46 protein-coding genes (1 of these 46 running past the window's edge) are annotated in these 57671 nt (G+C 40.2%); 19 read left to right on the top strand and 27 right to left on the bottom strand.

Annotated elements, in window-relative coordinates; translation table 11 throughout:
* The 9 genes from csm6 to BM378_RS02755 all read right to left on the bottom strand — a co-directional run.
* A protein-coding gene (gene csm6, locus BM378_RS02795) for a CRISPR-associated ring nuclease Csm6 (RefSeq protein ID WP_074988545.1) crosses the window boundary here: on the bottom strand, positions 1-1092 show its 5' portion. The gene continues 27 nt to the left of window position 1, outside the view; only the first 1092 of its 1119 coding nucleotides appear in the window; it begins with the start codon at positions 1090-1092; its stop codon lies off the left edge, out of view.
* Between the two features lie 512 nt (positions 1093-1604).
* The gene (locus BM378_RS02790; protein WP_074988544.1) at positions 1605-4550 is read right to left on the bottom strand and encodes a TonB-dependent receptor; all 2946 of its coding nucleotides are present in this window, start codon (positions 4548-4550) and stop codon (positions 1605-1607) included.
* A gap of 4 nt (positions 4551-4554) precedes the next feature.
* Positions 4555-5502: a FecR family protein gene (locus BM378_RS02785; protein ID WP_074988543.1), complete on the bottom strand. Its 948-nt coding sequence runs from the start codon at positions 5500-5502 to the stop codon at positions 4555-4557.
* Positions 5503-6072 carry an RNA polymerase sigma factor gene (locus BM378_RS02780; protein WP_083202742.1) on the bottom strand — a complete coding sequence of 190 codons (570 nt, stop codon included), beginning with the start codon at positions 6070-6072 and terminating at the stop codon, positions 5503-5505. It lies immediately after the preceding gene.
* Positions 6073-6075: 3 nt separating this feature from the next.
* Positions 6076-7518 carry a CehA/McbA family metallohydrolase domain-containing protein gene (locus BM378_RS02775; RefSeq protein ID WP_074988542.1) on the bottom strand — a complete coding sequence of 481 codons (1443 nt, stop codon included), beginning with the start codon at positions 7516-7518 and terminating at the stop codon, positions 6076-6078.
* Positions 7519-7572: 54 nt separating this feature from the next.
* Positions 7573-10251 carry a TonB-dependent receptor gene (locus tag BM378_RS02770; protein WP_074988541.1) on the bottom strand — a complete coding sequence of 893 codons (2679 nt, stop codon included), beginning with the start codon at positions 10249-10251 and terminating at the stop codon, positions 7573-7575.
* Between the two features lie 531 nt (positions 10252-10782).
* Positions 10783-12081 (bottom strand): methyl-accepting chemotaxis protein, encoded by a 1299-nt coding sequence (locus BM378_RS02765; protein ID WP_036972379.1) that lies wholly within the window; start codon positions 12079-12081, stop codon positions 10783-10785.
* 341 nt (positions 12082-12422) lie between these two features.
* Positions 12423-13823: a heavy metal sensor histidine kinase gene (locus tag BM378_RS02760; protein WP_036972380.1), complete on the bottom strand. Its 1401-nt coding sequence runs from the start codon at positions 13821-13823 to the stop codon at positions 12423-12425.
* Entirely contained in the window at positions 13813-14499 is a 687-nt protein-coding gene (locus BM378_RS02755) for a heavy metal response regulator transcription factor (protein WP_036972381.1), read from the bottom strand. Before BM378_RS02755 ends, BM378_RS02760 begins: the two co-directional genes overlap by 11 nt.
* A 226-nt stretch (positions 14500-14725) precedes the next feature.
* Between BM378_RS02755 and BM378_RS02750 the strand changes: the two genes are divergently transcribed.
* The 7 genes from BM378_RS02750 to BM378_RS02720 all read left to right on the top strand — a co-directional run bounded on the left by BM378_RS02750 (position 14726) and on the right by BM378_RS02720 (position 20262).
* A complete protein-coding gene (locus BM378_RS02750; RefSeq protein ID WP_074988540.1) occupies positions 14726-15133 on the top strand; it encodes a copper resistance CopC family protein in 408 nt (135 codons plus the stop codon).
* A gap of 15 nt (positions 15134-15148) precedes the next feature.
* Positions 15149-16054, top strand: coding sequence for a CopD family protein (locus BM378_RS02745; protein WP_074988539.1), 906 nt, complete (start codon positions 15149-15151; stop codon positions 16052-16054).
* 22 nt (positions 16055-16076) lie between these two features.
* Entirely contained in the window at positions 16077-16565 is a 489-nt protein-coding gene (locus BM378_RS02740; protein WP_074988538.1) for a YybH family protein, read from the top strand.
* A 10-nt stretch (positions 16566-16575) separates the two neighbouring features.
* A complete protein-coding gene (locus BM378_RS02735; RefSeq protein WP_227006877.1) occupies positions 16576-17091 on the top strand; it encodes a DUF411 domain-containing protein in 516 nt (171 codons plus the stop codon).
* A gap of 145 nt (positions 17092-17236) precedes the next feature.
* Positions 17237-19480 carry a heavy metal translocating P-type ATPase gene (locus BM378_RS02730; protein ID WP_074988537.1) on the top strand — a complete coding sequence of 748 codons (2244 nt, stop codon included), beginning with the start codon at positions 17237-17239 and terminating at the stop codon, positions 19478-19480.
* Between the two features lie 11 nt (positions 19481-19491).
* Positions 19492-19848: a cupredoxin domain-containing protein gene (locus BM378_RS02725; protein WP_074988536.1), complete on the top strand. Its 357-nt coding sequence runs from the start codon at positions 19492-19494 to the stop codon at positions 19846-19848.
* Between the two features lie 39 nt (positions 19849-19887).
* Positions 19888-20262 carry a hypothetical protein gene (locus BM378_RS02720; protein ID WP_074988535.1) on the top strand — a complete coding sequence of 125 codons (375 nt, stop codon included), beginning with the start codon at positions 19888-19890 and terminating at the stop codon, positions 20260-20262.
* 285 nt (positions 20263-20547) lie between these two features.
* Here BM378_RS02720 and BM378_RS02715 read toward each other — a convergent pair whose 3' ends face one another.
* From BM378_RS02715 to BM378_RS02700, 4 genes are all read right to left on the bottom strand, one after another.
* On the bottom strand, positions 20548-21543 hold the full coding sequence (locus tag BM378_RS02715) for an HNH endonuclease (RefSeq protein WP_074988534.1): 996 nt from the start codon (positions 21541-21543) through the stop codon (positions 20548-20550).
* A gap of 654 nt (positions 21544-22197) precedes the next feature.
* Positions 22198-22533: a DUF6488 family protein gene (locus BM378_RS02710; RefSeq protein ID WP_036972391.1), complete on the bottom strand. Its 336-nt coding sequence runs from the start codon at positions 22531-22533 to the stop codon at positions 22198-22200.
* 49 nt (positions 22534-22582) lie between these two features.
* Positions 22583-23116 carry a hypothetical protein gene (locus tag BM378_RS02705; protein WP_074988533.1) on the bottom strand — a complete coding sequence of 178 codons (534 nt, stop codon included), beginning with the start codon at positions 23114-23116 and terminating at the stop codon, positions 22583-22585.
* Positions 23117-23137: 21 nt separating this feature from the next.
* Positions 23138-23833: a HupE/UreJ family protein gene (locus BM378_RS02700; protein WP_074988580.1), complete on the bottom strand. Its 696-nt coding sequence runs from the start codon at positions 23831-23833 to the stop codon at positions 23138-23140.
* Positions 23834-24391: 558 nt separating this feature from the next.
* Between BM378_RS02700 and BM378_RS02695 the strand changes: the two genes are divergently transcribed.
* The 3 genes from BM378_RS02695 to BM378_RS02685 are packed head-to-tail and all read left to right on the top strand — an operon-like array spanning position 24392 to position 28083.
* Positions 24392-26221, top strand: a complete 1830-nt coding sequence (locus BM378_RS02695; protein WP_036972394.1) for a DUF3604 domain-containing protein — start codon at positions 24392-24394, stop codon at positions 26219-26221.
* A 9-nt stretch (positions 26222-26230) separates the two neighbouring features.
* Complete coding sequence (locus BM378_RS02690; protein WP_074988532.1) at positions 26231-27100, top strand: peptidylprolyl isomerase; 870 nt, start codon at positions 26231-26233, stop codon at positions 27098-27100.
* The gene (locus BM378_RS02685) at positions 27097-28083 is read left to right on the top strand and encodes a HupE/UreJ family protein (RefSeq protein ID WP_244887025.1); all 987 of its coding nucleotides are present in this window, start codon (positions 27097-27099) and stop codon (positions 28081-28083) included. Before BM378_RS02690 ends, BM378_RS02685 begins: the two co-directional genes overlap by 4 nt.
* 79 nt (positions 28084-28162) lie before the next feature.
* Here BM378_RS02685 and BM378_RS02680 read toward each other — a convergent pair whose 3' ends face one another.
* From BM378_RS02680 to BM378_RS02625, 12 genes are all read right to left on the bottom strand, one after another.
* Entirely contained in the window at positions 28163-31042 is a 2880-nt protein-coding gene (locus BM378_RS02680) for an EAL domain-containing protein (protein ID WP_083422858.1), read from the bottom strand.
* 3 nt (positions 31043-31045) lie between these two features.
* Entirely contained in the window at positions 31046-31330 is a 285-nt protein-coding gene (locus tag BM378_RS02675; RefSeq protein ID WP_065979592.1) for a hypothetical protein, read from the bottom strand.
* A gap of 132 nt (positions 31331-31462) precedes the next feature.
* The gene (locus BM378_RS02670) at positions 31463-32455 is read right to left on the bottom strand and encodes a cyclic di-GMP phosphodiesterase (protein ID WP_074988531.1); all 993 of its coding nucleotides are present in this window, start codon (positions 32453-32455) and stop codon (positions 31463-31465) included.
* A 298-nt stretch (positions 32456-32753) separates the two neighbouring features.
* A complete protein-coding gene (locus BM378_RS02665) occupies positions 32754-36062 on the bottom strand; it encodes a bifunctional diguanylate cyclase/phosphodiesterase (protein ID WP_074988530.1) in 3309 nt (1102 codons plus the stop codon).
* Between the two features lie 126 nt (positions 36063-36188).
* Complete coding sequence (trhP, locus tag BM378_RS02660) at positions 36189-37574, bottom strand: prephenate-dependent tRNA uridine(34) hydroxylase TrhP (protein WP_065979595.1); 1386 nt, start codon at positions 37572-37574, stop codon at positions 36189-36191.
* A gap of 224 nt (positions 37575-37798) precedes the next feature.
* Positions 37799-39343 carry a S8 family serine peptidase gene (locus tag BM378_RS02655; protein ID WP_051501882.1) on the bottom strand — a complete coding sequence of 515 codons (1545 nt, stop codon included), beginning with the start codon at positions 39341-39343 and terminating at the stop codon, positions 37799-37801.
* A 14-nt stretch (positions 39344-39357) separates the two neighbouring features.
* Complete coding sequence (locus BM378_RS02650; RefSeq protein ID WP_036972400.1) at positions 39358-39939, bottom strand: hypothetical protein; 582 nt, start codon at positions 39937-39939, stop codon at positions 39358-39360.
* Positions 39940-40427: 488 nt separating this feature from the next.
* Positions 40428-40643 carry a hypothetical protein gene (locus BM378_RS02645; protein ID WP_074988529.1) on the bottom strand — a complete coding sequence of 72 codons (216 nt, stop codon included), beginning with the start codon at positions 40641-40643 and terminating at the stop codon, positions 40428-40430.
* The gene (locus BM378_RS02640; RefSeq protein ID WP_074988528.1) at positions 40621-40911 is read right to left on the bottom strand and encodes a hypothetical protein; all 291 of its coding nucleotides are present in this window, start codon (positions 40909-40911) and stop codon (positions 40621-40623) included. Before BM378_RS02640 ends, BM378_RS02645 begins: the two co-directional genes overlap by 23 nt.
* A gap of 70 nt (positions 40912-40981) precedes the next feature.
* Complete coding sequence (locus BM378_RS02635) at positions 40982-43615, bottom strand: WD40 repeat domain-containing protein (protein ID WP_074988527.1); 2634 nt, start codon at positions 43613-43615, stop codon at positions 40982-40984.
* Positions 43615-44226, bottom strand: a complete 612-nt coding sequence (locus BM378_RS02630; RefSeq protein ID WP_036972403.1) for a hypothetical protein — start codon at positions 44224-44226, stop codon at positions 43615-43617. Before BM378_RS02630 ends, BM378_RS02635 begins: the two co-directional genes overlap by 1 nt.
* A gap of 404 nt (positions 44227-44630) precedes the next feature.
* Complete coding sequence (locus BM378_RS02625; protein ID WP_036972404.1) at positions 44631-45227, bottom strand: hypothetical protein; 597 nt, start codon at positions 45225-45227, stop codon at positions 44631-44633.
* A gap of 242 nt (positions 45228-45469) precedes the next feature.
* Between BM378_RS02625 and ndk the strand changes: the two genes are divergently transcribed.
* From ndk to der, 9 genes are all read left to right on the top strand, one after another.
* Positions 45470-45901: a nucleoside-diphosphate kinase gene (gene ndk / locus BM378_RS02620; RefSeq protein WP_036972405.1), complete on the top strand. Its 432-nt coding sequence runs from the start codon at positions 45470-45472 to the stop codon at positions 45899-45901.
* Positions 45902-46073: 172 nt separating this feature from the next.
* Positions 46074-47204, top strand: coding sequence for a dual-specificity RNA methyltransferase RlmN (gene rlmN / locus BM378_RS02615; protein ID WP_036972406.1), 1131 nt, complete (start codon positions 46074-46076; stop codon positions 47202-47204).
* A 113-nt stretch (positions 47205-47317) separates the two neighbouring features.
* Positions 47318-49228 carry a type IV pilus biogenesis/stability protein PilW gene (gene pilW / locus BM378_RS02610; protein WP_074988526.1) on the top strand — a complete coding sequence of 637 codons (1911 nt, stop codon included), beginning with the start codon at positions 47318-47320 and terminating at the stop codon, positions 49226-49228.
* The gene (locus BM378_RS02605; RefSeq protein WP_074988525.1) at positions 49225-50082 is read left to right on the top strand and encodes a RodZ domain-containing protein; all 858 of its coding nucleotides are present in this window, start codon (positions 49225-49227) and stop codon (positions 50080-50082) included. Before pilW ends, BM378_RS02605 begins: the two co-directional genes overlap by 4 nt.
* Before the next feature lie 5 nt (positions 50083-50087).
* Positions 50088-51206: a flavodoxin-dependent (E)-4-hydroxy-3-methylbut-2-enyl-diphosphate synthase gene (ispG, locus tag BM378_RS02600; RefSeq protein ID WP_036972409.1), complete on the top strand. Its 1119-nt coding sequence runs from the start codon at positions 50088-50090 to the stop codon at positions 51204-51206.
* 132 nt (positions 51207-51338) lie between these two features.
* Positions 51339-52613, top strand: coding sequence for a histidine--tRNA ligase (gene hisS, locus BM378_RS02595; RefSeq protein WP_036972410.1), 1275 nt, complete (start codon positions 51339-51341; stop codon positions 52611-52613).
* A 24-nt stretch (positions 52614-52637) separates the two neighbouring features.
* Entirely contained in the window at positions 52638-53258 is a 621-nt protein-coding gene (locus tag BM378_RS02590; RefSeq protein ID WP_036972411.1) for a YfgM family protein, read from the top strand.
* Positions 53259-53267: 9 nt separating this feature from the next.
* Positions 53268-54446, top strand: coding sequence for an outer membrane protein assembly factor BamB (bamB, locus tag BM378_RS02585; RefSeq protein ID WP_036972412.1), 1179 nt, complete (start codon positions 53268-53270; stop codon positions 54444-54446).
* 75 nt (positions 54447-54521) lie between these two features.
* Positions 54522-55991, top strand: a complete 1470-nt coding sequence (der, locus tag BM378_RS02580; RefSeq protein WP_036972413.1) for a ribosome biogenesis GTPase Der — start codon at positions 54522-54524, stop codon at positions 55989-55991.
* Positions 55992-56467: 476 nt separating this feature from the next.
* Here der and BM378_RS02575 read toward each other — a convergent pair whose 3' ends face one another.
* Positions 56468-56728 carry a hypothetical protein gene (locus BM378_RS02575; RefSeq protein WP_143104559.1) on the bottom strand — a complete coding sequence of 87 codons (261 nt, stop codon included), beginning with the start codon at positions 56726-56728 and terminating at the stop codon, positions 56468-56470.
* A gap of 42 nt (positions 56729-56770) precedes the next feature.
* Positions 56771-57529, bottom strand: coding sequence for a hypothetical protein (locus BM378_RS02570; protein WP_074988523.1), 759 nt, complete (start codon positions 57527-57529; stop codon positions 56771-56773).
* Positions 57530-57671 lie beyond the last annotated feature (142 nt).

Raw genomic sequence — 57671 nt, 5'->3', positions numbered from 1 at the left:
ATTTAGTGCATTAACTTGATAGATAGTCCCACCGTCAACGGTGGTTGAACCAATTAACAGCTTTTCTGCTAACTCAATAGGCAAGGCATTATTAAGTTTTTTATTAATTAGGCTACGAGTTTGCTGAACAAACGTTTTTTCCATTGGCTTTAAGCCACTTAAGTTATTAATTTTAAAATCTTCCGGCTCGATTCCAAATGTATCACGAAATACTCGTAAGTCAGTACCTAGCCTAGAAAACTGAGTTAAATAAGCCTCTGAATAACTTGTTGTATCTTCAAAATAACGATCTACATTGAGTTCATACTGATCAAGTAACCATAAGTAAAATGCCATTTCTTTTGCCGTTAAGCTTATGTCAATCCCCGCGAATGTTAACTGCTTAGCAGAAGGGTTTATAACTAATGAAATTACTTTTGAGTTGACAGTATTAAGACTTGCTACTGTTTTACTGAAAGATACATTTTTGATACTGGTAAGCACAGAGTTATCAATTAGGTTACGCATGCGAACATAAGGTATGCTCGTTAAAGTAATATTGGCATTTTTGCAATCGACCGATTTCCCTGCTTTATTTTTTACAAACTTTGAATGGGGAGTCGGATACCAAAAGTCTTTTAGAAATTCAAAGCTCTCATCTACAAATACATGACTTAGAGTGTCTTGCTCACGCCCAAAGAGAGACATGGCATATCCTAAGTAAAACGCCATTGTTTTACGTCCACCTGCAATTGATGCATGTATTGCTGTATTCTCAAGTTTGGTTAACTCATCTACCTTACGGGTTATAAAATCTGCCATATAGACCTGTTCAACCTCAGTACTGGCATCAAAAACAGGTTGACCGTTTTGATCTTCAATAAGCCAAATATTTTTCTCAGAAAACTCAATCTCTGGCAATTTGTAGTCTGTTAATAACTGTTGAAAATGACCTTGGTTGAATAGCCCATCTACCAGCAAAGGTTTGGCACTTTGCGTTGTGATGACATAGATTTCGTTTGGCAGACTTTTGCCTTGCTTATGGATAGCAAACAAGGTTTCTGTAAGTACTTGAGGGCTAGCCCCTGTGATGATGAGTAATATGTGTTTCATTCAATTTCCTTTTGACGAAACTGAATGATATCTGAATATTAAATAAAATCAAAAAGTATGAGACGAATGCTATTTTTATGACTTATTGACGATAAATGTTTTGCGAACTTTCTCTAATACCTAAATTTAAAAAAAGAGTAGCACGCTACTCCTTCATTGCCCTCAAGCCACGCCTTACATTATCGTTGGCAATACGCTTTGCATTACCAAAATAGAAAAGTATATTTGCATACAATTCCCTCACTCGTATTATCAGAGTGAACTCAGATCTAGATCAAACAACACACCCGCATCACTCTCTAATCATTCAAGATTGAATGATTAACTGTAGTCAGGAAATACCAACCTAATTAGACAGTGAGACTAGTAAAGCACTTGAAGGTTAAAAATTAGGTTTTTAAATACACAGAAGTATTAAAAGTAGGCTTTGTAGATGTTTAAGAGAACTAAATACACAAAAGGGAGTTAATAAATTAATTGGGTCTTTTATTAAGCACTTATATCTTGCAAAGTTAGTCTAACTTCAACGTAAATCCTAAAAAGAAGCTACGACCGCTTTTAGTTGTATTATAAGCACGATCATTAGAATCACTATACAGCTCTTGCCTTTCATCCGTCAGATTCAAACCTTCAAATGTGAGCTCAAGTTGATCAGAAAGCTTATACTTCGCCGAAAAGTCAATATAGTTTGTAGCATGATAACCAGACTCATCTTGGTCTGTATTACCAGACTCTACTGAAAGTATGTAGTTGCTCCTATAGGCCGATGAAACTCTCGCTTCCCAATCATCGGATTCATAATAAAAAGTTAGGTTATAACTTTGTTTTGACAAGCCCGCGAATGTTTTGAACTGGTTCTTACCGGAGCCTTGTACGTTGCGATAAAGGGTTTTTCCATCTGCCCAAGTAAAGTTTGCATTGATACCAAAATTACTAAATGGGGAAGGTAAGAAATCGAAGTCTTTTATTAATGAAACTTCGAAGCCTTTTATGGTGGATGAGTCTGAGTTAACTGGTTTTGAAACCATAAATAAGTCATCAATTGAGTCCCCACTTTGTAATAATGAGGGTGGTAACCCCAATTCACTGTATTTGATCAAATCGACTTGTTCAATGACAAAGTTATTTATGTTTTTATAAAATAATGAAAATGATAAAAGGCCTTGATCATTAAAATACCATTCGTAGGACGAGTCAATATTCACAGACTCGAACGGGCTTAGTTCAGGGTTTCCAATTGAAATATTCCCAATTTCACCTTCCGCTCTCGATGCTTGAGAAACATTCGCAGAATAAGACAAATCAGATAACGAAGGGCGTGTAATATTTTTACTCGTTCCAAATCTCAGCAACATCTCATCTGCAAAGTCCCAAACCACGTTGAAGCTAGGCAGCCATTTTGCGTAACTTCTATCACGTTGAGTTAGATTACCTTTTGAAAGCCCAATAGAGCTTAAATCTGTTTGAAACCAACGCAGGCCTATTTGGTAGTTTATAGGGTAAGTATCAGTGTTATTTTCTGATTTTAATACTGCATAGAAAGCGTTTGTTTTCTCTTCCACATTAAAATTTGTTGAGGGTATAACATACTCAGAACTCAATGAAAGATCGTTTAGGCCATAATAAGATTGAATTTCATCGATATCGGCTTCCACCCATTCCAAATCTGGATGTTGGCTAAACACCTGTGTGTTTTTCAATGACAATAACCCACTCTCACCATGTTCTGCTGATTCAGCAGCCGGATAATAAGAAAATACTCGGTCATGCCCTGAATTTTTTAAAGTACTATGAGTTAGGCCTAATTGCAGCTCTACCTCATGATTCACATCGTAAATAAGCTCTATTTTTGAGTTAAATACATTTGTGTCGACATAATTTTCCTGAAAATAGAGATCTTTTACTTTAAATTTTGAAGGATTAGTTGTATCAAAATTAGGTGAGTAACTAGTACCATAAAAAGGATCTTGCCTAAAATCAGTTATGATATGTAGATCATCCGCAATAATATTAACTTTATTTAATTTAGGCTGTTGATAGTCTGAGTCATTTGCCCCGATAACAAGGTTCAAACTCAAATCATTCTTTACAGTGTAATGTGTATCAATTGAAATTTGCTTGAAAACTGACTCATTAAAATCTTTACGGTTTTCAATTCTCCATGATGCATCTGGATACTCTGCATAAATTACTTCATTTTCAGTATTGTTTTCTTCCCAGATTACATTTGCTACGCGGTTGTTATTTTTAACCGCAAGATGATGTTCATCTAAGTCATTTTTTAGCGAGTTATACAGTAGGTGTATTGCAGTCTCGAATTTACTGTTAGGCTTAAATTGAAATGCAGCTGTAACTCCCAACCTTTTTTGATTGTTATTCCATAAGGAGTATCGATGTCCCCTCGGATACCATAAACCTAATCTATCGAGGTACTCTTGCTGGTGGGCTAGTTTACCAACATACTGTTTATTTTCTTGCCTCCAACGAGTTGTATTTGTTCCATATTCTGTAGCGTTCCTTTCAGAGTATGTCGTTAAAATTAATCCACCCCAGTTATTCCATAAACCAGAATACATCATAGATACTCGGGGATCTGATTGCGGATTATTTGAATTGATACCATGTCGATATGAAAAAATACTAACGGGCTTTTTTAAATCGAAAGGTAAGGGGGTGCTTAACGTTACATTACCGCCTATTCCGCCTTCAAGCATGGAAGCGACGTACGATTTTTGTACATCAACTTGGCTAAACAATTCAGCTGAAAATAAGTTAAAGTCAAATGCCCTAGTACGTGATACAGCTCCTCTAGCATCCATTGGCGATGAGGTCATGCCCAGAGCTTCAATGCCATTGATTGTTACTTTTGTAAAATCAGGTCCAAGTCCTCTTAATGATATTTGCCTTCCTTCTCCTGCCTCCCGCGTGATAGAAACACCTGACACTCGCTGTAAAGAATCAGCCAAGTTTAAATCCGGAAAATCAGCAATATCTTCTGCTAAAATTGAATCCTGAGAGATTAATGCCAGTCGCTTGAGCTCACTCGCCTTTTTTAATGAATCGCGAAATCCCATAACAACGATTTCTTCGGGAATAGGCGAGCTTTGAGAGACGAAAGTGTTTTTTAACACAGGCACGGAAGAAGGTTGTGATTTTTTTTGTTTAGGACAAATTGACAATACCCAACCAGAATTAATTTCACTCGCGCACAGTGGCGTCTCTTTAAGTAATTTAGAAATTAGCTGTCGCGCTGTAAAAGTTCCACTAACTGGGCCTGATTTATAACCTTGAATAAGGTTAGGATCATATAAAATTGTCTGTTCAACAGTTCGAGAAAACAAGTTTACAGCTTCCTCTAAAGACTGCTGTTCAAACCTAACCTGGTATTGACTCAGCTGTGACGCACATGCCCCACTCGACAGCAATAATAATCCCAATACCCAATATTTTATTAGCATAATCTCATGGCGTTAATATGAGGTAGTCATTGTTTTCTGAGATATTTAGTGAGTACATTTGACTCAACATATCTACAACTTGGTCTGTATCATCTAGACGAAAGCGACCTGCTACTTTCTGGTTCATTAGCTGCGTTGTTTTTAGAATTATTTTCTTTTTACTATATCTATTTAAATGCTCAATCAAATATGCCAAGTTTTGATCTGATATTTCAATCCACCCTGAACGCCAATCAACGATGTTTGCTAGATCAACTTTACTTATCTCACTCGTTAATTCAGCTTCAATACGAACCCTCTCACCTGCTTTTACGAGCGTGTGACGACCATTTACTCTGTTCTTCACTTCAACGATGCCTTCGTACACCGTTAATTCAGCAAAAGACGGGTGTGTATCGACATTAAATTGGGTTCCTACAGCTTTTATCTCACCAAAATCAGTCGACACAATAAAGGGCCGGTTTTTATCTTTTGCAACAGAAAAATAGGCTTGCCCGTCTTGGAGTAGAAGCTCTCTAGTTGATGACGAGTACGCAACTTTAATTGCGCCCGATGTTTGCAATTCTAATTGGCTTCCATCTGAAAGTTTATATGTTACAGACTGATTTTTAGCCGTTAATAAATAAGCTTCTGGCGTTTGCTGACTGGGGTAAAAAAATACGGCAAAGCACAATACAATAGCACTACAAAATGAGGCGACTAGCATACCAAATTGATATTTAGGTTTTGCTTTTATTGCCTTCAACTGTTTAAAAGCAATTTCAATATCAGGGTCTTGCCATGTTGCTAACATAGATTCAAAAATCTGCCTATTCTGTGGTGTTAAATCAAGCCACTTCATAAACCGGCGTTTTTGTAAATCATCGAGTTTTCCATCTGCGAGCGTATCAATCCACAATGCGGCTTCTTGGTACACATGCTCATTCATTTTTTGAGTGTCTTTTATTGGCATTTACTTTATCTTTTCATCTAGGTAGCGCTGAATATCGACCATTGCTCTTGATATATGACGTGTCACGGTTTCTGATGAGATATTCAGTTGATTCGCGATAGACTCTCGACTTTCTCCGTGTAACCTTCTTAATTCAAAAACACGCCGGCGCTGCTCTGGCATTCTCTCTAATGCTTGATAAATTAACTCTAGCTTTTGTGTTCTTTGTAAATTTAGCTCTGGATTTGTTTGAGTTGTTGAAAGTTCTTCAATTCCATCATCATTATGTGGTGTTCGTTGAGACAAAAGATTTTTAGCAATGCTGATAGCATAAGCAATAGGATTAGAGATAGGGCTTTTTTTAGCCTGCTCTAGCACACGAACAACTGATTCTTGATAAATATCCGCCGCTTCATCTGAGCATTGTGCTCTTCGAGATAAGTACCTTCGTAATTGACTACTTTCTGAAAGAGACTGCTGCTCACGTGGCTCTTCAACTTCAGGCATTTTGATTACACTTTTGGGATTTGTTTGCGACAATACAACAGCAATATTACAATTGTATTGTCGATTATAGTTCTGCATTTTCATAAGTTACTTTATGTACACAGGGTTGCTATAAAACCATAAGTCATCCCAAGGATTTTCACCTTTTAGATCAACTTCTGGTTCTAATTCGTTGAGAAGATTAGTTCCTCTAACCCTGATATAACCTTTTTTCGTTCCCAAGGGTAAAGTAAAAGACATCACCTGATAATCGCCTTGCTCTTTCCAGTCTTTAGGATAAAAGCGCTTCACTACTTTTGTTGTTGGATTAATGTTTTGCTTAATAAACTTTTTATCCTTTAATACCTCACCATAAATTAGATCTACTCTTGCTACAGAGGGGGAGTCACCATTAAAGTTTTTTTGTTTTGGGGTTTTAAATGCAATGTTTACGACAAGAGGAGCTGAGTTATTATTCGTTAGTGACTCTCCAATTTGTGCCTTTTGTTCACCTTGTGAAACAGAGACAAATAAGCTATCGATGAGATCACCTGTAGTTATAAACACATTTCCTGCTCTAAATGCCTCTAATACGCTAGCGTAATCTTTTTTAGCATACACATATGTTTTCGCATATTCTCCTGGCCAAAAGTCTGTGCGCCCTTCAGTGTAATGTGCATGGCTATCAGAAACAGCTGTGACACTCCATTTGCGCCCCTCACCCAATAAACTATCCCAAACACCCCCTACAATCGCCGACATTTGATCTGTTCCACCATGGGTTGGGTAGCCATAATATTCAGCACGTTCGGCTGTGGGGTCATTTGAACCATCAGGGTTAATACTTGCAGCCTGATGACCTGGAATTGCAGTCATACCAGTAATAACATCCGGTGCAGCATCTTGCCATTGACGCATCTTTTCAGGCGTTACTTTAGTAAACACATTTAGTTTTGGTGCTTGTCGTGAGGGGTGGTTAACTGCCAATATGGGCTTGGGTGACATTGTTTGCATATACTCAAGCGCTTTGAGCATAAACGCTTGCGTACCTCTTAAATACTCATGAGGTGATACTTCTCGACGATTAAATTTACTTTCAATTTCGAAAAGTTGTGCAGCCTCTTTTTCACTCTTTGGAATAATTAAACTGCCATGACGAGCAGATGGCATGTCAAACTCCATACCATAAAACTGTAATACCTGCGGAACAGCCTTTCTTGAATCTAGCAATTCTGGGTAAGCCTGCTCTAAATTCAGTTTACTGTGCCCGGGGCCACCATGGTCTGTCGTCACCATCCAATCTAAACCATGCATTTTCGCCATCGTCGCATTGAGCGCAGTAAAATAATGTGCGTCGCCAAAGAGAATTGGAGTCGGAGGGCTTGTTTCTAAGTTCCACTTTGCACTGTACTTACCGTGGATGTGATGATCACCGGCTAGCCAAGTCCTTTCTCCTTCAGGGATGATAAATTCTTCATTCTGGCTTTGAGGAGAATGAGTTGAACAGCCAGAAATAAAAGTTACAAAAAAAAGCGTATATCGATTAATCATTATAAAAATCTCAGCAAAGCCACAAAACAGGTGTTTTGTGGCTTTTAAATAAAGTTAAAATTCAGCTGTCAAGCCGAGCATATAAGTACGTCCACTTGTCGTCGTGTTATACGCTCTGTCATGTGAGTCGCTATAAAACTCTTCGCGCTCATCAGTTAAATTAATACCTTCAAGGCTTAACTTTACACTGTCTGTTAACTGATAAAATGCTGAAAAATCAATATATGTTGTACTATGGAAGCCACTTTCATCTTGATCACCACTTGATGACGCTCCTGCAATATAAGGACTACGATAAGCAGCTGAAACGCGCGCTCCCCATGAGTCAACTTCGTAATAAAGAGTAAAGTTATAACTATTTTTTGAGAGGCCTGTGAATGGCTTAGTTTGGTTATTACCTTCAACCCCGTAAATGTCACGATACATAGCTTCACCATCGGCATAGGTATAATTTGCGACGATACCCAAGTTGTTAAATGGTGCACTTAAAAAATCAAAGTCTCTAGAGAATGCAATTTCAGCGCCTTTGATTTTTGATGAATCCATATTTTCAGGCCGTTGTAAGTAAAATATACTGTCCATCGACTTATCCGCAGGTAGCAGTTCTGCGGGTAAACCTAAAGATGAATACACAACTTCCGTTGTTGTACTTACAATAAAGTTATCAATGTCTTTGTAGTAAAAAGCAGCTGATGCGTAGCCAACATCTTCGAAGTACCATTCAAACGAGGTATCAAAGCTCACTGACTCGAACGGCTCTAGTTCAGGATTACCCATATTCACGCTAGTAATCGCCTCACCGGAAGTTTGAGACACTGTCGCGTTATAACTTAACGAGCCCAGTGAAGGACGAGTGATGTTCTTACTGGCAGAAAAGCGCCATAAAATATCTTCATCTAGCTCATAAACCATGTTTAAGGTAGGTAATATATCTGAGTAGTTTCGCGTTGACTCAATATCGATACCATTTGAGATACCCGACGCTTTAATTTCTGTATCAAAGTAACGCAGGCCAGCACTAACATGTAAAGGCTTACCTGCTATAGAACTTTCAAATTGATACTCAGCATAAGCAGCCTGGGTTGTTTCACTTACTGGAGATTTGTCATTTTCAGTTAGCATTGAGGCGTCGATTCGATAGTTAGATAAACCATAAAAATCTAGTAATGCACTTAAATCGCCTTGTACCCATTGATGATCAGGATGCTGAGTAAATACGTTTACAAGGTTATCGTCTAAAGTAAGAATACCTGTATTTTGATTCGCAATATTTTGCGCGTTACTTTGCGTAAGTTGGTAGGCACTGTTTTCAAACTTTTTATAATTTAACCCGAACTTCACTGTGCCGGAGTCACCTACTAAATAAGTGAAATCAACTTTAGCTGTATCAAAATCATTTGTTATGTAGTCTTCTTGAAGGTAAATATCTTTTATCTCGAACTGATCACGGCTTGTCGTATTAAAATCCGGCGAGTAGCTAAGGCCATAAAATCTGTCCTGGGTAAAATCAGTAATAATGTCAACTTTACCTTTTGCATGAATATTAGACTTTTGAACTCGTGGTTGATCAAAATCTGAAGAACTCGTTCCAACGAGTGCCATCATGCTTAGGTCATCATTTAAGGACCAATCCAAAGTTAGCGTATATTGATCAAATACAGACTCGTTATATCGTGCTGAATTTTCATTACGCCACGTTGCATCTGCGTAACTCGCATAGATGACTTCCTTTTGCCCATCATTATCAATCCACTCTAAATCTTTAACTGTTTTATTATCTTTTACCGCAGAGTGATGCTCATTTTGCTCGTTTTCTAATTTCGCATGTAATACATCAAGCGTTAAACTTACGTCATCACTTGGCTTAAATTGAAGTGCGGCCGTAACACCCAATCTTTTTTGATTATTGTTCCATAAAGAGTATCTATGACCTCTTGGAAACCAAAGCTCTGTAGAATCCAATTCAGCTTGAAGTTCAGTGTTACTTTCATCTGCCGTTATTTTTCCACCTTCTTTACGCCAACGAGTTGTATTTGTACCGAACTCAGTTGTTGAGCGCTCGCTGTAAGCAACAGAAGCTAATGCACCGAAATTCCCCCAAGTATTAGAAAGCAAGCCTGCAAAACGCGGGTCAGTTTCTTCGCTATTATCGTTATAACCGCCTTTAACTGAAATTGCCCCCTTGGCACCGTCATAATCAAATGGTTTGGCTGAATACAAACCAACAGTTCCGCCGATCCCCCCTTCTTCTTGATCAGCAGAAAATGTTTTATTCACGTCGATACGGTTGAACAGTTCTGCTGCGAATACATTAAAGTCAAAACCACGTGTTCGACTTACTCCGCCTTTAGCATCCATAGGAGATGATGATGTTCCCATTGCCTCCATGCCATTGACTTGTACGCGAGTGAAATCAGGGCCGAGACCACGCAAAGAAATTTGTCTTCCCTCACCGGCTTCACGTGTAATAGTCACACCTGGTACACGTTGCAGCGCATCTGCTAAATTCAAATCTGGAAAATCTGCGATATCCTCAGCCAAAATAGAATCTCGGGCAATCATTGCCTCTCTTTTCATATCTTTTGCTTTGATAAGAGAGCGTCTGAAAGAGGAAACTTCAATCACTTCCATATCTTTTATTTGCTCATCAGCTTGTGCAGCTACTTGGGGAGTAATACTTAACGCCGATAAAATAGCGCTTGAAATAATGCTTTTCTTTAATAGAGTGTCCATAAAAATTCCGTGTTACTGGTTAAATAGTTAAATGGCAGAACACTCTTAAAGAGCTTTTTTTTTCAAAAAGCAGACAATTTTTATGATGAAGAATTTATTACATAGGCTGTTTTCTATGAAGATTACATATAGCGAAAACACATACCCTCCTAAAGTGAGCTTTAAGAAGGCGAACTTACAAAGGGATTAATTAATATTTATTTCTTTTATATCAGTTAGTTGATATTTAAAATAATACTATCACGTAGTATAAATTCCAAAAAGATTATAGTTTGATTGCCAAGGACATAAGAAAGCATATTTATTTTACTCTATTCCAAAATAGAGCTTACAAGAGTAATGTCGAGAGAGATAACTGTAGGCTCCCCTACATGAACGAGGAAGTTGGTATATTTATAGCTTTAAAGCGCTAATCTATCTATTTTTAAAACAACGGCTTCGTTCATGCATATTCAGTGCTTAGCTACTACAGCAGCAGGAGTGAAAATTTATCATTTTCTGGCCTACACAGGTTTTTAGGCACATTGGTGCCTAAAGACTGGTTCTAAACTGCCCGACGGCCTCAACAACTTCCTTAGCCCCTTTTTGAATATCATTAATAACAGAGCCTGATTTATTCGATAACTCCAAGGCATCTTTGGCCTCAGCTAAACTCGACTCAATTTCGGTTACAGCATCTTGAGTAAGCGCTTTATTCTCAGACACGACGTTGATTATTTGCTCTGTGGCCAAACTCGTTCTTGATGCCAGTTGCCTAACTTCATCTGCAACAACGGAGAAACCTCGTCCTTGGTCACCCGCCCTCGCGGCTTCGATAGCAGCGTTTAATGCCAGCAAATTAGTTTGATCGGCAATACCTTTAATACTTTCGACTAATTGAGCAATCTTAGACGACTGTACGTCGAGGTTATTAACACTTTCGCTGGCTACTTCGAGTTTCTTTGATAAGTTATTCACTGTAACAATTGTTTGCTTTACGACACCTAACCCTATTTCAGCGTCGGCATCTGTTCGTTTAGAAATGTCATAAGCAATACCAGCCGTTTCAGATATTGCAAATTCTCTTTGCATCTGATCGGTTATTACTGTTGCAAACTTTACGACTTTATAGAGTTCTCCATCATTGTTATGAATTGGATTGTACGAGGCTTCTAACCATACTTCGTTACCGTAACTATCTAATCTTTTAAAACGATCAGAAATAAACCGTCCGTGTTTTAATTCAGACCAAAACTGTTTATAAGCGTTCGATTTAGCTTCTTCAGGGTCGCAAAACATACTGTGGTGTTTACCCAATATTTGGCTTTTGGAGTAACCCATAGAGGTCAGAAAGTTATCATTGGCGTTTAAAATAATACCGTCTAAGCTGAATTCGATAACCGCAGATGAACGACTCAAAGCCGCAAGCATATCTTCTTTTTCTCTTGATTGAGAAATAGTGCGCGTAAGCTCTGCCGAGTAAACAGCTAACTCATTATTAATTGGTTGTACAATACTTCTAAGCCATAACTCACGCCCAGACTGCGTTACGAGCTGCAAAGCGCCATGCCAATGGCTCACTTTTTTTATGGCTGAAAGCATTTTTTGTGTGTGAGGTTTTTTGAGCGACTTTTTAACAATCAGGTCATTGAAATTTAAACCAACAAGCTCACTTTCTTTGTATTCTATCGCGGTTGCAAATAGTTGATTAACTTCGAGAATACGGCCATCTTTGCTTAGCAAAAAGTACAGCATTTCCTCTTTCAATTCTTGCTTTATATTTTCAAACTCAACTGTTTGCTTTTTTAATTCAGCAATTTCAGACAGCAACTTGCGATTAGTGAACCACATAAACTGGTTTCCTTTAGGTTACATACGCTAAAAGTAGAGCACTCAGAATCAAGTGTCTAGGAAGATTACGTTTTTTGCCAATAACTGTATTTAATAAAGGTAAGGCATGACTACATAAAAGGTCGGGTGAAATGAGGTTATACGTGTAAAACACGACCCCATGTGATTAACGCTGTTTCATACATTGAGAGATTAATTAACTTTAACGATTAATAAAAGTGTTATACGAAGAACTGGAGGGTTTTGATCACGACTGATTAAAGTATTTTACTCTTGCTTTTATTTTTACAATAGCGTTTTTACAGTGAGCGCTGCGTTTTAATATCCTCAGATAGGTGCGCTCACGTTAATTTAGCTGACTTTAAATACACACTAAAACACGTTTCGTGCTCGTCGGAGTAAACTTTTATCGCGCCATCATTGGCCTCTGCGAGCGCTTTAACAATGGCTAAACCGAGCCCCACACCATCACTGTGTTTTTGTCTTGATTTATCCGGCCGATAAAAACGGTCGAACAAATACGGTAAATGTTCAGCGGGTATTTTCTCACCGGGATTCACAACCGAAATACACACTGTATCTGCGCTTACTTTTTCGCTTTTAACTGAAATTGAAGCCCCTTTTGGGGTATACCGAATAGCGTTAGAGAGTAAGTTTGATAACAGCTGTCTAAAATGTAACTGATCACAGTAAAAACGCAGGTTTTCACCCTCTGTTTTAAAACAAATACCTACTTCTTCCGCCAACGCATCAAAGTAGTCAAATAGCGACGCTATCTCGTCATGACTTTGCAAAATTTGTTGTTTTGGCTTTATTAAACCGTTCTGAGTTTTTGCAAGCCACAGCATGTCATTGACCATTTTTGTTAATCTTTCTAACTCTTCAAGATTTGAGAATAACAGCTCTTGATAGTCAACAACCGCTCTTGATTTTGATAAGCCCACCTGCGTTTGGGTAATGATATTTGTTAAGGGGGTTCTTAACTCATGAGCTATATCGCTGGAAAAGTTAGATAAGCGAATAAACTCACTTTGCAGCCTATCTAACATCACATTAAAAGACTGCACCATGTTTTCAAGCTCAACAGGAACATTATTATGATCTAACCTGACATCCATTTTATTGGTTTGTATATCAAGCATTTTTTGAGTTAACCCACGTAAAGGGTTAAGACCTTGATGTATAGCAATCCATGCGACAAGCAACACTAACACAGCCGAGCCTAACATAATGACCCATAAACTCTGTTTAAACTGGGTTAAAAAGCGCAGATGGAAGCTCATATCAATCGCAACGGCTATTTTATAATGCTGTTTAGATGTCTCTAGCTCACTGACTAATGCACGATACGCCTTACTGCCTGTATGCCATGTAATTATGTTCTCCTTTTTAAACCCCTGAGAAGCTTTCGCGCGCATTGCTAATTCAGTAAAATCATTATGGGAGCTTTGATATACAAGCTCTCCCTCTAACGTATTTACTTGGTAGTACACCCCATGATGCCCAACAACAGCAATCGACAATGCGTTTTCAAGCTGTTTTTGTGATTGAAAAGGCTGTGATAATACAGACTCAACTGATTGCGTGATAACCTGTAACTCGCCACTGTCTTGTTGCAAAAAATGATGCTCTATTGAGCTATTTATGAGTGAGGCCACAAAGGTGAAACAGCCAATAATTGTTATTGCTACAAATAACAAAACTCGCATCGTTAATGACAAGGGTCGCGTGCTAACTCGCATTAGGCATTGCCTCTAACTTGTATCCCATCCCTCTTACTGTGTGTATTAGCTTTACTGTAAAATCATCATCCACTTTGCTGCGAAGCCTTCTTATTGCAACATCAATCACGTTGGTATCACTATCAAAATTCATGTCCCACACTTGTGAAGCGATTAATGAACGAGGCAGTACTTCCCCTTCACGGCGCAGTAATAGCTCGAGTAAACTAAACTCTTTATTACTTAAGGTAATGCGTTGGCCTGCACGTTGAACTTTTCTTTTTGGAATATTCATTTCTAGGTCGGCTATTTTTAAGACATCTTCTACTTTTTGTGTGCCGCCTCGCCTAAGTAAAGTGCGCACTCTTGCTAACACTTCAGAAAATGCGAATGGTTTAATTAAATAATCATCAGCCCCTAGTTCAAGTCCTTTAACTCTGTCATCGACACTGTCTCGCGCTGATAAAAAAAGAACAGGGGTCTGTTTTTTTGCTTCGCGAAGTGATTGTAAAATTCGCCACCCAGATACATCAGGTAACATCACATCGAGAATTATTACGTCAAATAATTCTGTCATGGCTAAATGATGACCATCGAGTCCATTTCGCGCTAGTGACACTTGAAAACCGGCTTCAGTTAAACCTTGTTTTAGGTAATTTCCTGTTTTTAATTCGTCTTCAACTATTAGTAAGCGCATTTCAATCCTTCATCAAAATCATAGCCGTTATTATTATGGTGTTTTAATCACAACAGCAACATGACACCAAGATTACAACTTTGTCATGTTCACGTCATGCTGAAGACAGGTCAACTTTCTAAACTTATGGCATGTTTTTCTATTTATTAACAGAGTCAGTAATCGTTTTTTACGTCACACTTTGTTGCAATCTGTTTAATTTTTAATAACAAGTAAGAAGGTAATTATGAAATTTTTTAAGTATGTCGCATTCATGTTCGTACTAACAATGCCATTTATGGCATCGGCTCATGTCTCAGTAACACACACTCTGCCACAAGATAAAGCAATGTTAATGAGTAGCCCTGAGCAGCTATCGCTCGCGTTTAGCGGAAAAGTAAGATTAGCAAAAATAGTCGTTCAAGATGCACATAAACAACCAATCGACTTCGATTTTAAGCCTACAGCAGCTCCAAGTAGTGATTTTAGTTGGCCACTGCCGCACTTAAAGCAAGGCAATTACACGGTAAAATGGATCGCACTCGGTGGTGATGGCCATAAAATGACAGGGGAATTCACTTTCATGATCCATGCTACAAAGCATAGTAATAAAACAAAAATGCCAGAAAATGGCCATGGTAATCATAATCACTAGCCTTAGGTCATGACAATGCAATTTAGTGAGTGGTCGCTGCTTTTACTGTTAATGAAACTAGCAAACTATACGGCTATAGCAGCACTTGCAGGTACATTACTGATACGTTTTATTAGCCATTTTCACCTTAATGGAAACCAGCATACTGCGTTTTTATATTTCTTGAAGCACTGGCAAATCAAATGTTTAATGGTTGGTTTAATAGCAGCTGTTTTGCAAACACCAATAGAGGCAGGTGCCATTGCCGAATCAGGTTTTATGGGAATGTTAGATCGCCCAATGCTCGAGATTGTTTGGTACTCGGTAATTGGCGAGCAAGCGCGTTTAAGGATTGTTAGTTTCTTAGTCGCACTTATGGTTGCCTCCTTGTGGAATGTGAAGGCAGAAAATAACAACGCAGAAAAATTCAACTTTGCTCTTATGCTAATCATAGCGGCTCTTATTGCGTATAGTTTTTCTATTACTGGTCACAGTGCCAATGAAAATGCCTTAGTAAAAAGTATTTTGACCTTTCATCTTGCGGCTTTAGCCTGTTGGATTGGCGCATTATGGCCATTGCTTAAAAGCTGCACCTTGCTTATCAAAACCGACGTTGAAAAAATAATGCATCACTTTGGACAAATGGCCATCATTATTGTCGTTGTATTGCTTGTGTCTGGCTTGGCGCTTTTACAACAGTATCTGCACTCATTTTCTGCATTATTTACTTCAACTTATGGCCAATTAATTTTACTGAAGTTACTGCTTGTCAGCGCCATGCTTTTGCTTGGCGCATGGCATAAACTATTTTTAGTCCCTAATATTAACCGGCAACGGTATTTTGAAACCTTAAAAGGCTCTATCGCTGTTGAAATGGTCATAGCGCTTTTTGTACTTATCACAACAAGTGTTTTTACCACACTTGTTGGCCCTCCTATTTAACTATGAAGTAGAGAAAAAACGCATGCTAAAAAACACATCACAATTAAAAATGATATCACTGCTACTTTTAGGTGCACTCAGCTCGTTTGCTGTTAACGCACACGGTGATGAAGCTCATCCAAACAAAAGCACCTTATTTGTTGGTATCGACAGTGAACCCGCACACACTGTAACCGCGTTTAAAAAAGCACTAAAACAGGGTGATCAAGTCACAGCTCGTAAACTACTCGCTGACAATGTTATTATTTTTGAAGGAGGCGGTATTGAACGCTCAGCAGATGAATACGCAAATCACCATATGCATGCAGATATGGCATTTTTAAAAGCCGTTGAAAGCACATTATTAGAGCATCAGGTATTCACGCAGGGCGATATAGCTTTCTCAATTGCCAGAAGCTCAACCGAAGGCAGCTACAAAGGGAAAGAAATAAAGAGTATTGGAATGGAAACAATAACACTCAAAAATACCGACAATGGATGGAAAATCACTCATATCCACTGGTCCAATTAAGGAGTACAACATGCGAACAGCTTACCTTGCTTCATTACTACTTTTTATGAGCAATTTGCCAGTGATGGCAACAACTAGTAATCAACCCTTAACCCATAACAGCAATCAACACACACATGATTCAAATAGTGAACTCACTGTGTATAAAAGTAAAAATTGTGGCTGTTGCAAAGAGTGGGTCACACATATGAACAAAAATGGCTTTAACACAACAGCCATTGATGTTGTTGATATGGGCACCATAAAAAATAACTATCAGATAAAACCAAATCAGCGCTCATGCCACACGGCGGTGTCAGCCGATGGCTTTATTTTTGAGGGGCATGTTCCCGCTAAATTTGTTAAGCAATTCTTATCAGAGCAACACCCTGAAGGTACGATAGGCTTAAGTGTTCCTGCCATGCCCGTGGGTACGCCAGGGATGGAAATGGGGAACGTATTCCATAAATACAACATTAATTTACTAACAATAGATTCACCCGCTGTAAGTTATCAATATATTGAACAATATGCCGAGCAATTTTAATGAATTAGGCATACGCTATAACTAGGTGATTACAAAAATAGTACCTCACTTCATCATTTTTACGACACTGTAAAAATTAATGAAAATAAAGCCCAAAAGCAACCATCTCACTAAGCTAAGGGCTTTAAGCAAAAAGGAACACCGCATGAGTAAAGCCCAAACAGAGCAGCAGCTAATCATTGAGGGCGCAGGCTGCGCCAGTTGCGTAGGGAAAATTGAAGCAGCACTGCAAAACACACCTGGCGTGAACAGCGCAGAGATGAATTTTGCAGACCGAACCGTACTCGTCAGTGGGACAGCCAATTCCCAAGACCTAGTTAAAGCCATTGAATCTGCTGGATACAATGCCAAACCGTTCAATGACAGTTCGCACACAGACTCCCTTGATGAAAAAGAAGCAGCCGATTGGGCATATTATAAAAAGCTGATGCGCGACACCATTATCGCACTCTCACTGGGTGTGCCTCTTATGATCTATGGTATCGCTATTGGCGAGATGACCGTAGCAACCAATACTGAGCGGCTCGCGTGGTTAATTGTTGGTCTTTTAACGCTTGCGGTTATGTTTTTCTCTGGTAAACATTTTTATATTGGCGCATGGAAAAGCTTTAAAAATCATTCTGCCAACATGGATACCCTCATTGCACTGGGCACCGGTACAGCATGGGTCTACTCAATGCTGGTTGTCTTTATTCCCGATGCTATTCCGCTAATGGCAAGGCATGTATATTTTGAAGCCACCGCCATGATTATTGGCTTAATCAACCTTGGTTTAGCGTTAGAGCTAAAAGCACGAGGAAAAACCTCAGAAGCAATCAAACGCTTAATCGGCTTACAAGCCAAAACCGCCACTGTTGTTAGGGATAACAAAGACGTTCAAATAAATATCGACCAAGTGTTGCTCAATGACATTATCAAAGTCAGACCGGGTGAGAAAATCCCCGTTGATGGTGAAGTAATCGAAGGCCACACCAGCATTGATGAATCAATGCTAACAGGTGAACCCATGCCTGTTGAAAAATCAGAAAAAGACGACGTCACCGCGGGTACGCTCAATAAATCTGGCATGATCCTATTTAAAGCAACACGGGTAGGAAAAGACACCGCGCTTGCACAAATTATTGCGATGGTAAAACGTGCCCAAAACTCAAAACCCCCAATAGGGCGACTAGCCGATGTTATATCTGCGTATTTTGTGCCGGTTGTCATGATTATATCTATCGTCAGTGCACTAGCATGGTTAAACTTTGGCCCAGAGCCCACTCTTGCCTTTGCAATTGTGTCTGCGACAACGGTGCTTATCATCGCGTGTCCGTGTGCGTTAGGACTTGCTACGCCAATGTCGGTTATGGTCGGTGTGGGCAAAGCAGCTGAGGCCGGTGTTCTTATTCGAAATGGTGAAGCACTGCAAACAGCTTCCAAAATTACAGCCATGATTTTAGATAAAACGGGCACCATTACCGAAGGCTCCCCCAAAGTCACTGACGTTATTTTAGCAAATGAGAGTGATGAAAAAACCATATTACAGCTAGCAGCCAGTTTAGAAAGTGGCTCAGAGCACCCTCTTGCGCAAGCAATTGTCGAAAGTGCCATGGAGCAAGAAATCGAGCTGCTGAAAATAGACGCCTTTAACGCAATTACAGGCTATGGTGTCGAAGCCACGTGTAATGGTAAGTCGCTGCTATTTGGCAATAGTAAATTAATGAAAATGAAAGAAATTGAACTCTCTGACTTCACAACGAAAGCACAGGCCTTAGCGAAAGAAGCAAAAACGCCAATGTATTTTGCTGTAGATGGGCAGCTAGCCGCAATTATCGCGGTAGCGGACCCGATGAAGTCTGATTCACTTTGTGCAATCAAGCGTCTTCAAGCCAATGGTATCCGCGTTATTATGCTTACTGGCGATAATAAAGAAACCGCCTCGGCGATAGCAAAAAAAGCACAAATTACTGAATTCTTTGCTGACGTTCTACCTGAAGACAAAGCCAATAAAGTGCGCGAACTCCAACAACAAGGCGAAATTGTCGGTATGACAGGCGATGGGATCAATGATGCCCCCGCACTTGCCCTCGCCGATGTTGGTTTTGCGATTGGAACAGGCACTGATGTTGCCATTGAAAGTGCCGACATCACACTCATGCGAGGCTCTCTTCATGGCTTAGCTGATGCCATTGCAGTGAGCAAAGCCACGTTACGCAATATAAAACAAAACCTATTTGGTGCATTTATCTATAACGTGGCAGGTATTCCAGTGGCGGCAGGTATTCTGTATCCATTTTTTGGTCTACTGCTGAGCCCTGTTATCGCGGGTGCTGCGATGGCTTTTTCTTCGCTTACCGTGGTGACGAATGCAAACAGGCTTCGTTTATTTAAAGCACAAGATCACTAAGGAGCCACATTATGATGATTATTAACTTTATCGGTATTTCACTCATCGTGCTGATCATTTGGTGGTTTTGGCTGTATAAACCAAACAACGTTGTTGCAACTAGTACCGACGTACTCATTGAGGTAAAAGAAGGGGTTTATTCGCCTGCTTCTCTACAAGTTACAGCTAACCACCCAATAACCTTATCTTTTTTGCGAAAAGATCCGTCACCTTGCTCCGAAACACTGCTCATTCCCTCCTTAGATATAAGTGAGCAACTGACCCTAAACAAAGTGACAAAAATACACCTGCAAAATATCCCACCGGGAGAACATGTTTTTCACTGCCAAATGCAAATGTACAAAGGTGTTATCACTGCAGTCGAATGAGATTGTGAAGTGAAAATAAAACAGCTTGGAGAGATTATTATGAGTGATTTAGAACATAGAGTCGGCGTAAAAGAAGCAAACTTAGTCGTTCGCAATCTGCGGCTGTGTAAAGTGACAGATGAAAATTGTGATGCACTCATTGAAGAGATTGATAGACTCTTTGGCATCGATGAAGTGAGCTACAATATTCGTGAAAACGTAATACACTTGGCCTATGACGCAACCCACCTAAACTTAGAAGGGATCGAAACCGTTATTCGCAAACACAGTGCCGATCTTCACAATGACTGGTGGACACACACCAAAGAAAGTTACTACCAATTTGTCGATCAAAATATAAAAGATAACGTCACTCACAAACCCTGGAGTTGCCATGCAACCCCACCAAATAGGCACAATAAACATAAAGAGTAAGGTTTCCCCATGACAGGAAACCTGTGAATACTTTTACATGTTGTTAAATGAGTAACCGTTACTAATTAAGTAAGCCTTGATCTGGTCTGTCAAATTCGAAAATGGGGTTTAGTCACATCTGACCGTCGCAAATGTGCAAAAAGCGAACCTTCAGTCATAACTCGTTTATGCCCCAAAACGAGTTGAGTCACCACCCTTAATCAGGCAAAAAACGATCACTAATGCCACTTTGGAGGCATTAGTCAATTGCACTAAAAAAGGTGATTTGGATTAGTTTTTGTATCTTCAATTGGTTAAATTTGTCATATCCTCATTTACTAATGAAAATAATCCGGCTTCTTTCCCCTGCTCAGAATAAATGTTGAATAGTTTATCTGGAATGGGGGGACATTTTCTTAAACGATTAGGCACAACAACATGATACCCGTCAAATAGAGTTAGATAAGGAAAATTCAAAACAGCCAGATTTAAAAACTCTATATTACAAGGCGACTCAAACTTTACATTTTTAGGTGTGGGTGAAGCTACAGTAGGTGGCGTAGGAAATACAACCAATTTATCGACAACTACACAGCATGGATATAAAGTACCTGAATTGATAATGACTCCAACCCCTTGCATTTCCATCTTGTCCGTAGGTAAATCGATTACCTTCGCACCATCAATATCTCGATTACAGTTCAATATCTGCTTTCGCACATTATCTAGTGAACTTTGGAAAACCCAGTTATAACCTATTTCATTGAACCACATTAAATAAGCGGCAGTTATATATCCAACTGCAATTTCGTTTTCGTGAAGCGTTAATGGTATTTCAAAGTTAATTTCGAGGTTTTCACCAAACTTCATTGATTCTAATTTACCGGGTGGGTTTCTATTGATAGGTAAAGCAATATCAATACCTCCGTCAACGTCCGAGACACTTATTGATCCATTAACAGTTTTGTCATTAATACTTATGTACCTACTCTTTGTTTTGGCATCTAAAAGCGTCCCCATAGGGTTATTCAGTATATTAAGATATTCGCCTAACCACTTATCCTGTTTTTCACCAAATTGACTATTACAATCCTTACAAAGAAAAGTCCATTCATTCCCTCCAGAAGCTTCTGGTAAGATATGACCTGCCGTAAAGCTGCGTTGACCTGAATTCAAATCAAACTCCTTTACGCATGTTGGACATATGACTTTATTTTCAAACCCATTGCCAAATGAGCAAAGGTGCTCATTCAAATATTTTGCTAATTTTAATCTTGAGTGTTTTGTTGACTTACCCTTCATAGATAACGTCCTGTTAACCGCTAGTATGCTTTAATAAATTTATTATGGAGACTTCTTAGTAATAAAACAAAAGCAATTCATTAGAAAATATATGGCAAAAAACTTAAGGACAATGTCTTCAGCACAATCGAGACCTTTCAGCTCATGCTACTAGAGCCAACACGGAATTGTCCAAAAGTGAGTTATTGTCTCTTGAACGCTCACTTGAGACTTTTGTACTCTAAAGTTCAGTCACTTACTTTTTAATAAGTCGCATACTGGCAATATACCTCACTGCCTTCATCTTCCTATATTTGAAGAATGCCAACTCCGCCTTAGAGTTCTGCCATCATGATAGCAAGTAACATCAAACTTAATCCTCATTTGATATTACAGTAGCAGTTCAATCTCAATCTCACTCTAAATAAGAACCAAATTGATGATACGTTTTCTGTCACTTTTTGGCTTATTTATTATCTATGCATGAAATGAAAACAAGGCAAAAAACATCATTTTCAATAAAAATATTGAAATGTATTGCTCCCCACCTCTCCACTGTATACCTGAAAGTAGCCCCGTTGCACTTATCTAAATTAAGGTCATGTTTATTGATAGATGAATTGCACAGCAAGTTATCAGCGTGGCTCATTTATATTGCACGCTGATGGCTTTCAGCTATTCAAAATCATGATTGGACTTCACATCTAACAATTCGCCAGTCTTAGCTATCTTAAAGAAGATATTTTTCTCATTTTGGTTATTTTCTGCTTTGACAACATAATAGCCCTCTTCAACATGGACTATTGAGAGCTTATCGTTTGCTACCTCTTTCCATGAAGCATCGAGTTTACCAACTTCAAACCCATAATCCTTAAAAGTCATTTTCTTGATTGACTTGGCAGCAATATTCATTGCTTTTTGGTCATTAATAGGGTCATGGCCACTGTGCGCCAACGCCCCAACACTCACTAATGCAATGCAGATTAACGCTGTTGTAATTAATCGATTCATTACTTTTCTCTCCTGGTTTTTACTTTTACCATGTGCTTAATTATGCCGTTTATTTTTTTAAGCCAATCACTTCATATTCACCCTTAACAAGCAGCTGTAAGGCAATTGGGTTATCTGTTTTATTTTTCCAGTACCAACCGTGTGAACCGGCAAAGGGAGCTGTGAAGCTTCCTTTCATTTCATTACTCGTGGCAATCGTATAGCTTTCAAAATACCCCGTTGTGTCACCTTCTGGTTCACCATGCAAATCGAAATACAATGACTCACCCTCTGTTAACCATTCATAGGTCATTTTGGCATGTTGGGGCATTGCAAACTTATATTCAACTCCTCTACCTGCAGGAACGATTACTTCAATGATCTGAAATTCATCGGTGCCTTTATTCCCTGTCGGTGATTGACTTGGTTGTGCGTCTGTCTCTGCAGCTATCGCAATGCTGGTTAGGCCAAGCTTATGGCCAATACCCGTTGGGTCAATGTTATATTCGGCCGGAAGAATTAAAGTCACCAGAGCAATGGCCGCAACAACCGTTGACGATACGCTCGCTATAATTAAGGTCTTTAAACTCACTGTGTGTTGCATACTCATCTCTTTTTTTATGTGTTAACTAACGAAATAACCCGTTAATTGAAAACCAACTAACATCACACCAGCACTCATGAGTGCTGTATTTGTTAAGGTCGAAAAACGTTGGAATGATGGAAAATGTCGCCAAGCATTTATGGCAATTAAAATAAAGATAAGCGCTGCAAATTGCCCCAATTCAACACCAATATTAAACGCAATTAAATTAACTAATAAACCATCCTCTGGTAATTGAAACTCTTGTAACTTCGTCGCTAAACCAAAACCATGAAACAAGCCAAAAATCAGCACCGCTGCTTTTGTATTGGGTTGCCAGTTAAAGCAGCGTTTAAACCCACCTAGGTTATCAAACCCTTTGTAAATAACAGAAAAACCGATAATCGCATCAATTAAGTTAGCATTAACGTTAATATCACCCAGTACACCGAGCAAAAGCGTAGTACTGTGACCAAGAGTGAACATCGTCACATAGAGCAACACATCTTTGCTGCGATATAAAAAGAAAATCACACCGACTAAAAATAATAAATGGTCATAGCCTGTGATCATATGTTTTGCACCAATATACAAAAACGGGACAAATTGTATTCCCTGATTTTGCTCTAAAAATGCACGGGTGTTGTCATCTACACCATGTGCCAACACATCAATACTGACGAGCCCAAGCACCGCAATCAAAAAGAGTAAGCTCATTTTTAATAGCTTATTTTGCATTCCAACTTCCTGTACATCTAATTCTTTCAAGTAATACGCCTTTCAATTTTTATCACATGCTATAAAACGCAGATAAACCTGCTTGGCCAACTAAACTGTTAACTATACTTAAGTGGTTTAACATTAATTGCAACGTTTGATTTACGTTTTCTCCTTTCTAACGTTATCTTCATCATTTGCAGTAATGACTGTTAATTCAACCGACTTAGAAATAACTTCCTTCATCAAACAAAAGTTCAGCACTCCTTATTCGTGCAAAAAAAAAAGCCGCTTTCGATTAATGCAGATCAGTTAAGGAAAAACCAATAAAATAAAGGGTTACAGCGATGATTTATAAAAATCTTACTGTAGCCCTTTTGCTATATGGTCTTTAGCTAATTTTATCCCCACCTGCTTTAAGCAGCTTTAACTGAATAATATTCACATATTTATTCAAAAAACTGCTTAACTGACTGGCATTACGCTTTCGATGGTTCTTTTTCGCAAAGCCTGCTATTTTTTAATCAGTTAGTATCTAAAAAATATACATCACCACATTTACTGCGAGGAGTGCTCAAAATGTGTGCACGGATTTCACTTATATCTACAACTATTTCAATCGCTTTAGCCTGCTCTTTGCCGTTAGCTTTTTCTGCAAAAGCCGAACAAAAACCTAACAATGCCAAGGTCTACCCATTAAAAGAAGCGTTCTTCGGTGAGCAACATGTCCATACAGGTGTGTCGATGGATGCGTTTATTGCGGGTAATAGACTAACGCCTGATGATGCCTATCGCTTTGCTAAAGGCGAAGAAATGATGGTGAATGGCAGTCTCCACAAAATAAAACGACCACTTGATTTTGTTGCTGTTACAGATCACTCAGAGTTTATGGGAGAAGCCTTTAGCCTAATGAATGAAGGGGCACCTGGTTACGACCACGAAATAGCCGTTGCTTTTCGTGAAGCTCCAGATTTAGAAACGGCATTAAAACTTTATAATAAGTACGTATTAGCCCCATTAGCAGGCGGTGGAGAACCTCACCCTGCATTTTTTCAAGGCCAAGAAGCCATTAAATCTACATGGCAAAAAAATATAGAAGCCACTGAAAAGCATTATCAACCAGGTAAATTCACCACTATACATGCCTACGAGTGGACATCTGCTCCTGGGGGGGCAAACCAACATCGCAATGTTTTCTTTAGAGATAACAATGTCCCTGATATGCCTTTTTCATCAAACGAAGGGGCCGATCCTGAGCAGTTATGGGCATGGATGCAAACACAACGCGACAGTGGCAAAAAAGTGTTCGCAATACCACATAACTCAAATGAATCGAAAGGCTTATTATTTGCTGAAGCAAGTCTTTCAGGCGTACCCGTAAACAAAGAATATGCTGAAAAACGGGCCAGTATGGAGCCACTCATTGAAATGATGCAAGTTAAGGGTAATTCAGAAGTTATACCCAACTTTTGGCCCAATGACGAATTTGCAGACTTTGAAAATGCAGTGTCAATTCAAAAGTTTAATGGTCGTGCGTTCATAAAAGAAAACTATGTGCGTTATGGACTAGGACGCGGCATTAAATATCATGCAGAGCTTGGAGTTAACCCTTTTAAATATGGGTTTGTTGGCGGAACAGACAGCCATAATGGCACACCAAGTAACGTTGAAGAAGACAATTACGCTGTCGGTAGTCACGGCTATGCCGACCAAACAGCCGATGTACGTTCTAAGGCAATGCTTGAAGGCGAAATGCTGATTGCAGACTCCAGTCCTGGCGCGTTGACTGCTGTGTGGGCTAATTCAAATACGCGCAGTGCAATTTGGGATTCAATGCAAGCAAAAGAAACCTTTGCCACCAGCGGCCCACGTATGAAAGTCCGTTTTTTTGCAGGCCAAGGGTTCAATAAAAGTTACAAAAATTACACCGACCTTGTAAAAGATGGTTATGAAAAGGGCGTGCCGATGGGCGGCGACTACAAAGGTAAAAAAGCCCCTGAGTTTTTAGTATGGGCAATCAAAGATCCTATTGGCCCAAACTTAGATCGTATCCAAATTATTAAAGGGTGGTACGAAAACGGTGAAATGAAAGACCACGTTTATGACGTTGTAGCCTCGGGAGATCGCCTAAAAGCAGATGGAAGTGTTACCCCTATTGATGCCCCTATAAATCTTAAAACGGGTGAATTCAATCAAGTAAAAGGGGCTGTTGAACTTATGTCAGTATGGACAGACCCTGACTGGGACCCAAATCAAGAAGCATTTTATTATGTGCGTGTTTTGCAACTGCCAACAGCACGTTGGACGTTATATGACGAAATAAATGCCGGTGTAAAATACCCTGATGATGTAAAACGTCAAATTGTAGAACGCGCATGGGCCTCACCTATTTGGTACGAAGTAGAGTAAGTATAATTAATGATTAAACGTATTTTAAAAGAGCCTATTACTCATTTTCTGGTATTAGGCTCACTCTTATTTGCAGCATGGAATTACCTTGCACCTTCGCAAGAATCAGAAAACAATGAGTATGTAATAGTGGTCGATCAAGCTAAGTTTGATCACCTAAAAACCCTTTGGAAAGCGCAGTGGAAACATGAACCTTCGAATGAGGATATTGCTGCCATTCTTGAGCGACATATTCGCAAAGAGGTATTTTACCGTGAAGCGTTAACCATGGGTCTTGATCAAAGTGATGAAATAATTCGTACGCGACTTGCACAGAAAATGGAAGCAGTTGCCAGCGATCTCAGCAATTTAATGCAGCTCCCTTCTGAGCAACAACTTAAAGAGTTTCATCAAGCTCGCCCAGAACTGTTTACCATTGCGCAATCATTCGCGTTTGAGCAAGTTATATTAACGCCACAAGAGGCTCAAGAGCCAAAACTGAGTGAAATTCGCGCCCAACTAATAGCAAATCCAAATACACTAAACAGTTTTGAGAATCGCCGTTCAGTGCCTAACAGCTGGCCTCTCATGCCTGAAAACACCCTCAAGAATGCATTTGGAGGCACCTTTGTTGAGCAACTCGCTAAGCAGCCAACAGAGCAATGGGTTGGGCCCATTGAGTCTGGTTTTGGTTTGCACCTCGTTAAAATTGCCAATAATACCCCCGAACATTTAGCCCCTTTCAGTGATATTAAAGACTATGTTTTAGAGCAGTATAAATACTATGCAGTCATCGACTCACAGCAAAAAATGTTCGAAACGTTGCTTAAAAAGTATCGCGTTCGATTGGAAGCTGACACCATTCCGACGGAAATAGAGCAAGAGTTTGCCGCATTATGAGAATGAAAGTATTTTGTTTTGCCTTGCTATTAATATGGGGAAGTTCAGGGTTTGCACATGAAATTCGCCCCGCGTATTTACAAATTAATCAAGTGACTGAACACGAGTATAATTTACTTTGGAAAGTACCCACTAACAATAACTTAGTGCAGAATATACGCCCTGTTTTCGAGCCTCAGTTTTCACTTTCTCCATTACCGAATCACATGGTAATAAATGGATTTGTATTGTTTCAATATCGGTTAAATGCCGATACAGAACTTGCAGGAACAACACTGACAATTGAAAACCTAAACCGCACCACTATCGATACTTTAATCAACATAAAATTGTTGAACGGGAGTCAATATAGTTTATTAATGAAGCCGAATGAAAATACGCTTTCGATTCCAAGCGAAGGCAGTATTTGGCAAATCATCACCTCTTATACAAAACTCGGAATTGAGCATATTTTAGAGGGCTGGGATCACCTGGCATTTGTTGCAGCATTGATGTTAATTGTTAGAGGCTGGGTCACGTTATTTAAAACAATCACCGCGTTTACATTAGCACATTCAATCACGCTCGGTTTAGCAACATTTGGTTATGTATCACTGCCACCTCCTCCCGTTGAGGCACTCATCGCATTGAGTATTTTACTGATTGCAGCTGAATCAATACGTATTAGACACAATCAACACAGCCTAACAACAAAATGGCCTTGGTTAGTCGCATTTATATTTGGTTTATTGCATGGCTTTGGTTTTGCGGGAGCACTAAAAGACATTGGCTTACCACAAGTCGATGTGCCTGCAGCTCTCTTGTTTTTTAACTTAGGGGTTGAGCTTGGCCAATTGTTTTTCATTACCGCTATTTTAGGCACCGTTGCCATTACTAAGCACCTTATTAAAGTGCCAAAACCCGCGGCTACGTTTGCGGCATACGGTATTGGTAGCCTTGCCTGTTTTTGGCTTATTGAGCGTATTGAAGGTATGTTTTTTTAATCGTGTTTAACGTAAGGCATGTTATTTGCCACTCTCTCAGCGAGAATAAATAAAATGCCTTACGTGCACCCATCAATCATTATTCACGGTGGTTAAAACTTTGTGGCTTACCTAATAGATAACCTTGGAAAAACTGACACCCTAAACGTTTTAAGTATTGAAATTGCTCTTCTGATTCAACCCCCTCGGCTATCACATTTTTTCCTAAGCTTGTCGCTAAGGTGAGAATCGCTTTCACAACCGACTCGTCTTCGGAGCTAATCAGCATTTTATCGATGAATGACTTATCGATTTTTAACGTATCAATCGGAAACCGCGTTAAGTAGCTAAGCGAAGAATAACCGGTTCCAAAATCATCTAAAGAGAGGTTGATACCCAAGTTTTTTAGATCCTTCATTCGCTTTATGAGCATCTCGGTGCCCATTAAAATAACCCCTTCGGTTAACTCTAGTTTTAACCGTGAAGGTTGTATTGAAAATCGATTAATTGTCTCCAGCACTTGCGGAACAAAGTTAGGGTCTTGAAATTGGAGCGCGCTGACGTTAACAGCCACACTTAAATTAGGGTTTGAATATGCATCATTTTTGCTCATTTCTTCACACACTTGCTCAAGAACCCACTGCCCTATTTGATTAATTTGTTTTGTTTCTTCTGCTATAGGTATAAAAACATCTGGTGAGACGCTCCCTAATTTAGGGCTATCCCATCGCAGTAATGCCTCATAACCAATGAGTTCTTTGCTGGTGTTATGAATAGGTTGATACACAACGTTTAGCTCTTTTTTGGCAATGGCATTGATCAACCCTTGGTTTATTTCATTTCGCTCTAAAATAGATGCTTGTAATTTCGGGTCATAAAAACTAATCATATTTCGCCCTCGCTCCTTAGAGTGATACATCGCAATATCAGCCTGCTTCAGTGCCTCTGACAATTCAAAGTCGCATGCATTAATGATTGTGAGGCCAATGCTAGGTGTTGTATGAACTTCATACCCATCAAGGTAAAAAACGCGCGAAATCGTTTCACGTATGTTTTGCGCAAAGCTATCCACAGAATGAAAGTCACCATCTTTTATGCACGTAGGATCATCCAGTAAAATAACGAATTCATCGCCCCCTAATCTGGCAATTAAATTAGGCGATAAAACAATACTTTCTAAACGGCGCGAGACTTCTTTTAACAGTAAGTCACCAATACTGTGCCCTAAAGTGTCATTGATCATTTTAAAGTTATCTAAATCAATCAGCAGTAAGGCGTAACTGTGGCCTTGGGTATGATGCTTTGATTTAGCCAATGACTTTGCTTTGTCGATAAGATGACGTCGGTTAGGTAAATTAGTTAACTCGTCATACATTGCTAAGCGATGAACATTTTGTTCTGCAAGTTTACGGTCGGTAATATCAGCTCTAATAGCAATGTACTTATACGGCTTGTTATTTTCATCAATAAAAGGAACGACGGTTGAGTTAACCCAATATAAGCTGCCATCTTTGGCACGGTTACAGACTTCTCCTGACCACACTTGACCACTGCGAATTGTTTGCCACATAGTTTTAAAAAAGCGCGGGGGATGCGTTCCAGAATTGACTAACGCATGGGTTTTTCCGATAAGCTCTGCAGCAGAAAATTGCGATATGTTGCAAAACTTTTCATTCACACTCGTGATTACTCCCTTGCTATTGGTGGTCGCGACAATCGCATGCTGATCAAGGGCCTTTTTTAGTTCTGCTCGACTTCTATTGAGCTCTTCATTTTCTTTTTCGGCGAGCTTCATTTCGGTCATGTTTTCAATCAAACATAACAGGCTAATTACTTTTTCTGACTTATCATTTTCTGGGATCACATTAACATCAAGAAACAACGTTTCCTCATCGAGCCCTTTGAGGTTTATCGAAAACTTAACTTGTTCTCCCTTTAATGCCGTCCTTAAAAAAGGCAATACTTTATCGATAACATCGGGAGGGAAAACATCATGAATATACTTACCCTGAGTCGGTGTACGTAAATAAAAGTAGGTTTTTAGCGCATTCTGATTGTAATAACTCAACTTAAAATCAGCGCTTAATCTGAGCACACCTATGTTCATATTATCTAAGATTGTTTTCAGCTCATTTTTCTTTTTAGATGCATACAGCTCAGCCTTGTTCACCATTGAATAAGGATATAAAACCCCCTCAATAAATACGCTTTTATAGATAAATAACGCACCACATAACTTCACCAAATGCGCAATGACAAGGTAGGTATCAGACAGGGTTTGATACTGGGTAACCAACAATGAAAACAACGCCATACAAACTGATGATAATGCAAAATGAAGGTACCTTTTTTCACCATCTACGTTATGTTTCTTGTAAAACAAATAAGCCACGACGACATAACCAATTAATAGAACATTTTCTAAGGTTATTTTTACAATGGACACGCCTTCGCCATAAATAAAGAGAGACGGTAGGTTATAAGCAAACAAGGTGCCGAACGCGATTAAAATAACTGAAACAATTAACCCACAGCTTAGCCATACCATTTTCCTGCCATGAAAAGTCAGTGAGGCCGCAATGGCTGCAAACGTCAGTAATTCAAACATTCGCGCAGCTAAAGAAAAGAAAATCGACTTTTGACTTGAGCTGGGCGTAATAAACGCTGGCATACCAGCAAACGAAATCGCGTTCATGTAGTCCATCATTAGGACAATACTAAATCCGAATATGATGATATTCGTTTGTTCTGCGTAGCGGCCGTCAAGGCGCTGAAATTCAAGCAGTACCACTGATGAGAAAACAAAAACTGACAATAGCTCCGTTGTTAAATGCAGTATTTCAGTATTTTTTTGTGAAAATATATCGATACTTTCAAGCACAAAAAAGCATATTAAAGCCCCAATAATTAAGCTCGAAAACAAAACAAAATAATGGTTATTTACACCCTGACACTTAAAACCCGCTTTAGAGATGTACATTGTCTATTCTCCTTGCCAAATTACAGCAAACATAGGCGTAGCTAAAGCGTCTTCATCATGCTTACTTTGAGCAACAGCATGACTTTTTAAAACCTTTAAATTCAAGGTTTTTAATTGTTTTTTCATTGTATAAAACACAGCTTTTGAAAACTCAAAGCAGCATAAAAAATTAAAATCTTTACCAATTAACTGTTCTTCATGAACACCTACTTTTTGTGAAAGAAACAGTGAACTATTTAAAGTCGAGAGTATTTTTTCTAAATTATTTATTGGTAAATCACTTCGCATGATATCTGTTCCATTTACAGTCTTTTAATGGATTTAAAAATTAAATACACAACATTTACTGGCTCATTTAAAAATACCAGTTCAATATAAAGGGTTTTATTTAGCTAGATTAAAAATAAAAATAGAGGCGTGTTATATAAACCACTGACATTTAGCTATATTAACTTTGTCAACAATTGATTTTTCAACTGTGTGGCTATCAGCTAACTCAACGGTGCCATTCGCGAGATCTTTATTAACAATAGCCTGCGACCTATCATTTAATTCAACCTTTGCACCTTTTGGATAAAGGCGAATAAAGTTAATAAATTTAGTCGTTAATATATGATCAAACTTACCAATTTGAGCGGCGTGATAAACTTTCTCAATCGCTTCTACACGTGAGAATTTTTCGCGATAATGACGCTGTGAAGTTAAAGCAACGTATGTATCAATAATACGAATTATGCGTGCTTCAAGGGGGATTTCAGGTTTTATTAGGCCATGAGGGTAACCAGAGCCATCACAATTTTCATGGTGGCACTTGATAATCTTAATCACACTGTCTTCAATGCCGCGGCTTTGCAACTCGCGGCAGCCCAACACAACGTGCTCATGAACACTGTCAATTGCTTTCGCGCTTAACTGCTTACTTTGCTTGTAATCAGGCGGGATTAAAGACATGCCAATGTCTTTTAAGAATGCTGACTTTGCAAAAGGGATGAGTTTGTCTTTTCTTAATTTTATTTCTTTTGAGAATAAAGTAATTAACACCAATAACCGCACAGACTCTCGAAATGATTGGGAGTCTTCGCTAATTTTTTCGTATATTAAATCCAGACGACTGGCATCATTAAGCACAAATAAAACAATATTTGTAACGGCTTGAGTTATCGCCTTGTTGTTTAATACATCTGATTGGCCACAGTCTTCAAGTGCCACTTTAAGAATTGATAACCCTTTATTCAGCGCACCAACCGATTTGTCTTCAGAGACATATAACGATCCCTCAAATTGCTTGAGTTTGTGCTTATCGCTTTCAGACTTAATTTTAACTTTATTTGTAAAAAAAGGAGTTTTTAGCCAGTGTTCATTGACCCTAACTAACATACCTTTCTTTAATTGATTGGATTGTATTTTTTTCAATCTAAGTAACCTTGTAATAAAAAAAACATTAGTTACTCATCGTCTTCCCATTGACAATTAATCCTTTAGTCGTTCTATTTTACTTAAAAAGTTAAATTACATCAATATAAATCAGAAACAAGCTAAGACTATGAATCAAAAAAAGATAATTGCAATTTAATTTAAAAAAACACTTTTTATAATACAATACTATACAGTAAATAATTTGATGAAATACCTAATAAAGGTAATTAAATATTAAATTAAACAACCCAAAATAATACCTAATAAAGGTAATTAGTTTCTTAATAAATAATCGTCAATTCTTATCGCGTTCATGAGTAGCGTATGTATAAAACGCATCAATTGGCATTGGTTTACTGTGGTAATAACCTTGGATCTGAATGCAGCCTAACTCTTTTAGGGTTTGTAATTGTTTTTCTGACTCAACGCCTTCTGCTATCGACTCCATATCAAGTGCTTTCGCCAGATCAATCATGGCTTTTACAATAGCAATATCTGCTTTAGTTGGATGTTCTAAATTATCAATAAATGACTTATCAATTTTTAACTTATCTAGTGCAAATTCCTTAAGGTAACCCATTGATGAGTAACCCGTCCCAAAATCATCAATCGACATTTTAAATCCAGCTTCACGCAGTTTAGTTATCGTGTTTAATGCAAACTGTGGATTACCAATCGCAATCGTCTCAGTCAGCTCAAGTTCAATACAGCTCGGCTCAATGGAATATTTTTGCAGTACCGTGGTCAAACTACGTAGCAAGTTCTTTTTAACAAATTTGGTAGCCGATAAATTGATGGCAAAAGTGAGCGCTGGCATCCCATTATCGCGCCATTGACGAATCGTTTTTACGGTATTTTCAAAAACCCAATCATCAATGTCACTAATTCGGCCACAACGTTCTGCAATCGGAATAAACTCAGCGGGTGAAACACAGCCTAACGAAGCTGAATGCCAGCGCAATAAAACCTCAGCGGCTACCATTTTGTTTGTTGCTAGTTCTATTTGAGGATGAAATACGAGTGAAAATTCGTTATTTTTTAGTGCGTAATTGATAGCATTAATGATCTGAGCATGCCTCACACCTGCTTTATTCATTTCTTCAGCATAAAACAAGACATTATTACGGCCTAGTTTCTTCACCTCAAACATAGCCGACTCAGCCATCTGCAATAAAGATTCAAAGTCACTGGCATCCAGCGGGCACAGGGCAACCCCTATCGAGGCCGTTACAACAATTAACTCGTCGTTAATTGATAAGGGTTCTCTGATCACTTTGAGTAAGTTATGAGCACACTTATCAATCTCTTCTGTCGACGTATAGGGGGTAATAAATGCAAAGCGGTCACCTTGTAAACGCGCAACCATGACTTGCTCCCCCATAAAATTACTCATTCTTGCACTCAAGTTCTGCAGTATTAAGTTGCAATTCCCTATTCCCAGAGCCTTATTAAGAATTTTAAAGTTGTCTAAGCCAATTAAGATAAAGGCTGATTTAATACCGACATGCGCTTTTATGACCTGCTCAAATTCCATTTGTAACTTCACTTGATTGGCAAGCCCTGTTTGCTGATCAAAGTAAGAAAGCTGATGTATTAAGCTTTCACTTTCGACTTGCTTAGTCATATCATGTTGAAAAGAAATGTAATTACTGATTGCTCCTTGTTTATCAAAAATGGGGTATATGGTTGTTTGCTCTACAATAGCATCTCCGTGTTTAGTTTTATTAACCAATGAACCAACCCACGCCTGTTTATTATTTAGCTGTTGCCACATCCCCTGATAAACACCTAAATCCGTTTGACCTGCGCTGATCATGTTCGGACTTTGGCCTATAAGTTCATCGTAACCATACTGACACATGTCTAAGTACGCCCGATTCATATATTCAATTTTGGCATCCGTATTCGTAAACATAATAGGGTGCGGATTTTGCTCTACAGCTTGAGATAAAATATGCATGCGTTTATTCAACGTGATTTTATTAAACCACTGCCACACTGATTCAGCCCACACGGTGAGCATGTTTTTATCATGCACTGAAAATGTTTTTTCTGTGTGTTGCAAAATAATCGCTAACTGACATTTGCCATGACGCACAACCGGCACCACCAGCAAAGAGCTGGCATTACTTGGCAAGCCAAACTCTTTTGCTTGCTTGCGATTAACAATGACTGCTTCTCCAACAGCGACTTTTTCTTGCAACTTACTGGTACATACATCCAGTTTTGAGCCATGCACCGCACGGTAAGCGAGCTGCTTATGTTCATTACAAATATAGAGCGATGCACCATCACAATTTGCAATTTCACGGGCTTGCTCAACGGCATAATTAAGCAAGGTTTCTTGATCTTCCTGAAACGAAATTTCGGTCAATGTAAGCAATCCCTTATTAAACTTACTTTGTTGAAGCAGTGCTGCCATTTGCCCTATTTTTTCTGTTACGTCACGCGCGACAACTAAATAAGTTTCATGCTCATTTTCATAAGTAAACAACGTCACAGAGAATTCAAAATGATGCGTACGTCCATTAATTAAGAGAGGTAATGCATCGATAGTAAATAATCCAAATAAATGATTTTGTTGCAGTGAGTGTATAAACTGCGGTGCATATTGAGGAGCAAAAAGCTGACAAATATTGTGACCTAACACATTGTTCGAAAAGACACGACTCGGCGAATTGTCACTGTAAATAGTTTTAAACGTGCCATCTCGCTCAAGCTCAAAAACAGAATCGGGTAAAGCGGTGAGCGTTGCAGATAACTGCTCTGTTGAATTTTCAAGATCAGCGTAAGGTTTGATGACGGTTTCAACAAACACGATTTTATATAATAAAAAGTAGGTCAAACCTTTATAAATATGACCAAAGAAGTTAAGTGTATCGGTTACATGCGAGGCATCATTATAGAGCGTAAAACACGCCTCACTTAATATCGCCAACAAACAAACAAGTGTTTTCCCGGCGATATTTAGAGTGTTTCTTGGTTTTCTTAATTGCGATGCAAACATACACGCAGCAAGGCTGTAGAGCGTAATCAGTGTTATTTCTATCAGCCACTTTTGTTGACTGCTGCCACCTCCTTCAATGTACAACGTGGGCAACCAATCGGGAAAATAAAATACAACAGCCACAATACACGCGGTCACACTAAGTAAAGTACTCAGCACAACACGCGCATTAAACAGCTTATAATTCAGCCAAATAGCGGTTGCAATCACTAAAAATGCAGCGGCATTAAAAAACCGGGCAAACAGCCAAAAAGCAAACACTTGCTCCATGTTTTTCTCGTGATCACTGACACTTGAAAAACTCAAAAAGTGCAACGCATCAAAAATAGCAACACACAGCATAAGACAAGATAGCAACAATAACTTGCTATTCCGGGTGAAGTGCCATGTATTCCATCCAATAGCAAAAATTAAGAATGAAATAACAACTGAGAAAAGCTCAACACTGGTATGCATGCCTACATAAAAAGGTTCAGTAGCAATTAAACCGACCTTTTCTAGCAGTAGTACGATGGCTAATAGCAACACACCGACACCAATGTAAGGTAAGGTATTTACAAGTTCTTTATGATGAGAAGTATGTACAAACTGTTTCACTAAGCTTTTAACTATTTTTATAAGTATTACTAAAAAGGATAGTAAAAATAACAGTTAAGTGTAGATAAATAATGAAAAAATCTGTCGGTGTTGCGCTAACTATTGCTTAGCGCAACAGAATGAAAACTAACCTTTATTAAAAGGATTCCGTGTATCTTGATTAGCATCGAGGTTACGCATCAAAATTGCGTGGTCTAAATCAATATCTTCCGGTAGAGGGATTTTTACAATATGGCCTGAGCCTTTTGCATCGCTGATTGACTCGCCCTTTTTGTTTTCCATAAACTCAAGGTTAAAGTTAATATTGCCTTTAGGAGTCATTAACTCAAGCGAGTGACCCGTACAAAATTTATTTTTAACATCAATTTCAACCAACCCATTGCTAGTACGCCCCAGCACTTCACCAACAAACTGTTGTTTATCTGATACCGAATGACCGTACTCATAGTTTTGATAGTCTTGGTGTGCATGGCGCTTTAAAAAGCCTTCGGTGTAACCTCGGTGTGCTAAGTTCTCAAGCGTTTTAAATAAGTTTGCATCAAAAGGACGCCCAGCCACCGCATCATCAATTGCTTTACGGTAAACTTGTGCGGTACGCGCCACATAATAGAAAGACTTTGTGCGCCCTTCAATTTTTAGGCTATGTACGCCCATTTTTGTAAGCTGATCAACATATTGTACGGCGCGTAAGTCTTTTGAATTCATGATGTAAGTGCCATGCTCGTCTTCAAATGCAGGCATGTATTCACCAGGGCGACCTTGCTCTTCCAGCATATAGACTTCATTACTTGGCGCGCCTTCACCGAGTGTGGGGATCACTGATTTAGGATCAATTTTATGAACCATTTCGCCCGTTTCGTTTTCGGTGCCCGGTTTTACATCGTAATTCCAACGGCATGCATTCGTACACGTGCCTTGGTTAGGATCGCGCTTATTAATATAACCCGATAACAAACAGCGTCCAGAGTACGCCATACATAATGCCCCATGAACAAAGACTTCAAGCTCTGTGCTTGGGCATAATTCGCGTATTTCTGCAATTTCTTCAAGTGATAATTCACGCGACAAAATAACACGTTCAATGCCTTGTTTTGCCCAGAAATTTACCGTGGCATAGTTAACTGCGTTAGCTTGTACAGATAAGTGAATTGGCATGTCTGGCCATTTTTCACGGACCAGCATAATTAAGCCCGGATCTGACATAATCAGCGCATCTGGCTGCATTGCGATCACAGGTTCAATATCGCGTAAATACGACTTTACTTTGGCATTGTGGGGAGCAATGTTCGACACAACGTACAACTTTTTATTTTGTGCATGTGCCTCATTAATACCGATTTGCAAGTTATCTAAATCAAACTCGTTGTTACGAACACGAAGGCTATAACGAGGCTGACCTGCATAAACGGCATCTGCGCCATAAGCAAAAGCATAACGCATATTTTTTAAACTACCTGCGGGTGATAACAACTCAGGCGTAAAAGGGCGAGGGGTCAAAATAGGTGACGACATGAATGCTCCACACATCGAACCGAGTACAAGTCGGTTGCATGAATTAATATGATTAACGAGCGCGGGAGTATAATAATCTGTGACTATATTTTATTGATCTAGATCATAATTGCAGGTAACTAAGCCGCTAATTAACGCCAAACATTGCTGCTTGCGAATCACAACGAAAAAAAGCGCCTTTTGGCGCTTTGGTATCAATAACAATGTATCTTATAACTCGTGAATTAATGAGCCGAGCCATCGCCCCCGCGTAACACGCCTTTTGGCGCACTACAGCCATGCTCAGAAATATAATCAACGGCGGCTTTTGCTTGAACAACCCCCCAGCCATAAGCATGATCATACCCAGCCTCGCCCTGATCATCCGCCGACGCACGAAGCGCTAAGCGAATACCATTTGCAGTACATTCAGGGAAATTACTCCACACCACAGCTGCCACGCCAGATACATGAGGTGTGGCCATTGAAGTGCCTGACTTAAAGTCATGATCTGTAAACTCGGCAACACTTATTGTGGTTTCTTGCCCTAGTTGCTCCATTAAATGAAGCCCCTCATTCATCATTACCGCGCCCACAACCAGTGTCGTTGGATTAATATTACCCACAAGCTGGCCTTCGATGTTATTACGAATAATAACCCCCACCCCGCCATCGGCTTCGCATTGCTCAACCTTGCTATAAAACGGGCTATCACCACGCTCAACTAAACAAATTTTGCCTGTTACATCACCACAGCTTTCGGTGCCGCGTCCACAATCGACAAGCTCACCTGTGACCGAGCCAAAACGTGATCCATCCAATGCATAGTGCTGAAAGTTCACATCATCCTGCATTACACTAAATTTTGAAAAACGTCCTTTACCAACAGGAATTGTTGAGAACACCCCAACCCCTGGCGCTGATAACTCAACCTGTGAACTGCGCTGCGAAAAGCTTGCATGTTGCTTAACACTATCCACGGCGGCAACTGAAACCACACTATCGTAAGACGCAGGATAACTGTGTGATGCATCGCCTGAGTTACCTGCAGCTGCAATCATTAAAATATTATTACGCGCCACTTTATTAATTGCTCTTTCTTCAATCGGACTTGAATATTTGCCCCCTAAGCTCATGGAGATCACTGTTGAACCCGCTTGCTGACACTCATCAATGGCCCCAGCTAAATCAGAGGCATAAGCCCAACTACCGTTGCCTGCAAATACACGCACAATGTGCATATCCAGAGAGTGGTCACCCACAATACCTGCACTGCCTTTGTTGTCATCAATTGCAGCAATCGTGCCCGCAACATGCGTGCCATGACCAAATGGGTCTTCATACCAAACACCCGCGCCACCATCCGCTGAACCGGTCACGCCCGCACTCGGTAAATCAGGGTGACTTAATGCATAACCACTATCAATGACACACACTTTTTGACCGCCTTGATACTGCACTTTATCTGCCTGAACCATCGTATAGCCATAAGGTAAGAACTGCATCGGCTCTTCTGACATCAGTTTACGAGGTACATCGGGGTAAAACGCTTTAATATTGGATAAACCCGCTATCTCTGCCAATTGCGCCTTATTAATAGTGACTGCAAAACTCTCGAGTGACTTAATTTCTTTTTCTATTTTGACATTTTTAGCCTGAAGTGCCGATTTCACAATTGACGCTTTATTATTGTTCGCTTCAACCACTATGCGAAACGTCTGTTCTGCAAAACTGGGGAAACTACATGCGAGAGCCACACTTGCAGCAAGTACTGTTTTTTTATTAATCATCGTTGGGCTCCTTGTTATTGTGCAGTATTATCGTTTTTGCTCGCTGGGCAATCATGCAACTGAACGTTACCACTGATTGTTCCTGCATTGCTGTAACCTTGATATGGCCCAGACTCAAGCAACATCACATTTAAGAGCCCGTTTGCACCAATCCCTGTTTTAACGCCTTCTGAAATATCCATCATACAGGCAAAGCCAACGCCCTCTCCCGGCGCTGTTGGGTTGGTTGAGCTATAATTAAACTCCACCTGATACATTCCCTCAGTGCAAATATCTTGCTTACAGTACAAACGCTCATCACCCGACTCTGCGCCCTCAGGATCAACGGGCTCTTCGCTGCATAATCCAGCACCATACACGTTTGCATTAAACGCTACACCGCCCATTTGCTGCCAATCAATTGCTGTTAAATCCTTATAATTAACCTGTCCAGATACATCACCATCGCATCGCGCAGCATGCGCAGTAAAGACAGCTTTGCCCGCTCCGCCTTTTGAATTAAGCGTTCCACCAGCTGACACTCGTGCATCTATTTTTGCACAGCCACTCAATATAGCGGCTGTTGCAATTAACAACCCTAACTGTGTTAGTTTCATATTTTTTTCCTTGTAGTTTGTTTTCATTATCGTTTTATCCACTGTGACGCAAACTAATATTTCTAGTATATACATCTAGTTAAGAGCGACAGCACAGTATTAGAGCAACCAATAAGAGAATTCAATACGCAGAAATAAGCAAAAATGAACAGCACAAATGTAAGCAGAAAAAACGCTTTTATTTACAATCTGTTAAAATTAAATTCACACAGCGTTCATATGTACCAGTTTGTACCAAAGTGTAATCAAGCACCAAATAGCACATTAAAAGATCTTAATTAAACACTGTTGCACTGTGCTTATAGTGCATTGTGATACCCATTCGCTTAATGAGATGAGTGGCTTTGAAACACGAAAAACTAACAGAGAAAAGAAAAAAAGGTGACCAATCCTATGGCCACCTTTTTTAGATCAAACGCAATTAACTATCCAGGATAATTGGTTTTGATTTAGTTATGTTAACAGCAAAGCCATTCTCATAAAAATTTTTACACGCCTGTTAAGCGTTCGCGGCGCTTTTTCCACAACAGAAATTGATAGCCAAGCAAGCCTTCAGCTTGAATGTTAATTCGCCCGCCCGCCGCTTTTTCAACTTTCAAATGACCTTGCTTGTCATCATGCTGAAAGTTAAATAAAAACGTTGTAAGGGTTTGTTTATTTAAGGTAATCGCTATTTTCTGCTTAGTGTCTTCGAGTACACTCACTCACCAGCTCATTTTCATTAAAACGATATTTTATTTGTTTATTCGTCGCTATGAGTTTAGGCAGTAACTTTGCGATATTATCATTCCAGTACACAGAGCGCTTTGCGTACTCAATTGATGCAGCCTCATCAAGTTCCCATGTTGTCTCAAGTTCAGTTGGAAACTCAGCCTCTACAGGGTTCGATTCTTGATTGATTTGCGCATGTAGGTTTTCAGCTGTGCCAATCACAGATAATAAGCACATTATTTTTATTATATTTTTAAACATAAACAATTCTTTGTTGTAACAATAAAATGGCCCACATTTTGAGTGGGCCATCCACTAACCTAGCAAAATACTAGTCATCTATGTGTTCACAGCGACCAAACTCTGCTCCGCCTTTCACCGCTTCAACAACCTGTTTCGGGAAACTTAGTTCTTGGTTTATGCCATGTTTACATACAAAGGCTTTGTTGGCATCGACTTCAATGGTCACTGGTGTGGGAAGCCCGACAATACCAGCCATCATTTCGGAGCCGTTGGCACTGACACCGAAAATGCCATTGGTCATGAAGTTTTTCGCTTCTACGACACCTTGCTTACCAAAGAACTCCTGACCTGTCATCCAACCAATACCTTCCATATAGATGGTCGAACCAGCAGGCATGCCATTGATAAGCAGGCGGCCTGTGATAACAGATAAATCATCATTGGCATCAAGTACCATGTTCAATGGTAAACCAGCAATTTCAGCAATTTCTTCATGGCTCATATTATAAGGTGCCGCACATAGGTTGTAGATGAACTGATAGTATGGAACATCTTCGCACCAACGTAGACCACCGAGATTAGTCACTTCATCTGTTTTAGCATTCCAGACTTTCACCCCCTCACCGAACGCTCGACGGCCAAATCCACGTTGTGCACCAAAGGCGATACGCTCACCATCATAAGAAATTACAGAAGAGTTGAGTGCTCCGAAGTCCTTGTAGAGGTCTCGTAACTTACCATCCACCCACGCAAGCTGAGAGTTATTGTTGTTGCCTGAGCCGGTCACTGTTTTACCGTTACCAGAAATTTTATCTGCACGCACCCATGCTTCGGTTCGCTCACCATTAATACGTACTTCATAGCCATCTCCCCAAGAGCGAGGAATAAACTCTAAGCCATCAGTTAATGGTGTTGCTTTGCCTGTTTTAACATCCCAGACTGTTGGAACGCCATATGAACTTGACGCCTTGTCTGGTGCAAACTCTACGCCACCAGTATTGGGGCGGCGAGAATTACCAACAACGGTTTTACCAGCATCATCCATATCCCAAATAGAGTGCGAACTCACACCTGACTGACTTGCCAGCGCACAGGTGTTATTGCTTGGGTCTTCAAGCACAGAGAGGTGGCCTGAACTGATATCCCATACTGCACCTTGACCAATGCCGTTACCGTCAAGATCAGCAATAACTGCCGCCTTTGTGGCTGTTTTACTCATCGCAGCAGAAGTGGCTTTTAAAGGCGCAAAACCTTGCGGCGTCTCCAGTGTTTCAAAAGTATTCTGTGTGCTGTTATAAATAAATGGTGTACCACCCTGAGTAGTACCTAATGCTTTCTTGCCATTTTTTGCATGATCGCTTACCCAGGCTGCCACAAGCGGGGTGTATTGAATACCATCTTGATAGCCATTGAAGTACATTTCAACTTCTTTAGTTTCACCTCCAGCGACAATGATTTCGGTCATGTTACACGCATTGTCAAGCGCTGGTGAAGTGCCTTCATCTTCATTCCAATATTCATTTTCAGAAATGATATCGGTTGGTGTCGTGGGGTAGCCGCCAGCACGAATTGGATCCATATACAGCGCATAGCGGCCACCAGGCGTTAAGCCGTTGATTGTGAATGAGCCATCAGGGCCTATACGCCCTTGGGTCATATTCCCACTTTGTTGGGTGATTACGTCTTGCAATGGATTATCGAGGTTACGGGCAACCATATTCATGCCTGCATACTCAACACCTTCTTTGGTGTAAAGTTTTCCTTTAATGGTTCCGTATTTGGTTTTGTAATCCGCAGTTGGATATAAATCAGAGATATTGACGATATCATCGCGTACATTGACCGTACCCTGTGCTTCGCCCTCGATACCACGTACATTAATAAATGGAAACATTGTTTCGATACTGTCGACAGGCGCACTATTCCGCCCAGTGTACGAATTCGTACCCGCACAACCAGCAACACCATCATACATAAGGTAGTTTGGGTTAGCTATATAGGTAAAGTGACCATTTGCCTGTGAGTGTGACATATTCATCGCGTGGCCAAACTCATGAGTAAATACGCCTTGTATCATCTTACCCTCGGTGTCGTTGATATCGACATACCATCCATTCATCAGCGCAGTTGCTTCTAGAATTTCACCCGTTTCTTCATCTGCCCATTCAGGAAAAGCAATACCGAGCACAGATGAACGAGGAACTCCAAAGTAATTTTCGAGGATCGCACCGTCAGTATCATAGTTAACCCAAAAACCGTAGCCGTTTTCGGCGCCATATATTTGGTCAACATTAGAAGCGTTAACGTCGCTAATACCGGTTTGACTTTCAACTGTGCCTGCAAGTGCCATGTCTAAGGTTGAAGTTTCAACATTTGACCACTGTGCGACAGCATCTGCTGTGACTGCATTCGCCTGCTCAATCGTTAGAAAAGTGTAATCTCGGTCTAAAGGAACGTATTTTGGTAACACAGTGCCATCTGGTAAAGTTATATCGACATTGAATGTCGTGCCTTGCTCTAATATGGTAAAAGCCTGAACGTCGTTACCGTCTTTGTCTTTAATAACTTGACCACCATCCGTCCATACAGGAATAGTGCCTTTGGAGGTGTCCCATTTATACGGTGCCATGGTTTTATCATGAATATATAAAGGGCCGCCAGCGAGTGAACTGGCTGAAAGAGTGGCTAAGGCAAGGGCTGCTGTAATTTTTGAAAATTTCATTATTGTTGTACTCCAGTCAGTTTACCCACCAAATTTATAAATACATCGGCCTTAACTGCTCCCGGACTGGTGAGCATATTGCGTTCTTCATTTGAAAAATTAGATGTATCCATGTCTTCAAATAGACCGGCATTTGCAAATTCGTTTACGACTTTGCCATCGCGTACAACAAACTTACCTTGTGCCATGCCCGCAGTTGTTTGAAAACCGGTAATAGAAGCTGGTTTGTACATAAAAGCAATGACGTTTTCACCTTCATGCCACTTTGCGAAACCATCTGGAGTAACCCCTAAATACACTTTGCCATTGCCCATTGAGCGAGGCTTAATTAAACCAAATTGACGAAAAGTGTAGGTCGAGTTTTCTTTTAATTTGCCTTTTGCATCAGACCCAACTTGAATAGTGACTTCAGTGTAAGGACGCTTGTTGTCAAACCCATCGGTTACTTTAATAACCTCGCCAGTAATAATACTTTGAGATGCTTGCGTTAGTTCTTGTAAGTTTTGTTGCTTTAATTTCATTGCATTGGCAGCTGGCGACAATGCCATCGCAGTGCCTAGTGCAAAAATAGATGCACATGACAGCTTGGTTAATGACCTGCGTAGTTTCATTCATATCTCCTATCATTCTTTAATTCGTGTATTTATTGTTTTAAATCAGGATTTATAACTACAAAAAACCTAATCACTAATTATTTATGGTTGAATAAAGACAAGAGTTCACGCAAAAAAATGTAGCCTTTTGTACACTTAAATTTAACATTTCGATTACAATTTAAAAGGTGCTTATTTTTTATTTTAAGGTAGGGTAAAAAGAAGAAAAGTGAATTTAAAACCTATATATTCAGAAAGTTAAATTTATAGCAGCATAACACATTGGTATACGTTAACAGCGCAAAAGTGAATGAAATGTTAACAAAAATAAGGTTGTAAAAAGGAATGTTCCACCTAGATAAGTAAAGTAGCGATATGCAAAGTAACTTCACTTATCTAGTTCTAGTGCCTTTTATGATTGCCTAAAAAAGCGCAACTTCTTCTGTTTCGAGTGTGAACGTTTTACCATTTGCAAAATAAATATCTATATAAAAAATATGACTGCTTTGCAGTTCAGGCGCTTGATTTGGTTTTAGTTCAATAAACACAGGTGCTGTAGTAGGTAATATGTCAGCAAAATCAGCGACACTGGCATAGCCTCCCTCATTAAAGTAGTCAAAGTCATTCACATACATCTCTGTGACATTGAAGATACTATTCAAGCTCATACCAGCCGTTAGTTCGCTGCTATAATCGGCGCTTGAATAAACATTAATTGCAGTAATGCTATTAATACTGCCAAGCACCACAGCCGCCACTGGGCAATCAGCGTATTCTTTATTAGGATCTGGTTCGTTACCGTCTTGATAAACACCGTCACCCATTCCGCTTAGCTTGATTTTATAGGTGTCAAAGGCAATGGGTGTAAGTGTATTTGCGCTATCCTGTTCAGCTACCACAGCGTAGTTAGCAATATCGATGGCTACAGGTGAAGGCGGACATGTTAATTCATCATTTGAATCTGAATTACAGCCAGCTAAAACACTAGCAAGTAAACCTATTAAAAGAAGTTTTTTCATTGTTTTTCCTTATTTTAGTACTCTATTTTCCTTGCTGAAAATAATAGCTCAAAATCCCTCTGCAGTAACAACTTTGCAGTCATAATTGAATTAAAGGCAGCCTTTTAGGGCAATCGCCAAAAGGATCATAAAAATGCCATCTATGCTCTATTTAATAAAATTAGGAATTTTAGCGTAAAGCGCGTATAATTCGCGCCCGTTAATATTTAACCTTTTATATATAAAATTATTGGAGCACAAAGATGGCTTTAGAGCGTACTTTTTCAATCGTAAAACCTGATGCAGTTGCTAAAAACCACATCGGCGCTATCTACAACCGTTTCGAAACTGCAGGTCTTAAGATCGTTGCAGCTAAAATGGTTCACCTTTCAAAAGAAAAAGCTGAAGGCTTCTACGCTGAGCACAGCGAGCGTCCTTTCTTCGGTGCTTTAGTTGAGTTCATGACATCTGGTCCAGTAATGGTTACTGTTCTTGAAGGTGAGAACGCTGTACTTAAAAACCGTGAAATCATGGGTGCTACTAACCCAGCTGAAGCGCTAGCAGGTACATTACGTGCTGACTACGCTGACAGCATCGACGAAAATGCTGTTCACGGTTCAGACGCTGTTGAATCAGCTGCACGTGAAATCGCATACTTCTTCGCTGACGAAGAAATCTGCCCACGTACTCGTTAATATCGAGTTCACAGCTAAGTCTGTGATGCAGAAGAAAAAGGGCTTTCGAGCCCTTTTTTAGTCATTAGCTAAGCTTATTATTCGTCTGTTTAGCTAATGACTAAGTCGATTAAATAATATACAATCGCGCACCCTAAATACTTATACCACCGTCACTGATTGAGGTTGTTTCATGACCACAGAAAAAAAGATTAATTTATTAGATTTAAACCGAGATGCAATGCGTGAGCTTTTTGTATCCTTCGGCGAAAAGCCGTTCCGTGGCGATCAGGTGATGAAATGGATTTATCATTTTGGTGTAGATAATTTTGACGACATGAGCAACGTCAATAAAAAGTTAAAAGAAAAGCTTAAGGCTGAATGTGAAATTGTTGCACCCGAGATCTCAGTAAAACAAGTAGCAAGTGATGGCACAATTAAATATGCCTTATTGCTACAAGGTGGCCAAGAAGTTGAAGCTGTGTGGATCCCTGAAAAAGACCGTGCAACCTTATGTGTATCGTCACAAGTAGGCTGTGCGCTAGAGTGTACTTTCTGCTCAACAGCGCAGCAAGGCTTTAACCGTAACCTAACGGTATCTGAAATTATTGGCCAAGTATGGCGTGTTGCTAAAGATATTGGCCTTGATGGCGATAGCACCAAACGCCCTGTTACTAATGTTGTAATGATGGGTATGGGTGAGCCACTTTTAAACCTTAAGAATGTTGTGCCAGCAATGGAACTGATGATGGATGACTGGGGTTTTGGTCTATCAAAGCGTCGCGTTACACTGAGCACATCTGGTGTTGTTCCTGCTCTTGATTTACTAAAAGAAAAAATCGACGTTGCGTTGGCCATCTCTCTTCACGCGCCAAACAACGAGCTGCGTGACGTGCTAGTGCCTATCAATAAAAAGTACCCAATTGAAGAGTTTTTAGCGGCGTGTCGTCGTTACATCGATGGCTCAAAAGCGAATAAAGATGTCACTATTGAGTACGTCATGTTGCAAGGCATTAACGACAGCACCGACCAAGCCCATGAACTGGTTAAAACATTAAAAGGGACACCGTCGAAAGTAAACCTTATTCCGTTTAACCCATTCCCTGGCAACGAATATGGTCGCTCAAGTAATAGCCGTATTGACCGTTTTTCTAAAGTACTACAAGCGGCAGGCATTACCTGTATTGTTCGACGTACTCGTGGTGACGATATTGATGCAGCCTGCGGTCAATTAGTGGGCGATGTGGTTGACAGAACAAAGCGTTTAGCGAAAAAGAAAATGCGCGATGACAACGCAATTGCTGTTAATATTCATCAAGCATAATCGTTAAATCCAAGACAAGCCTTTGTGTTAAGCAGCTTATTTTTAAAATAATAGATGCAAGACAAAGGCTTTTCGGTAAGATAGGCATACGGAATCAAACAAGAGATTAGGTAATGCGATCTTTACTTGCCATAACTGTTAGTGCTTTAGCATTAGCTGGGTGTGTCACAGAAAACAGCTACAACGGAAGTAACAAACCTGTTGTTGAAAATAAAATCAATAATACTGGTGCCGCGCGTACTCGTATAGCCCTTGCTTTACAGTACTTAAAAACAGGCAATAACTCGCAAGCAAAGTATAATTTGGAGCGTGCAGCTGACTTCGCACCGCAACTACCTGAAGTACACTATTCTCTGGCATATTATTATCAGCAAGTTGATGAAAATGAGTTGGCCGACAGGGCCTATCAACAAGCATTAAAACTTGATCCCGACGATCCTAATACCTTAAATAACTATGGGGTCTTTTTATGTGGTATCGGTGAATATGACCGCGCCGCAGAAGAACTCCTTAAAGCCATTGCGATTCCAAGCTATATTCGTGTAGCCGAAAGTTACGAAAACTTAGCGTTATGCGCCGTTGAGTTTAATGATTTTGAAAATGCTGAAAAATATTTTAAATCAGCATTAAGCCACAGCTCACAACGCCCATCATCATTAATAAACCTTGCAGGTTTATATTATGCTAAAAGCGACTTACATAAAGCACAGGAAGTCGTGGAGCAATTTGAATCTACAGGCCGCGTCACTCCTCGCGCTTTAATGCTAAGTTACCTTATTCAACAACGCATGGGCCACATTGAAAAAGCAGAAACCACGGCGGCCATTATTTTACAAACTTACCCCGGCTCAAGTGAAGCTAAAGCCATCTCCTCTCAGCAGTTAAAGAGCACTGAATTTGAGATTTTACGAGAAAAATACCGCCTTTCTCAATTAGAAGAACTGCTCATTTCAAGCGATTACTCGTCGGTAAGTAAAGATCAGCCAAAAATCCGTATCGTAAAGAAAAAAGCACCGCCTAAGCCACAACAACCCAGTTCGGCGAGCACAACAGTAGCTGCAAACACAACAATAGAGCCTGTCGCGACAATTAAACCTGTCGCAACTGAAGAATCAGCAGCGGTGTCTGTCGCTGCAGAACCAACAGACACACAACCTGTGGCAACCATGCCAACGCCCGCAGACTCATTACCAGAAGTAAAATCTGTTGAAGTTGCGCAAGCTGATATTGAACACGTTGCCGCAGTGGAAGAAAAGGCCGCAGTCGAAGAAGAGGCCGCTGTCACGGCACCTAAACAACAGCCAGTGGCAACCGTACAAAAAACGCAGCCTAAAATAGGCGGTTTTACCACCGTGTCATCACGCCCAGTAGTAAAAACCGCGGTGGCTAACGATACCTCAGCAGTCGTGAATGCACTTGGTTCATCACAAACCACAACGCCAGCAGTTGAGCCCACACAAACAAACAGTGATGACGTAAAAATTGTTTCATTTGGTGCTCCACAAACACCTGAAATAAAACAGCAAATTGAGCCATCTACAAACGCTGTGAAAAAAGACACTGGCACCGTGGTTTTTTACGAAGCAGAAAAAGATGCCGATGTATTTAACACCCGTTCTTCTCGTTCTGCGCAAACAAGTAACACGCGCTACAGCGTCAGCACAGAGCAATTACAACTGCCCATGCTGAACCCCAGTGTCGCCGCATTAAATATTCCTTACCATGTTATTCAAAATGGTGAAAACCTATTTAGCATTTCGGTGCGATACAATGTTAAACTACAGAAGATTTTGCAATGGAATGGCTTAAAAGAATCGGATCGTGTGCAAAACGGCACAAAAATCTATTTAAATGATCCGCACATTTACCATGACATTAACGCTGGCGATACTCTTTATGGCATAGCCACCCAGCATAGCGTATTGATCGATCAATTAATGCGCTGGAACAAATTGAGCCCAGATGTAGCCCTAAAACCTGGGCATAGACTCTTATTGGTAGACCCAGACTCATACGCATTATGAATGAAGAAAACACGTTAGAACAACCGCAAGAAACGCTCGGCCAAGCGCTAAAAAAGCACCGCGAAAATGCGGGAGTGAGCCTTGAGCAACTTGCCGGAGCATTAAAATTATCTGTTTTACAATTACAGAGACTAGAAAACGACGAACACGAGTTACTTGGCCCTGCCACGTTTGTTAAAGGCTATATCAAAAGTTATTGCCGAGAGCTTAAAATTGACAGTCAAGCCATGCTTGCATTACTGCCTGAGCAGATAGAACCTGCGAAAAAGTCAAAAATGCAAAGTTTCTCTCGTCGTACTGAAAAAGAAGCACATGACAGCCGCTTAATGTTGTTCAGCTACTTTATTTTAGCTGTGATCATTGGCTCGTCTGTTTTTTGGTGGTGGCAAAATAGCGCACCAGCGATTGAAGAGCCCATTAAGACAATTCAGCCAAATCAACTTGAAACAAGTGAACTTTCGTCCTCTGTTCAAGAGCCTCCCGTTGGCCAAGAACACACTGAAAGTGCAGCACCAATCAGTACTGATTTAGCTGTTGCAGAGTCTGAACCAGCCTCTGCGACAACACCGCCTGTGACACCAGAGCAAGCAAGCTCAAGCGATCCTGAACAAAGCACCATTGTCATGCACTTTAATGAAGACAGCTGGGTTGAAATTCACGATGGCAACGGTGACCGCGTAGCATTTGGCGTAAAAAAAGCCGGCTACGTCATGACTGTCACAGGTCCACAGCCATTTAATGTCGTGCTAGGCAAACACCAAATGGTTGATATTACGTTTGAAGGTCAACCTGTCGACACCTCACATTTTGCCAAAAACCGATTAGCTAAATTTACTTTACCGTTATCAGAGTAACCGCAATGTTTTCAGAATCTCCTATTAAACGCAGAAAATCGACACGCATTAACGTAGGCAATGTCCCCATTGGTGATGGTGCACCGATTGCTGTTCAGTCGATGACTAACACCAACACATTAGATGTCGATGCAACGGTTGCACAAATTCAAGCCATTCAAGACGCTGGAGCCGATATCGTTCGTGTTTCAGTGCCTACCATGGAAGCGGCTGAAGCATTTAAAAGCATAAAAGAACAGGTCACTATTCCACTGGTGACTGATATTCACTTTGACTACCGCATTGCACTAAAAGTAGCGCAGTATGGCGCAGATTGTTTACGTATCAACCCAGGTAATATTGGCAGTGAAGAACGTATTCGTGCAGTGGTAGACTCTGCACGCGAGCACAATATACCCATTCGTATTGGTGTAAATGGCGGCTCATTAGAGCGCGATTTACAAGAGAAATACGGCGAGCCAACGCCCGAAGCATTACTAGAATCAGCAATGCGCCATGTTGAGATTTTGCAACGTTTAGACTTTGATCAATTTAAAGTCTCGGTTAAAGCATCAGACGTATTCTTAGCGGTCGGTGCGTACCGACTCCTTGCCAAAGAAATTGATCAGCCACTGCATTTAGGTATTACGGAAGCTGGCGGTATGCGTTCTGGCTCAGTCAAGTCTGCAGTGGGTTTAGGTATGCTGCTTGCCGAAGGTATTGGCGACACATTACGTGTGTCACTTGCGGCTGATCCAGTGCAAGAGATCAAAGTTGGCTTCGATATCTTAAAATCGTTGCGTATTCGCTCGCGTGGTATCAACTTTATTGCGTGTCCAAGCTGTTCGCGTCAAGAGTTTGATGTTGTTAGCACGATGAACCAACTCGAAGAACGTCTTGAAGACGTTGTTGAACCCATGTCAGTGTCTGTCATTGGGTGTGTGGTTAATGGTCCGGGTGAAGCCCTCGTGAGTGATATTGGCCTTGCGGGTGCAAACCGTCGTTCAGGCCTTTACATTAATGGCGAGCGTCAAAAAGCACGTATCGATAACGACAACATTGTTGACCAGCTCGAAGGCTATGTGCGCGACTTTATCGCTAAAAAAGAGAAAGAAACGCCAATCGACATCAAAATAGTTGAATAATACGAATATAGTCGGCAAACCCAGCGGTTTGCCGTTTACCTTTACCGCTCAGACGTTATAATAGCGGGTCAATTTTTAGTTTTCTTGATGCGTAATGATTATTTACGCAAGTACAGTATTTAGGATTTATCAGTGGCAAAACAAATTCAGGCAGTTCGTGGTATGAACGATTGTCTGCCAGGCGACACGCAGATTTGGCAGAAAGTAGAAAATATCTTACGTGATACCGTTTCATCGTTTGGTTATCAAGAAATTCGTTTTCCAATTGTTGAGTCAACCGATCTTTTTAAACGCTCTATTGGTGAAGTTACTGATATCGTTGAAAAAGAAATGTACACATTTGCTGACCGTAATGGCGATAACCTAACACTTCGCCCTGAAGGAACCGCGGTGTGTGTACGTGCAGGTAACCAAAATGGCTTACTGTACAATCAAGAGCAACGTTTATGGTACATGGGACCGATGTTCCGCCATGAACGTCCACAAAAAGGCCGTTATCGCCAATTCCACCAATTTGGTTTAGAAACATTCGGCATTGCCACTGCCGATATTGATGCAGAAGTTATTTTGCTTACAGCCCAATTATGGAAAGAATTTGGTATTAGCGAACACGTTCGTCTAGAGCTTAACTCATTAGGCTCTAATGAAGCACGCGCTGACTATCGCGATGCCCTTGTTGCCTACTTAGAGCAACATGTTGATGTGCTAGATGAAGACTCAAAACGTCGCATGTATTCTAACCCATTACGTGTTTTAGACAGTAAAAATCCAGATGTACAAGCAATCTTAACTGATGCACCAAAACTGTCTGAGCATTTAGATGCTGAATCAAAAGAACATTTTGAAAATTTATGTGAACGTTTAGACGCAGCTGGCGTCGAATACACGGTAAACGAAAAGCTTGTACGTGGCCTTGACTATTACAACCGCACAGTTTTTGAGTGGGTGACAGATAGTCTGGGCGCACAAGGAACCGTATGTGCCGGTGGTCGCTACGACGGCCTAGTTGAGCAACTAGGTGGTAAAGCAACCCCAGCCGTTGGTTTTGCAATGGGTCTTGAACGTTTAGTTCTGCTACTACAAGCATTAGAATGTGTAGGTGACATTCGTCGCAGTGCTGATGTATATTTGGCAGCCATGGGCGACAAAGCCAGTATTCAAGCGCCTATCATCGCAGCTCAACTTCGCAAAGATGTGGCGGGTCTTCGAGTGATGGTTCACGCTGGCGGCGGCAATTTTAAAAAGCAATTAAAACGCGCTGATAAAAGCGATGCATTAGTTGCGCTCATTATCGGCGAAGATGAATTAGAACAAGGCGTTGTGACTGTAAAATATTTACGTGAGCGTAAAGAACAAGTCACCTTAAAACTAGAAGAAGCGAAAACGCTACTAGCTGAACTTATTTAAGTTCAGTTAGCAACAGAGGTAAGCATGGAAATTTATTCAACAGAAGAACAACAAGCAGAAGCGATTAAACGCTTTTTTCGTGAAAACGGTGTCGCACTGGCAGTGGGTATTATCGCAGGCCTAGGTGGTTTGTATGGCTGGAAAGCATATAATCAACACCAAATCACCAGTGCTGAAAATGCATCAGACTCATTCACTCAACTTGTTGATAGCGGTGCCGTGCTAGACAAAGCAGAAACGTTTATCAAAGATAATAATGAATCAAGCTACAGTACCTTAGTTGCTTTCGTTGCAGCTAAAGAAGCTGTAGAAAAAAATGATCTTGATGCGGCAAGTGAAAAACTTAATTGGATTATCACGCACGAGAAAAACACCGAGTTAAAAGCCACAGCTGCAACGCGTCTTGCTCGTGTTCATCTTGCACAAAAGCAGTATGAGCAAGCATTAGCAACATTAAACTCAACGTTACCAGAATCATTTGCTGCAACGGTTGCGGAATTAAAAGGCGATGTGTTTGCTGCACAAGGTGACAAAGACCAAGCGCGCAGCCAATATCAAGCTGCGGCTGATAAAGGTGGCCTTGAAAATAACCCGTTATTACAAATTAAACTTGATGACTTAGCACAAACTAGCCCAGCGGCATAAGGGGTTAAGATGAAGAAGTTAACAGCGGCAACACTTGCTCTGTGTATTGCGACCCTAACGGGGTGTTCATCAAGTGATGACGAAGATGAATTAGTATTACCAGAAATTGTTAATCAGTTTGAAACAAAGGTTGTTTGGCAAGAGTCGATTGGTGATGGTGTTCAGCACTATTTTTCTCGCCTCACTCCAGCGGTATATAACGACGTTGTGTATGTTGCCAACCGTGAAGGTGAAGTAGAAGCCTTATCGCTTGAAAATGGCGATACTCTTTGGCATACCGATGTACGTGAAAACCCCGCTTTTTGGCCTTGGGAAACATCTGAGAGCGCTAAATTATCAGGCGGTATTTTACAAGCTTATGGTAAAATATTCGTTGGCTCTGAGCACGGCTACTTAACTGCTCTTGACCGCGAAACGGGTGAAATTATTTGGCGCAAAACAGTGCCGGGCGAAGTACTTTCAAAACCAGCTGCGGGCGATGGCCTAATATTCGTTAATTTGGGTTCTGGTAAATTACTGGCCATTCACCCTGACACAGGTGAAGAACGCTGGCGTTATGAGCAAGAAGTACCGCCACTAACACTGCGTGGCCAAAGCTCACCAACGGTTGCGAATGGTGGGGTATTAATAGGCCTTGAAACAGGCAAGCTCAACGTATTAATTTCAGAAAACGGTTATTCTGCTTGGAGCGCTGAAATTGCGTCACCAAAAGGGGCTTCTGAGTTTGAGCGTTTAGTTGATGTCGATACACAAGCTTTAATTAGCGGCCCATATGCTTATGCTATCGCCTATAATGGTAACTTAGCAGCCGTGGATATTCGCTCTGGTAATGTTGTATGGAAACGTGAGTACAGCAGCTACCGTGATTTATCGATGGACAGCCAATATATCTATATTGTTGACAGCAACGGTGTGGTATACGGCTTAGATAAAGTGTCTGGTATTGAACGTTGGAGCCAACCTGCTCTACGTGGCTGGTACTTAACAGGCCCAACAGTTGCTGGAAAATATTTAGCATTGGGTGACCAAGAAGGTAACCTACACTGGTTAGATAAAGAGTCGGGCGAGCTTGTATCGCGTGAAGACTTTGACAGCTCAGGTTTCTTTATTGAGCCTGTTGTTGCCGGTGACAAGTTAATTTTATACACCCGAGATGGTGAAGTTAGCGCGGTTAAAATTCCAGACTAACTTACTAATAGTAAACGTTATTTTTCTAAGGCTTCGCTTGGCGAAGCCTTTTGTTGTTTTTTAAAGAGGTAGTTTATGCTTCCCGTGATCGCTCTTGTTGGGCGACCCAATGTGGGCAAATCCACATTATTTAACCGTTTAACACGTACTCGTGACGCCCTCGTTGCCGATTTTCCAGGCTTAACACGAGATAGAAAATATGGCCAAGCTGACTATGATGGCTATGAATTTATCGTGGTAGACACGGGCGGTATTGACGGCTCTGAGCAAGGTATCGAAACTGAAATGGCCGAGCAATCGTTACTCGCGATTGAAGAAGCCGATATCGTATTATTTTTAGTTGATGCGCGCGCAGGCATGACAGCCGCAGACCAAGCAATTGCTAATCACCTACGTAAACAGCAAAAGAAATGCTTTGTTGTCGCAAACAAAGTAGATGGTATTGATGCTGACTCATACTGTGCAGAGTTTTTTCAATTAAGCTTGGGTGATATTCACCACATTGCCGCGGCTCACGGTCGTGGTATTACGCAGTTACTTGAAACAACACTTCAACCAGTTATCGCTGAAATGGCTGCACAAAACGATGATGTTGAAGAAAGTGATGACGAATTAATTGATCTTTACAGTGAAGACGACGACAGCGAAGAGAACCAACAAGCATTTGCAGATAAACCTGTAAAACTCGCAATCATTGGTCGCCCAAATGTGGGTAAGTCTACGCTGACTAACCGTATTTTAGGTGAAGAACGCGTTATCGTTTACGATATGCCAGGTACTACGCGCGACTCTATCTACATTCCGATGACGCGTAATGACAAAGAGTACATCCTTATTGATACCGCTGGTGTTCGTAAGCGTAAAAAAGTAAGCGACGTTGTTGAGAAATTTTCTGTTATCAAAACGCTGCAAGCTATTGAAGATGCAAACGTTGTATTACTGGTTGTTGATGCTCGCGAAGGCATTTCAGATCAAGACTTAAGCTTATTAGGGTTTGCCTTAAATGCAGGTCGTTCGCTCGTTGTAGCCGTAAACAAATGGGACGGCTTAGACGATTACGTTAAAGAGCGAATCAAATCTGAGCTTGACCGTCGTTTAGGCTTTATTGACTTTGCACGTTTACACTTTATCTCTGCGTTACACGGCACCGGTGTGGGTCACTTATTTGAATCAGTTGATGAAGCATATGAGTCTGCGACTAAGCGTATTAGTACTGCAATGCTACGTCGTATCATGGACATGGCTCAAGCGGATCATCAGCCACCTCTCGTTCGTGGCCGTCGTGTTAAGCTTAAATATGCGCATGCCGGTGGTTATAACCCACCACGTATCGTTATTCACGGTAACCAAGTTCATGACTTACCTGATAGCTATAAACGCTACCTAATGAACTACTATCGTAAAGCATTGAATATCATGGGCACACCTATCAAAATTGAATTTAGAGAAGGTGATAACCCATACGCAGGCCGCACCAATAAAGTGACCTTATCGCAAAAACGTAAAATACGTGCATTTGCGAAAGAAAACCGCAATAAGTCATAAACTTTATTCGGTCATGAAAAAACCTTGTACGCATTTGCCTACAAGGTTTTTACTAGTAACTTAAGCTTTGATCAACATATAAATCACCTATTATCTTCCCCATCTCTTTTTTCATTTGACTTACTTGGCTCTTATGTAGCTTCCTTGATTCATTGACACTAGAGCTTGCGACGGCAACGAGAGAATCAAGTGCTCGACTCCTTCCTTCAATAGCCTTTCTCCGACTAACAACATCTACATTCTTAATATAGTGTTCTTTTAAATCAACAAAGTGGAGATAAACTAAAGATAAATCTTGTTCCTCTGGGTATGTTTCATCAGCGCACCAACAACTCAGCTGTATATCAATCTTATGAGTAATAAAATCTAAAAATTTAGGTGTATATATTTCCTTTTTTTCTATTGGATGAATGATCTGGAGAACTCCTCCATCAGCTAAAATACTTAAGTAATTTATCGTGTCTATTGTTACAGTATTATCCGTCGTTATTGACTGAGTAATTATATTTTTTATCGATGACCTGGATTAAGTAGCCATTTTCAGTATTTTTTGAAATTAAAAAAAATTTTATTAGGTGCGCATCCCCCACAAGCTTAGTGACATAACCTGGTTGGGTTTGATAAAGCTGGTAGTAAGAAAAGCTTTCTTTATCTAGGCCTAGCATTGAAAAATAAACTGCTTCTGTAATACGTGGGTGGCTGGTATTGGGCTGGTATTGGTATCGTGCGCTGCACAATTAAATACCATTACCGCCCCAAAAAGCAGTGCAGCTTTACGCTTATAATCCTTCATATTCAGCTTCCCTTGGCTTTAAAATTTGCTTTCTACATTTAACCATACTCCAACAATCCGTTTCGGGTACACCGTAATACCACGCTCTAAAAATCGGTTGATACTTTTCAATTACGCGTTGTTGCATACGTTTTGAAAAATGAGGTAAGTACATAGTTTTGATCACCGTAATGTGCCTTGTGATCATATCTCCTAAATTAAAGCGCGCTTGGCGATACAGAATGTCTGCTTTTTTATATTCCCTGCTATCAGGTGTAAAGTTTTGCATGTCTTGCTTAGGGCCAGTCGCCCAGCCAGCTACTTTTTTCATTTGTTCAGTAAACGGCTTAACGGTAAACGTGATATGAGTGGGGTCATCAGCATCAGTGGGCCCAAAGCCTCGCGTAAATACATTGTAGTGATAATTAGGATGAGTAACCTTAAAAAGAATTGTTGCATAGGCGTTGGGCTGTAATAAATCCAAACGCTCACGAGGGAAGGTAATTGGCTCATTAGCATGCGTGGTTTTAAAGTATCTATAACCGGAGTCTATGCCACAACTACTGTGACCGCATGACTCTGTGTACACGGACTCTATCAAAAAAGGGAATTCTGGCACTGAGCCATCCTCTGTTTCAATCGTCACAACAATGGGTCCACGATAGCCATGCGCCTTATCGAATACCGTAGTGCAACTTGTTGTCAAAAAACACGCCAGTAGCACACAGTAAAATTGCAGTGCAGTTTTACGCTTATAATCCTTCATATTCAGCTTCCCTTGGCTTTAAAATATGTTCTTGGCAAGTCATTTTGTTCCAACAATCCGTTTCGGGTACACCGTAATACCACGCTCTAAAAATCGGTTGATACTTTTCAATTACGCGTTGTTGCATACGTTTTGAAAAATG

This window comes from Pseudoalteromonas lipolytica (assembly GCF_900116435.1).
Taxonomy (GTDB): domain Bacteria; phylum Pseudomonadota; class Gammaproteobacteria; order Enterobacterales; family Alteromonadaceae; genus Pseudoalteromonas; species Pseudoalteromonas lipolytica.
Note: the sequence above shows the minus strand (reverse complement) of the source record. Positions and strands in the feature narration are given on the sequence as shown.

Bases quoted from the DNA above. Each gene is read 5' to 3' on its own strand.
- BM378_RS02790 (WP_074988544.1), bottom strand. From the start codon at position 4,550: ATGCTAATAAAATATTGGGTATTGGGATTATTATTGCTGTCGAGTGGG.
- BM378_RS02785 (WP_074988543.1), bottom strand. From the start codon at position 5,502: ATGCCAATAAAAGACACTCAAAAAATGAATGAGCATGTGTACCAAGAA.
- BM378_RS02780 (WP_083202742.1), bottom strand. From the start codon at position 6,072: ATGAAAATGCAGAACTATAATCGACAATACAATTGTAATATTGCTGTT.
- BM378_RS02775 (WP_074988542.1), bottom strand. From the start codon at position 7,518: ATGATTAATCGATATACGCTTTTTTTTGTAACTTTTATTTCTGGCTGT.
- BM378_RS02770 (WP_074988541.1), bottom strand. From the start codon at position 10,251: ATGGACACTCTATTAAAGAAAAGCATTATTTCAAGCGCTATTTTATCG.
- BM378_RS02765 (WP_036972379.1), bottom strand. From the start codon at position 12,081: ATGTGGTTCACTAATCGCAAGTTGCTGTCTGAAATTGCTGAATTAAAA.
- BM378_RS02760 (WP_036972380.1), bottom strand. From the start codon at position 13,823: ATGCGAGTTAGCACGCGACCCTTGTCATTAACGATGCGAGTTTTGTTA.
- BM378_RS02755 (WP_036972381.1), bottom strand. From the start codon at position 14,499: ATGCGCTTACTAATAGTTGAAGACGAATTAAAAACAGGAAATTACCTA.
- BM378_RS02750 (WP_074988540.1), top strand. From the start codon at position 14,726: ATGAAATTTTTTAAGTATGTCGCATTCATGTTCGTACTAACAATGCCA.
- BM378_RS02745 (WP_074988539.1), top strand. From the start codon at position 15,149: ATGCAATTTAGTGAGTGGTCGCTGCTTTTACTGTTAATGAAACTAGCA.
- BM378_RS02740 (WP_074988538.1), top strand. From the start codon at position 16,077: ATGCTAAAAAACACATCACAATTAAAAATGATATCACTGCTACTTTTA.
- BM378_RS02735 (WP_227006877.1), top strand. From the start codon at position 16,576: ATGCGAACAGCTTACCTTGCTTCATTACTACTTTTTATGAGCAATTTG.
- BM378_RS02730 (WP_074988537.1), top strand. From the start codon at position 17,237: ATGAGTAAAGCCCAAACAGAGCAGCAGCTAATCATTGAGGGCGCAGGC.
- BM378_RS02725 (WP_074988536.1), top strand. From the start codon at position 19,492: ATGATGATTATTAACTTTATCGGTATTTCACTCATCGTGCTGATCATT.
- BM378_RS02720 (WP_074988535.1), top strand. From the start codon at position 19,888: ATGAGTGATTTAGAACATAGAGTCGGCGTAAAAGAAGCAAACTTAGTC.
- BM378_RS02715 (WP_074988534.1), bottom strand. From the start codon at position 21,543: ATGAAGGGTAAGTCAACAAAACACTCAAGATTAAAATTAGCAAAATAT.
- BM378_RS02710 (WP_036972391.1), bottom strand. From the start codon at position 22,533: ATGAATCGATTAATTACAACAGCGTTAATCTGCATTGCATTAGTGAGT.
- BM378_RS02705 (WP_074988533.1), bottom strand. From the start codon at position 23,116: ATGCAACACACAGTGAGTTTAAAGACCTTAATTATAGCGAGCGTATCG.
- BM378_RS02700 (WP_074988580.1), bottom strand. From the start codon at position 23,833: ATGCAAAATAAGCTATTAAAAATGAGCTTACTCTTTTTGATTGCGGTG.
- BM378_RS02695 (WP_036972394.1), top strand. From the start codon at position 24,392: ATGTGTGCACGGATTTCACTTATATCTACAACTATTTCAATCGCTTTA.
- BM378_RS02690 (WP_074988532.1), top strand. From the start codon at position 26,231: ATGATTAAACGTATTTTAAAAGAGCCTATTACTCATTTTCTGGTATTA.
- BM378_RS02685 (WP_244887025.1), top strand. From the start codon at position 27,097: ATGAGAATGAAAGTATTTTGTTTTGCCTTGCTATTAATATGGGGAAGT.
- BM378_RS02680 (WP_083422858.1), bottom strand. From the start codon at position 31,042: ATGTACATCTCTAAAGCGGGTTTTAAGTGTCAGGGTGTAAATAACCAT.
- BM378_RS02675 (WP_065979592.1), bottom strand. From the start codon at position 31,330: ATGCGAAGTGATTTACCAATAAATAATTTAGAAAAAATACTCTCGACT.
- trhP (WP_065979595.1), bottom strand. From the start codon at position 37,574: ATGTCGTCACCTATTTTGACCCCTCGCCCTTTTACGCCTGAGTTGTTA.
- BM378_RS02655 (WP_051501882.1), bottom strand. From the start codon at position 39,343: ATGATTAATAAAAAAACAGTACTTGCTGCAAGTGTGGCTCTCGCATGT.
- BM378_RS02650 (WP_036972400.1), bottom strand. From the start codon at position 39,939: ATGAAACTAACACAGTTAGGGTTGTTAATTGCAACAGCCGCTATATTG.
- BM378_RS02640 (WP_074988528.1), bottom strand. From the start codon at position 40,911: ATGTTTAAAAATATAATAAAAATAATGTGCTTATTATCTGTGATTGGC.
- BM378_RS02635 (WP_074988527.1), bottom strand. From the start codon at position 43,615: ATGAAATTTTCAAAAATTACAGCAGCCCTTGCCTTAGCCACTCTTTCA.
- BM378_RS02630 (WP_036972403.1), bottom strand. From the start codon at position 44,226: ATGAAACTACGCAGGTCATTAACCAAGCTGTCATGTGCATCTATTTTT.
- BM378_RS02625 (WP_036972404.1), bottom strand. From the start codon at position 45,227: ATGAAAAAACTTCTTTTAATAGGTTTACTTGCTAGTGTTTTAGCTGGC.
- ndk (WP_036972405.1), top strand. From the start codon at position 45,470: ATGGCTTTAGAGCGTACTTTTTCAATCGTAAAACCTGATGCAGTTGCT.
- rlmN (WP_036972406.1), top strand. From the start codon at position 46,074: ATGACCACAGAAAAAAAGATTAATTTATTAGATTTAAACCGAGATGCA.
- pilW (WP_074988526.1), top strand. From the start codon at position 47,318: ATGCGATCTTTACTTGCCATAACTGTTAGTGCTTTAGCATTAGCTGGG.
- BM378_RS02605 (WP_074988525.1), top strand. From the start codon at position 49,225: ATGAATGAAGAAAACACGTTAGAACAACCGCAAGAAACGCTCGGCCAA.
- ispG (WP_036972409.1), top strand. From the start codon at position 50,088: ATGTTTTCAGAATCTCCTATTAAACGCAGAAAATCGACACGCATTAAC.
- BM378_RS02590 (WP_036972411.1), top strand. From the start codon at position 52,638: ATGGAAATTTATTCAACAGAAGAACAACAAGCAGAAGCGATTAAACGC.
- bamB (WP_036972412.1), top strand. From the start codon at position 53,268: ATGAAGAAGTTAACAGCGGCAACACTTGCTCTGTGTATTGCGACCCTA.
- der (WP_036972413.1), top strand. From the start codon at position 54,522: ATGCTTCCCGTGATCGCTCTTGTTGGGCGACCCAATGTGGGCAAATCC.
- BM378_RS02570 (WP_074988523.1), bottom strand. From the start codon at position 57,529: ATGAAGGATTATAAGCGTAAAACTGCACTGCAATTTTACTGTGTGCTA.